The organism is Paracoccus sp. SSJ, from assembly GCF_030234105.1.
GTDB lineage: Bacteria > Pseudomonadota > Alphaproteobacteria > Rhodobacterales > Rhodobacteraceae > Paracoccus > Paracoccus denitrificans.
In genome coordinates this window covers 1-55,507 of record NZ_JASSPE010000021.1, presented here as the reverse complement: position 1 = coordinate 55,507, position 55,507 = coordinate 1, and the positions used below count along the sequence as shown (strand labels likewise).

Here is a 55,507-nt window from a genome sequence, read left to right as displayed (position 1 = left end):
CGGCGGGGTCTGCGCCGCCGTGGATGCGGTGCTGGCGGGCGAGGCGCCCAGCGCCTTTGTCGCCATGCGACCGCCGGGCCATCATGCCGAGCGCATGATGGCCATGGGGTTCTGCATCTTTTCCTCGGTCGCGATCGGGGCGCTGCGGGCATTGGAGCATCACGGGCTGGACCGGGTGGCGGTGCTGGATTTCGACGTGCATCACGGCAACGGCACGCAGGACGTGCTGTGGGACGAGCGGCGGGCGCTGTTCGCCTCGACGCATCAGGTGCCGCTTTATCCCGGCACGGGTGCGCCGTCGGAGCGGGGGGCGCATGGGCAGGTCGTCAACCTCCCGCTGGCGCCGGGCAGCGGCGGGGGCGAGGCCCGCGCGGTCTGGCAGGCGATCTGCGCCCGGGTCGAGGCGTGGCGGCCGCAACTGGTGCTGGTCTCGGCCGGCTTCGATGCGCATGCCGAGGACCCGCTGGCCTCGCTCATGTGGGACGATGGTGATTTCACCGCCATCACCCGGATGATCTGCGATACGGCGGCGGCCTGTTCGGCCCCGGTGGTATCGGCGCTGGAAGGGGGCTATGATCTGGCCGCTCTGGGCCGCTCGGCGCGCGCCCATGTCGATGTGCTGAGGGAGACTGCCGCGTGACCGGGACCGAGATCGAGAACATGTCCTTCGAGGAGGCGATGAAAGAGCTTGAGGCGACCGTCGGTCGTCTGGAGCATGGCGAGGCCACGCTGGAGGAATCGATCAAGCTTTACGAACGCGGCGCAGCGTTGCGGGCGCATTGCGACAAGCGCCTGCGCGAGGCCGAGGAGCGGGTCGAAAAGATCACGCTGGCCGCCAATGGCCAACCCACGGGCACCGTGCCGGCCGAGGGGCTGTGATGCTGGACCGCCTCGATGAGGTAAAGACGCAGGTGCAGGCTGCGCTGGACGGGGCCATGGCCGGCCTGCCCGAGGGCGAGCTGACCGATGCGATGCGCTATGCCTGCATCGGCGGCAAGCGCATCCGCGCCTTCCTGGTGATGGAATCGGCGCGGCTGTTCGGGCTGCGCGACCGGGAATCGCTGCCCGTCGCGGCGGCGGTCGAGGCGTTGCATGCCTATAGCCTGGTGCATGACGACCTGCCCTCGATGGATGACGACGACCTGCGCCGGGGCCTGCCCACCGTGCATGTGCGATGGTCCGAGGCGACCGCGATCCTGGCCGGCGATGCGCTGCAAAGCCTGGCCTTCGGCCTCTTGACCGATGCGCAGATCGGCGCGCCCGAGATACGCCTGGCGCTGGTAAGCGGCTTTTCCGAGGCGGTCGGCGGGCGCGGCATGGTCTGGGGGCAGGCGCTGGACATCGCCGCCGAGACCGCCGTCGAGCCCCTGGACCTGATGGCCATCAAGCGGCTGCAACAAGCCAAGACCGGGGCGCTGATCCAGTTCTCCGCCACCGCCGGCGCCGTCATGGCGGGGCAGGATACCGGACCGCTGGCGGAGTATGCCCGCAACCTGGGCCTTGCCTTCCAGATCCATGACGATGTCCTGGACGTGACCGGCAACGAGGCCGACACCGGCAAGCGCACCGGCAAGGACGGCGCCGCCAACAAGGCGACCTTCGTGTCGTTGCTGGGCCTCGAAGGGGCGCGGGACAAGGCGCGCACGCTGGTGCGCAATGCCGAAACAGCGCTGGAACCCTATGGCGAGGGCGCAGGAAACTTGCGGCAGCTTGCGCGTTTCGTTATCGAACGCGACGCCTGACAGCCCGCCCGGAGAGGGGCAAGCCATGACCCATGAGACTTCCGACCGCCCTTCGACGCCGATCCTGGACCGGGTGCATCTGCCATCCGACCTCAAGGATCTGACCGATCGCGAGCTGCGCCAGCTTGCCGACGAGTTGCGGGCCGAGACGGTCAGCGCCGTTTCCGTGACCGGCGGCCATCTGGGTGCCGGGCTGGGGGTGGTCGAGCTGACCGTGGCGCTGCATGCGGTCTTTGACGCGCCGCGCGACAAGATCATCTGGGACGTGGGCCATCAGTGCTATCCGCACAAGATCCTGACCGGGCGGCGCGACCGCATCCGCACCCTGCGGATGGAGGGCGGGCTTTCCGGCTTCACCAAGCGGTCGGAAAGCCCCTATGACCCGTTCGGCGCCGGGCACAGCTCGACCTCGATCAGCGCGGCGCTGGGCTTTGCCATGGCGCGCGAACTGGGCGGCGATCCGGGCGATGCCATCGCGGTGATCGGCGACGGCGCGATGAGCGCGGGCATGGCCTTCGAGGCGCTGAACAATGCGGGCGACCTGGGCAAGCGGCTGTTCGTGGTGCTGAACGACAACGAGATGTCCATCGCGCCGCCCACCGGGGCGCTGTCGCGCTATCTGACCCGGCTTTACGCCGAGGGCCCGTTCCAGGACCTGAAGGCCGTGGCCAAGGGCGCCGTCGGCTTCCTGCCGCCCACGCTGCAAGAGGGCGCGCGCCGCGCCAAGGAGATGCTCAAGGGCATGACCGTCGGCGGCACCCTGTTCGAGGAACTGGGGTTCTCCTATATCGGCCCGGTCGACGGCCACGACCTCGACCAGCTTCTGCCGCTTTTGCGCACGGTCAAGGCACGGGCGACGGGGCCGGTTCTGCTGCATGTCGTGACCCGCAAGGGCAAGGGCTACGGCCCGGCCGAGCGCGCCGCCGACAAGGGGCACGCCACGGCGAAATTCGACGTCGAGACCGGCGCGCAGGCCAAGGCGAAATCGAACGCGCCCAGCTATACCTTGGTCTTTGCCCGCGCGCTGGTCGATCAGGCCAGCCGCGACGCCCGCATCGTCGCCGTCACCGCCGCCATGCCGGACGGGACCGGCTTGAACCTGATGGCCGAGCGTTTCCCGCGCCGCTGCTTCGACGTGGGCATTGCCGAGCAGCATGCCGTGACTTTCTCGGCCGGGCTGGCGGCGGGGGGGATGAAGCCGTTCTGCGCGCTTTATTCGACCTTCCTGCAGCGCGGCTACGACCAGGTCGTGCACGACGTGGCGATCCAGCGCCTGCCGGTGCGCTTTGCCATCGACCGCGCCGGCCTGGTCGGCGCCGATGGCGCGACCCATGCCGGCGCATATGACGTCGCATTCCTGGCGAACCTGCCCGGCATGGTGGTCATGGCTGCCGCCGACGAGGCGGATCTGGTCCATATGGTCGCCACCGCGGCGGCCCATGACGAGGGGCCCATTGCTTTCCGCTATCCGCGCGGCGAGGGCACCGGCGTCGAGATGCCCGAGCGCGGCGAGGTGCTGGAGATCGGCAAGGGCAGGGTCATGGCCGAAGGCAAGGGCGTCGCCATCCTGTCCTTCGGCACCCGGCTGTCGGAAGTCATGCGCGCGCGCGAGTCGCTGGCGGCGCGTGGCGTCAGCCCGACGGTGGTCGATGCCCGCTTCGCCAAGCCTCTGGACCGCGATCTGATCCTGCGCCTTGCCCGCACGCATGAGGCGCTGATCACCATCGAAGAGGGCGCGGTCGGCGGCTTCGGCAGCCTGGTCGCGCAACTGCTTGCGGACGAGGGCGTGTTCGACGGCGGGCTGCGCTTCCGCCAGATGGTGCTGCCCGACACTTTCATCGACCATGCCAGCCCCGAGGCCATGTATCGCGAGGCCCGCATGTCCGCCCCCGACATCGAGGCCAAGGTGCTGGAAGTCCTGGGCGTGGCGCTGGCGAAACGTGCCTGAGAGGTGACAATGCTGCGTATCCTTTTGACCGGCCTCGTCCTTGCCGCGCCGCTGGCGGTGCAGGCGCAGGATTATCTGCCGAACCTGTTCGACGTCACCGTGGTCGAGACCTGGGACAAGCTGAACGTGCGCGAGGCGCCGGACGGCCAGGCCAAGATCATCGGCCGGCTTGCCTCGACCGCCAAGGGCGTCGAGTTGCTGGACCGCGACGCCTCGGGCAAGTGGGGGCTGGTGAACGTGGGCGAGACCACGGGCTGGGTGGCGCTGCGCTTTCTCAAGCCGCAGGCCACGGTCTGGAAGCCGGCCGAACTGCCGCTGGCGCTGCGTTGCAGCGGAACCGAGCCCTTCTGGTCGGTCAAGACGGTGCAGAAAGGGCTGGTCTTCAGCGAGCCCGATGCGCCGGAGCGCCAGCTTTCGCTGCGCAAGGTCATGGACCGCGGCATCGAGGGCGAGCCCACGCGGGGCATCATCGCCGGCGATGACAAGGGGCGGCTTACGGCGTTCATGCGGCCCGAGCAATGTTCGGACGGTATGTCGGACCGCGGCCATGCGCTGGCGGTCAGCGTGATCCTGGACGGGCAAGAGCAGCCCTCGCGCATGTTGACGGGCTGCTGCTCGATCGCGCCCTAGGCAGGGATCCCCTCGGCTCGCGCCAGCGCGGCCAGCCCGGCGCGATAGTCGGGATAGCGCAGGGTCACGCCCAGTTCCCGCTTGATGCGGTGGTTCGAGACGCGCTTGTTCTCGGCATAGAAGCTGCGCGCCATCGGCGTCATCTCGGCGCTGGCATAGTCTTCGGCGGGGGGCATGGGCAGGCCCAGCAGTTCCGCCGCATGGCCGATCACCGCCTCGGGCGGGGCGGGATCGTCGTCGCAGACATTGTAGATCGCGCCGGGATGCGGCGCCTTGATCGAGGCCAGCAGCACCTGCGCGATGTCCTCGGCATGGATGCGGGAAAAGATCTGGCCGGGCTTGACGATGCGCCGCGCCGTGCCCGCCCGCACCTTGGCAAAGGGGCCGCGGCCCGGTCCGTAGATCCCGGCAAGGCGAAAGATATGCAGCGGCAGGCCGTGTTCGGCGGCCAATGCCTGCCAGCCCAGCTCGGCCGCGACCCGCTCGCGCCCACGCCGGGTCGAGGGGGTGCAGGGCGTGTCCTCGTCGACCCAGCCGCCGTCCCGGTCGCCATAGACCCCGGTGGTGGAAAGATAGCCCAGCCAGCGCGGCCGGGCGGCGGCGATCTCGGTGCCGAAGGCTGCCAGCACCGGGTCCGCGCCCTGTTCCGGTCCGACCGAGACCAGGATCGCGTCGGCTTGGGCGATGGCCTCGCGCACGGCATCCTCTTGCCCCGGCCAGCGCAGCGGCTCGGCCCCGGCCTGCGCCACGCGATCCGTCGCGCCTCGGGTGGTGCCGGTGACCTGCCAGCCCTCGGCCAGCAGCAAGGGGGTCAGGAAACCGGCAGAATAGCCGTGACCGAAGACCAGCATCCTCATCATGTGCGCCCCCGCAGGATCTCGGCCGCGATGGCAAAGGAACGGTGCCGTGCGGCCTGGTCGTAGATATTGCCGACGAGAATCAGCTCGTCGGGCTGGTGGCGGGCGATCAGCCGGTCCAGTTCGGCCGCGACGGTCTGGGGGCTGCCGACGGCGCTGATGGCCAGCGCGGCGTTGACCGTGGGCAGGATGCGCACCGGGATCGCGTCCAGCACGTCGTCGACCGGCGGCGGCAGCAGGCCGGGCATGCCCAGCCGCAGCCGGGCAAAGCTGATCTGTTGGCTGCTGCGCAACCGCTGCGCCTCGGCATCGGTCTCGGCGGCGATGACGTTCACCGCCAGCATGAAGCGCGGCTTTTCGCCGAATTCGGTGGGCTGGAACCGCTCGCGGTAAAGCCGCCGCGCCTCTTCCAGATCGCCGGGGGCGAAATGGCTGGCAAAGGCATAGGGCAGGCCAAGCGCAGCGGCGAGGCTGGCGCCGTAAAGCGACGAGCCGAGGATCCAGACCGGCACGTTCGTGCCCTCGCCCGGATGGGCCGCGACCGGGGCGCCGGGGCGCGGCGGGCCGAGATAGCGCAGAAGCTCGACCACGTCGTTGGGGAAATCCTCGTTGCGCTGCATCGACCGGCGCAATGCGTGCATCACCGCACCGTCGCCGCCCGGCGCGCGGCCCAGGCCCAGGTCGATGCGCGGTCCGTGGATCGTCGCCAGCGTGCCGAACTGTTCGGCGATGGCCAGCGGTGCGTGATTGGGCAGCATGACCCCGCCGGCACCGACGCGGATCGCCCTGGTATGGTCCGCCACATGGCCGATCAGCACCGCGGTGGCGGCGCTGGCGATGCCGGGCATGTTGTGATGTTCGGCCAGCCAGAAGCGGCTGTAGCCCCATCCCTCGGCGGCTTGCGCCAGCGCGACGGAATTGGCGATGGCCTGCCGGGCGTCCGAGCCCTCGGCCACCACCGCCAGATCGAGAACGGAAAATTCCATGCGGATCACTCCTTCGTCCCTCAGATAAGGCGTCCGGTGCCGGCTTGCCAGCCCGCGGCGGCGCTGGCACTCTCCGCCGAAACTGGAGAGCGCGCATGTTGACCGACAGCCGGAGACTTCCCATCGAGACGCCCGAGCCCGCCGAGCGCGTCTATTTCGACGACCCGGCCGCCGCCGTGGCGCGGCTGATCGAGCTTTACGACCGTGCGTCGCATTTCCTGCTGGATCGTTTCCTTGCCACGCTGCAAGGCGGCCGGCCGGCGGCGCGCTATCGCGCCTTCTACCCGGAACTGCGCATGACCGTGCCGATCCATTCCAAGACGGATTCGCGCCTGTCCTTCGGCCATGTCGCGCTGCCGGGCACCTATTCGACCTCGATCACCCGGCCCGACCTGTTCCGCGGCTACCTGACGGAACAGATCGGCCTGCTCATGCGCAATCACGGCGTGCCGGTGGCGATCGGCGAAAGCGGCACGCCGATGCCGGTGCATTTCGCCGTGGCGACGCAAAGCGACCTGAACGTCCCGCAGGAAGGCGTGCTGGACTATTCGCTGCGCGATGTCTTCGACGTGCCGGACTTGAACACGATGAACGACGATATCGTGAACGGCATCGCCGGGCCGAACCCGGATGGCAGCCATGCGCTGGCGCCCTTTACCGCGCAGCGCGTCGATTACTCGCTGGCGCGGCTGGCGCATTACACCGCGACCCTGCCCGAGCATTTCCAGAATTTCGTGATGTTCACGAACTACCAGTTCTATGTGGACGAGTTCGAGGCCTTCGCCCGCCGCGCGCTGGCCGACCCGAACTCGGGCTATACGGGCTTCGTCGCGCCCGGAAACCAGATCCTGGAGCGTCCCGAGGACATCATCGCCACCGGCGCCAAGATGCCGCAGATGCCGGCCTATCACCTCAAGCGGCCGGATGGCGACGGCATCACGCTGGTCAATATCGGCGTCGGCCCCTCGAACGCCAAGACCGCGACCGACCATATCGCCGTGCTGCGCCCGCATGCCTGGCTGATGGTCGGCCATTGCGCCGGGCTGCGCAACAGCCAGAGCCTTGGCGATTTCGTGCTGGCCCATGCCTATCTGCGCGAGGACCATGTGCTTGACGACGACCTGCCGGTCTGGGTGCCGATCCCCGCCCTGGCCGAGGTGCAGGTCGCCCTGCAAGAGGCGGTGGCCGAGGTCACGCAGCTTGACGGCTATGAACTCAAGCGCATCATGCGCACCGGCACCGTCGCCACCATCGACAACCGCAACTGGGAGCTGCGCGACCAGTCCGGGCCGGTGCAGCGCCTGTCGCAATCGCGCGCCATCGCGCTGGACATGGAAAGCGCCACCATCGCCGCGAACGGTTTCCGCTTTCGCGTGCCTTATGGCACGCTCCTTTGCGTCAGCGACAAGCCGCTTCATGGCGAGTTGAAGCTGCCCGGCATGGCCACGGATTTCTATCGCACCCAGGTCGCGAACCACCTGCTGATCGGCATCCGGGCCATGGAAAAGCTGCGCGAGACGCCCTTGGAACGCATCCACTCGCGCAAGTTGCGCTCGTTTAACGAGACCGCCTTCCTCTAGAACGGCCCCTTGGCGGCGAATTTCGCAGCGTTTGCTGGGGAAAACCGCCGAAAAAGCTTGATCTGCGCTGAAAAAGCTTGTGTAGCGGCAGGCGTGCCGCCAAGGTGGCGTCCGAAAATTTCCCGAACGGGGAACAACGAGGAGACAGAAAATGGCCCAGGCCGCTTCGAAACCGATGACCAAGACCCAGCTCGTCGCCACGCTGGCCGATGAAATGGGCAGCGACAAGAAGACCGCCGCCGCGGCTCTGGACGCGCTTTCGGCCGTCGTGTCGCGCACGGTCGCCGAAGGTGGCGCCCTCACCCTGCCGGGCATCGGCAAGGTCGCGTGCCGCACCCGCCCCGAGCGTCAGGTCCGCAATCCGCAAACCCAGGAGATGATGACGAAGCCCGCCGACAAGGTGGTCAAGGTCACCATCGCCAAGGCGCTGAAGGACAGCGTGAACGCCTGATCCCGGCTTTCGCCGCACAAGGGGCCGCGCATGACCTGCGCGGCTTCTCTCGTTTCGGGCCCCCGATCCGGCCCCCGATCCGGTTCCGGCCCTTGCGCCCGCCGACCCATCTGCTAGCCCATGGGGAAGGGCAGGGGGGCGACATGGATTTCAGGGCCATTCTGATGGGTTTCGGCTTTGCGGTCCTTTGGGCCTCGGCCTTCACCTCGACGCGCATGATCGTCCTGGCCGCCCCGCCGCTGACCGCGCTGGTCATCCGTTTCGGCCTGTCCGCCCTGGTGGCGATTCCGCTGGCCCGAGCGATGGGCCAGAGCTGGCGACTCAACAGGACCGAATGGCGCACGGTGATCCTGTTCGGCCTGTGCCAGAACGCGCTTTACCTGGGCTTCAGCTGGGTCGCCATGCAATATGTCGAGGCCTCTGTCTCGGCCATCATCGCCTCGATGATGCCGCTTGTCGTCGCCTTCCTGGGCTGGCTGCTTTATGGCGAGCGGCTGCGCCCCATCGCCGTGGCCGGGCTGGTCGCGGGCGTTGCCGGCGTCACGCTGATCATGGGGGTGCGGCTTCAGCACGGGCTGGACGTGCCGGGGGTGATCCTGTGCCTGATCGGCATGGTGGCGCTGACCTTTGCCACGCTGGCGGCGCGCGGCGCCGGCGGCAGCCGCAACATGATGATGCTCGTCGGCTTGCAGATGGCGGTCGGCGCCGCCCTGCTGCTGATCCCGGCCGTGCTGATGGAATGGGGTCGCCCGGTGGAATGGAGCGCGGGCCTGGTCTGGGCCTTTGCCTATACGGTGATCGCGCCCGGCATCGGCGCGACCTGGCTGTGGTTCCGGCTGGTCAACCGCATCGGCGCGGTGCGGGCGGCGACCTTTCATTTCCTGTCGCCGATCTTCGGCGTCGGCATCGCCGCGGCCTTGCTGGGCGAACGGTTCGGCGTCTCGGACGTGATCGGCGCGCTGATCGTGGCGGCGGGCATCCTGATGGTGCAACTGGCCAAGCTGCCTGCCGCGGCGCCTCAGCCGTCGATCCCTGCCGCCCGCGCCATCGAGGGTCGGGACTGAATCCGCCGCGCCCATTCGTCGATGGCGGCGGTTCGCGGCATGCCTTCGCCGAAGAACAGGAAAGGGCTGGCGATCAGCAGGTCCGCGGCCGAGAGGCGGTCGCCCAGCAGCCAGCTCTGCTTGCCCAGCACCTCGTCCAGCCGCTGGATCGCGGTGTCGTAATCGCGAAAGGTCGCCTCCAGCGCCGGATGCTCGATCTTGAAGAAATTCAGGATCGCCACCGGCTCCAGAACGCCCTGATACCAGCTGAGCCAGCTTAGATACTGGCCGCGCCCCGGATCGCCCGGCAGCGGGCCCAGCCCCGCCTCGGGGAACATGTCGGTCAGGTAAAGCATGATGGCGCCGCGTTCGCGCACATGATCCGCGCCATTGACCAGATAGGGCACCTTGCCTTCGGGATGCGGGTTGGCCGGATCGCGCCCGCCCGAGCCGTCCTGGCGCGGGATGGTGACCCGGCGGATCTCGATCTTGTCGAGGATGCCCAATTCGTCCAGCAGGACGAGGATGCTCGACGAGCGGCTTTTAGGGGCGTGATAAAGGGTCAGCATCTTGGCCTCCTGTGTTGACCGGGGCAGAATGGCGCAGGCCCCCTGACAGAAGGTGACAGCATGTCCCGCACCGACCGGCTGATGCGCCTGATGGATGCGCTGCGCCGCCTGCCCGCGCCGGTGACGGCCGCGCGGCTGGCCGAAGAGACCGGCGTCTCGCGCCGCCAGCTTTACCGCGACATCGCCACGCTGCGCGCCGGCGGCGCGCTGATCGACGGCGAGGCGGGGCTGGGCTATGCGCTGACCGAGGATCCGGCGCTGCCGCCGCAAAGCTTTTCGCGGCTGGAGATCGAGGCGCTGCTGCTGGCTATTTCGGGGCTGCGCACGCTGGGCGATCCCGAACTGACCCGCGCGGGCGAGGATGCGCTGGCCCGCATCATCGCCACCTTGCCGGAAAGCCAGGGCCGCCATGCCATGCACACCACCATGCGGCTGTTTCGCGCGCCGGCGCAGCGTCCCAGCCCGCAGGTGGACATGGCGCTGCTGCGCGCGGCCCTGTGGGAAGAGTGCAGCCTGGTCATCGATTATCTCGACCTGCACGACGCCGCCACGACGCGCGAGATCTGGCCGCTGGGCCTCAGCTACAGCGACAATCACATGATGCTGCTGGCGCATTGCAAGCTGCGCGAGGATTTCCGCACCTTCCATGTGCCGCGCATCCGGGCCATGCGTCCCGGCGGCACCAGCTTTCGGCCGCGCCGCGTGGCCCTGGTGCGGGAATATATCTCGCGTCCCTGCGCTACTCGGCCGCAATCGGGGTAAAGATCGCGGTCGCCCGGTCGCAGCGGTAATGCGCCAGATGATCGGCCGCCTGATCGGCCAGGTCGCAGACGGCATCCAGGATCGCCTCGATTTCGGTGCGCGGCGCCGCCCAGCACAGGTTCAGCCGCACGAAGCCTGGCTTCTCGATCTCGTCCCCCGCCAGGATGGCGGCGCGCAGCCGGGCCGAATCCTCGGCCTCCAGCCCCAGCAGGTGATGGACGTAAGGCCCGGCGCAGGCGCAGCCGCCCCGCGCCTGCACGCCGTAAAGGTCCGACAGCATCCGCGTGGCGAGTTGCTGGTGGATGTATCCGCCCCGCCCGTCGCGGATGCGGAAGCTGAAGAAGGGCAGGCGCGGCGCATCCGGATTGCCCAGCAGCTCGATGCGCGGATGGTGGCGCAGCCGCGCCATCCCCAGCGCCAGCCATTCGGCATTCCGCGCGTCGATGGCGTCCTGACCCACGGCAGCCTTGGTCAGAAAGACCAGAGCGGCGCGGATGTCGCCGATCACGTTCGGGGTGCCGCCCTCTTCCCGCGCCTCCAGCGACTGGGCATAGTCGTGGCTCTCGGGCGAGACGAAGCGCACCGTGCCGCCGCCGGGCAGGGTGGGGCGGTCGGCCACCACCGCGTCGCGGCGCAGGACGGTGATGCCCGAGGCGCCCGGCCCGCCGATGAACTTGTGGGGCGAGATCACCACCGCATCCATGCCCAGCCGCATGTCGATGGGTAGATAGGGCGCGCCGCCGGCATGGTCCCAGACCGCTTTGGCCCCCGCCGCCTTGAGGATGCGCGTGACCGCCGCGACATCGGTCAACGTGCCGGTCACGTTCGAGGCGGCCGAGAAACTGCCGATCACCGGACCCTCGGCCCGCGCCAGCGCCGCGCGCAAAGCCGCCAGGTCAGGCCCGCCGGTCGCGGTTTCGGGGATCGTCACCACCTCGGCGCCGCTTTCGCGCCAGGGCAGGATGTTCGAGTGATGCTCATAGGGGCCCAGCAGCACCGTGGTTCCCCGCCCGGCGGCCATCAGATGCACCAGCCGGTTGATGCCCTGCGTCGCCCCCGAGCCGGTAAAGATCACCGCATGCTCGGCGCCGGCATGGGTGCACAACCCTATCGCTTCGCGCGCCGCGCGGCGCATCCGGGTCATCGTGCCGCCGCAATGGCTGGCCTCGGTATGGCTGTTGGCATACCAGGGCAGGACGTTTTCCATCACCCATTCCTCGATGGGCTGCAATGCCCGGCCCGAGGCGATGTAATCGGCATAGATCATCCGGCGCGGCCCGAAGGGTCCGTCGATCACCGCATCGCGGCCGATCACGCCGTCATGGATCACCTGCATCGGATCGTCGCCCAGCCGGGCAAGATAGCTGTCGAAAGGCGGCATCGGGTTCCTCATCTTCATGCGTGCATCTTGACCCGTATCCAGCGAAGAATCATTCTGAATATCCGCGAGTACTCGGATTATTGGTTGTCAAATGAACGACAAGATCTTTTCAATCGATGAAATCGACAACCGCCTGTTGTCGCTGTTGCAACGCGATGCCAGCCTGTCGCAGCGCGAACTGGCCGAGCGCGTGGGCCTGTCGCAGAACGCCTGCTGGCGGCGGTTGCAGCGGTTGACCGAGGCCGGCGTGCTGCAAGGCAGCCGCGCGGTCATCGATGCGGCTGCGTTGGGGCTGGGGCTGACGGTCTTTGTTATGATCCGCACCCGGCACCACGACGACGCCTGGGCGCGGCGCTTTCGCGCCCGCATCGAATCGCTGCCGCAGATCACCGAGTTCCACCGCATCGGCGGCGAATGGGATTACATGGCCAAGGCGGTGGTGGGCGGCATGGCGGGCTATGACGCGCTTTACAAGCGCCTGATCGCCGACATGGATCTGGAACGCGTGACCGGCGTTTTCTCGATGGAGACGATCTTCGAGGGCCGGCCGCTGGCGCCGGCTTGATTTTCACGAAATGTTCTACATCTTCGGATCATGCGCGCCGATTCCATCCTGTTCCCGACCGAGGCCGGTCTTTTCTGCCCCGAGGGCGGCTTTCACATCGACCCGCTGAAGCCGGTCGAGCGCGCGCTGATCACGCATGGCCATTCCGACCATGCCCGCTTTGGCCATGGCGCGGTCATGGCCACTACCGAGACGCTGGAGATCATGCGGCTGCGCATGGGCGACGGCTTTGCCGGTGCGACGCAGGTGGCCGATGGCGAGATGCGCATCGGCGGCGTCACCGTCGGCTTTCACCCGGCCGGACATGTGCTGGGGTCAAGCCAGATCGCGGTCGAGGCCGGGGGCCGGCGCATCGTCGTCTCGGGCGATTATGCGCGCCAGCCGAACCCGACCTGCGCGCCGTTCCAGCCGGTGCCCTGCGACGTCTTCGTGACCGAGGCGACCTTTGGCCTGCCGGTGTTCCGCTTTCCCGACCCGGCGACGCAGGTGGCGAAGCTGCTCTCCAGCATGGCCGAGTTTCCCGACCGCCCGCATCTGATCGGCGCCTATGCGCTGGGCAAGGCGCAGCATGTCATCGCGCTGATGCGCGAGGCCGGCTATGACGCGCCCATCGCCATCCATGGCGCGCTGAAGGTGCTGTGCGATTTCTATGCGGCCCGCGGTGTCGAACTGGGCGAACTGGTGCCGGCCACCGCCAAGGATGTCGCGGCGCAACTGGTGATCGCGCCGCCATCGGCCTTTGCCAGCCCCTGGGTGCAGCGGTTCCGCGACCCGGTGATCGGCTTTGCCTCGGGCTGGATGGCGGTGCGGGCGCGGGCGCGGCAGCGCGGGGTCGAGCTGCCCCTGGTCATCAGCGACCACGTCGATTGGCCGGCGCTGACCGGCACGCTGGCGGAACTGGCGCCATCCGAGGTCTGGGTCACTCATGGCGCCGAGGACGGCGTGATCCGCTGGTGCGAACTGGCGCAGATCCCCGCCCGGCCGCTGCGGCTGGTGGGTTACGAGGACGAGGCGGAATGAAAGCCTTTGCCGCCCTTCTGGAACGGCTGGCCTTCACGCCGGCGCGCAATGCCAAGCTGCAGCTTTTGCAGCACTATCTGGAGCGCACGCCCGACCCGGATCGCGGCTGGGCGCTGGCCGCGCTGACCGGCGATCTGGAGTTGCGCCGGATCACGCCCTCGCTTTTGCGGGGGCTGGCGGCCGAGCAGGTGGACGGCGAGCTTCTGGCGCTGAGCTACGATTTCGTCGGCGACCTGGCCGAAACCATCGCGCTGGTCTGGCCCGAGGGGGCCGAGGACGACCCATCGCTGTCCCAGGCGGTCGCGCTGTTGCAGGGGACCGGCAAGGCGGCGCTGCCCGGCGCCATCGCCGGCATGCTGGACCGGCTGGGCCCGTCCGAGCGGTTGGCCTTTCTGAAGCTTGCCACCGGAAACCTGCGCGTCGGCGTCTCGGCCCGCATGGCGCGGACGGCGCTGGCGGGGCTGGGCGTGCCCTCGGTCCCCGAGATCGAGGAGATCTGGCACGGGCTCGCGCCGCCCTATGCGCCGCTGTTCGGCTGGCTGGGCGGCGGGGCCCGGCCGGAAAGCGCGGCGCTGGCGCCGTTCCGGCCGGTGATGCTGTCCACGCCGACCGACCTGGACGAGCTGCGCGCGCTGGACCCCGGCGATTACCTTGCGGAATGGAAATGGGACGGCATCCGCGTGCAGGCGGTCAGCGAAGGCGGCATGCGGCGGCTGTATTCCCGCACGGGCGAGGATATCTCGCACGCCTTTCCCGACGTGATCGAGGCGATGGATTTCGACGGCACCGCCGATGGCGAGCTGATCGTGCGGCGCGAGGGCGAGGTGGCGCCCTTCGGCGACCTGCAAAAGCGGCTGAACCGCAAGACCGTCGGCAAGGGGCTGCTTGCCAGCCATCCGGCGGGACTGCGGCTTTACGACCTGCTGCTGTGGGACGGCCGCGACCTGCGCGCCGAGCCGCTGGGCGCCCGCCGCACCGTGCTGGAAGCCGTGGATTTCGGGCCGCGGATCGACATCTCGCCCCTGCTGGACTTTGCCACATGGGAGGATCTGGCCGCGCTGCGCGCCGAACCGCCCGCCGCCGTCATCGAGGGGGTGATGATCAAGCGGCGCGACAGCGCCTATGTCGCCGGCCGGCCGCGCGGGCCATGGTTCAAGTGGAAGCGCGATCCGATGGTGGTCGATGCGGTGCTGATCTATGCACAGCGCGGGCATGGCAAACGCTCGGGCTTTCATTCCGACTTCACCTTTGGCCTGTGGGATGGCGGCGAACTGGTGCCGGTGGGCAAGGCCTATTTCGGCTTTACAGATGCCGAACTGCGCGAGCTGGACCGCTTCGTGCGCCAGAATACCGTCGAGCGTTACGGACCTGTCCGGGCGCTGGCGCCGAAACTGGTGGTCGAGGTGGCCTTCGAGGGCTTGAACCGCTCGACCCGGCACCGTTCGGGCGTGGCCATGCGCTTTCCCCGCATCAGCCGTATCCGCTGGGACAAGCCTGCCGCTGAGGCCGATCGTCTTGAAACGCTTGAGGCGATGCTGTGATCCTGCCGCCCGAGTTCCAGGACTGGTTCGTGCGGCAGGGCTGGCATCCGCATCCGCATCAGCTGGCCCTGCTGGCGGCCGAGGGCGACAGCCTGCTGATCGCGCCGACCGGCGGCGGCAAGACGCTGGCGGGGTTTCTGCCCTCGCTGGTGGATTTTGCGCGGGTGGGGCGGTCGCAAGATGGGTATTTGGAAAACGGAAAAGGCGCCAGGACGGGGCTGCATACGCTTTACGTCTCGCCGTTGAAGGCGTTGACGGCGGATATCGGCCGCAACCTGGCCCGGCCGGTGGCCGAGCTGGGGTTGGAGATTCGGGTCGAGGACCGGACCGGCGACACCGGGCAAGGCCAGCGCCGCCGCCAGCGCGTCGATCCGCCCGAGATCCTGCTGACGACGCCGGAAAGCCTGGCCCTGATGCTGAGCTATCCCGAGGCGCCGGCGATCTTTGGTGGCTTGCGCCGGGTGGTGCTGGACGAATTGCACGCGCTGGCGGAAAGCAAGCGCGGCGACCAGTTGATGCTGGGGCTGGCCCGGCTGCGGCGGCTGGCGCCCGGGTTGCGGGTGACGGGGCTGTCGGCGACGGTCGAGGATCCGCAGGCTTTGGCGGGGTTCATGGCGGGTGCTGCTCCGGTCACCGTGGTCGAGGCCGATCCCGGCCCCGATCCCGACATCGCCATGCTGCCCACCGCCAAGCCTGCGCCATGGTCCGGCGGCGGCGGGCATTACGCCATCCCCGAGGTGCTGGAGGCGGTGAAAGGCGCGCGCACGACGATCATCTTCATCAACACCCGTGCGCAGGCCGAGCTGTTCTTCCAGGCGCTGTGGGCCGAGAATGACGAGAACCTGCCCATCGGCCTGCACCATGGCAGCCTGGCGCGCGAGCAGCGGGCGCGGGTCGAGGCGGCGATGGCGGCAGGCGAATTGCGCGCCGTGGTGGCGACCGGCAGCCTGGACCTAGGCATCGACTGGGGCGCCGTCGATCTGGTGATCCAGGTCGGCGCGCCCAAGAACGTCAAGCGGCTGGTCCAGCGCATCGGCCGGGCGAACCATCGCTATAACGCTCCGTCCAGGGCGCGGATCGTGCCGGCGAACCGTTTCGAGCAGATCGAATGCGTCGCGGCGCTGGAGGCGGTGCGCGAACGCGACCTGGACGGCGATCCGCGCGGGCCGGGGCCGCTGGACGTGCTGTGCCAGCATATCGGGCTGACCGCCTGCGCTGCGCCCTTCGATGCCGATGCGCTTTTTGCCGAGGTCGTTACCGCCGGCCCGTATCGTGGGCTGAGCCGGGCGGATTTCGATGCCTGCCTGGATTTCGCCGCGACCGGAGGCTATGCGCTACGCGCCTATGACCGCTGGCAGCGGCTGGTGCTGCGGGCTGGGCTGTGGCAGCTGCGCGACCCGCGGGCGGCGAAGCTGTTGCGCATGAATGTCGGCACCATCGTCGAGGCCGAGATGATGAAGGTCCGGCTGCGCGGCCGCGGCGGTGCGCCTTTGGGCGAGGTCGAGGAGGCATTCGCCGCCAGCCTGACCCCCGGCGACAGCTTCCTGATCGGCGGCCGGGTCGTGCGCATGGATGCGATGCGCGAGATGGTGATCGAGGTCACGCCCGACCCGACCCGGCAGCCCAAGATCGCGGTCTATTCCGGCGTCAAGCTGGCCATGTCCACGCAGCTTTCCCATCGCGTGCTGGCGCTGATCGGCGATCCGGCGCGGCACGGCGCCTTGCCGGCGCAGACGCGGGAATGGCTGGATTTGCAGGCCCAGGTCTCGGCCCTGCCGGAACCGGGGCTGTTGCTGTCGGAAAGCTTTCCCCATGCGGGCCTGTGGCATTTCGCGCTTTACGGCTTTGCCGGCCGCAATGCCTTGCAGACGCTGGGCCTGCTGCTGACCCGCGAGATGGAGGACGAGGGGCTGGGGCCTCTGGGTTTCCTGTCCACCGATTACGCGCTGCTGGTCTGGTCGCTGGACGCGGTGCGCGATCCTGCGCCGCTGTTGGACCGGGCGCGGCTGCGGGCGGGCCTGGGCGACTGGTTGGGCGAGAATGCGGTGATGAAGCGCACCTTCCGCAATGTCGCCACCGTCGCCGGGCTGATCCAGCGCAACATGCCGGGGCAGCGAAAAACCGGGCGGCAGGCGACCTTTTCCAGCGACATCCTCTATGACACGCTGCGCAAATACGATCCCGGCCACCTGATGCTGCGCATCACCGCCGAGGAGGCGGGGCGGGGCCTTGTCGATTTCGGCCGGATCGAGGAGATGCTGGACCGCTCGCCCCGGTGCGAGCATCGGATGCTGGAGCGGGTCTCGCCCATGGCCGCGCCCCTGCTGCTGGAGGTCGGCCGGGTGCCGATCCGCGGCGAGGGGCGCGAGCGGCTGGCGCAGATCGAGGCCGAGGCGCTGATGGCCGAGGCCGGGCTGGAAGGGATCGCATGAACGGATATGGCTTCGATTTCCACGGCTTGCGTTTCGAGGCGCGGGCCTCGGGTGCACTGTGGTGGCCGGAAGGCGCGGCGCTGATCGTCGCCGATCTGCATCTGGGCAAGTCCGAGCGCATGGCCCGGCGCGGTGGTCCCCTGTTGCCGCCCTATGAGGGGCTGGCGACCCTGGAGCGGCTGGCGGGTGAGATCGCGGCGCTTGATCCGCAAGCGGTGGTCAGCCTGGGTGACGGCTTTGACGACATGGCGGCGACCGAGGCGCTGGACCCGCAGGTCGCCGGCGCCTTGCGGCGGCTGGCGCGGGGGCGGGACTGGATCTGGATCGGCGGCAATCATGATCCCGGCGCGCCTGCCGGCCTGCCGGGGCGGGCGGCGGACAGCCTGCCGCTGGGCCGCGTCACCTTGCGGCACGAGGCGGCGGAGGGGCCGGATGTCTCGGGGCATTTCCATCCCGTCGTGCGGCTGGCCGGAGAACGCCGCCGCGCCTTTCTGCTGGGCCGCGATCACCTGCTGCTGCCGGCTTTCGGTGCCTATACCGGCGGGCTTTCGCATGACGATCCGGCGCTGACGGCGCTGGTGCCGCAGGGGCTGGCGATCGCCTACGGCGCCCGCGCTATTGCCCTGCCGCTGGGTCGGCGCCGCCGGTCGTGACGAAAAAGGGCCGCCCAAGGCGACCCGTTTCCGTTCGTGGAGCCGGCTCAACCGTCCGGGGTCAGAACTTGAAGTTCAGGCCGAGTTTCACGTTGTGGTAATCGGGAGTGGCCTGGGTCGAGACCCCTCCGTCAACCTCGAAAGTCCGGGTGGTCTTGCCGAAGTTGGCATATTCATATTCGCCCGTCACCGACATGCGGTTGCTGAGCTTTCTCTCGACGCCAAGGCCGACGATATAGCCATTGCTCTTGAAGTCCCGGCTCTCGCTCATCGAGCCGCCGCTGCCATCGGTGCCCGCAACCTTGTATTCGACGTCGGCGCGCGCGATGCCGGCGATGCCGTAAAGCAGAAGATCGGGACGCAGCGCATAGCCGGTCTTCAGGCGCAGTGCGAGGACGTTCCTGATCTTCGACGAGACATCGGTCGAGCCGCCAAGTTGATTGTCGAAGGTGATCGTGTCCTTGATATTGCCGGCCTCGAAGCCGAGTTCGGGGCCGAAGACCCAGCGATCCCTTTGCCAGCGATAACCCACATGCAGGCCCGCATTGGCGCCGCCAAGCTCAAGTTTCCCGGCATCGCCCAGATAGGTGCCCGTGTCGACTTCGGTGAATCCGACGCGGTCGTCGCCGCCAAAGGCATAGCCCAGCGTCAGGCCGGCATAGGCACCCGCCCAATCGCCGACCGGCGCGCTTTCGACGACCGGGGCCGTGACGTCGGTATCAACGACAGGGGGCGTGTATCCGCCCGCATTCGCGGCCAGAGCCGTGCCGAGGGCCAGCGAGGCCACGGCCCCAGCGGTCAGGGAAGCTTTCACAAGAACAGCGCACATATTCACAACTCCTTCATGTCGCGATACCGGCAGGGCGTGGCAGCGCCGGTATCGGAGTTGGCCGTTAGCTAGTCCTGTGGTCTGCCTGCTGCAAGAAGGCTCATGCAATGATACCATTTTGTCGCGCAATTCGCGACATGATAGCAACAAGACCCCTTGGGCTGCGCAGGGAACGGTAAGCTCTCTGGCGCAATTCGAGGGCTGGCGTGGCTCAGATATCCAGGTTTTCCACGCTCAGGGCGTTCTGCTGGATGAAGTCGCGCCGCGGCTCGACCACATCGCCCATCAGCTTGGTGAAGATGTCGTCGGCCTCGCCCAGATCCTCGACCCGCACCTGCAACATGGTCCGTGCCGCCGGGTCCAGCGTGGTTTCCCAAAGCTGCTCGGGGTTCATTTCGCCCAGGCCCTTGTAGCGCTGCAGCGACAGGCCCTTTTCACCTTCCAGGAAGATGGCTTGCAGCAGGCTCATCGGGCCGTGGATCGGGATGCCGCGATCCTTGCGGATCAACTGCGCGGTCTGGCCATAGACATCGCGCAGCGCATCGGTCATCGCGCCCAGCCGCCGGCTTTCGGCGCTGCGCAGCATCGGGCCGTCCAGGGTGCGGCTTTCCTCGACCCCGCGCAGCAGGCGGGTCAGGCGAATGCCGGCATCCTGCGTCGGGCGGCCGGTCCAGCCGCGCTCATATTCCTCGGCGATCATGTCGAGGCGTTGCGCCACGGCATTCGCCACCCCCTGCGCATCGGCATCGACCCGGCCCTGGACCAGTGCGCCGGCAATGGCGGCCTGCTCGGTGATATGGGGCGGATAATGCGTCGGATAGGCGCGCAGGATGCGGCGCACGACGCGCGCCTCCTCGACCACGCGGGCCAGGTCGGCGCCGGTCAGGGTCTCGCCATTGCCAAGCCGCAGGCTGGCGCCGTCGACGCCCTGTTCGATCAGGTAATCCTCGAGCGCCGCCTCGTCCTTCAGATAGACCTCGGAGCGGCCGCGGCTGACCTTGTAGAGCGGCGGCTGGGCGATATAGAGATGCCCCGCCTCGATCAGCTCCGGCATCTGCCGGAAAAAGAAGGTCAGCAGCAGCGTGCGGATATGCGCACCGTCCACGTCGGCATCGGTCATGATGACGATCTTGTGGTAGCGCAGCTTGTCCAGGTTGAACTCGTCACGCCCGATGCCGGTCCCCAGCGCGGTGATCAGCGTGCCGATCTGGTCACTGGACAGCATCCGGTCGAACCGTGCCCGTTCCACGTTCAGGATCTTGCCGCGAAGCGGCAGCACGGCCTGGTTCTGGCGCGAACGGCCCTGCTTGGCAGAGCCACCGGCCGAGTCGCCCTCGACGATGAACAGTTCCGACAGCGCCGGGTCCTTTTCCTGGCAATCGGCCAGCTTGCCGGGCAGGCTGGCCACGTCCATCGCGGTCTTGCGGCGCGTCAGTTCGCGGGCCTTGCGCGCCGCTTCGCGGGCCAGCGCCGCCTCGATGATCTTGCCGAGGATGGATTTCGCCTCGGCCGGGTTTTCCTCGAACCATTCGGCCAGTTTCTCGCCGATCAGTCCCTCGACTGCCGGGCGCACCTCGGACGAGACCAGCTTGTCCTTGGTCTGGCTGGAGAATTTCGGGTCCGGCACCTTTACGGACAGCACGCAGGTCAGCCCTTCGCGGGCGTCGTCGCCGGTGAAATCGACCTTTTCCTTGCGGGCCGCGCCGCTGGATTGGGCGTAATTGTTGATGACGCGGGTCAGCGCGCCGCGAAAGCCGGCCAGATGCGTGCCGCCGTCGCGCTGCGGAATGTTGTTGGTAAAGGGCAGCACGGTTTCATGGTAGCTGTCGTTCCACCACATCGCCACCTCGATGCCGATGCCGTTGCGCTCGCCGGTGATGAAGATCGGCTCGGGCATGACCGGGGTTTTCGAGCGGTCGATGAACTTCACGAACTCCCGCACGCCGCCTTCATAGTAAAGCTCGGTCCGCAGCGGCTCGGCGGGACGTTCGTCCTCCAGGATGATGCGCACGCCCGAATTCAGGAACGCCAGTTCCCGCAGCCGGTTTTCCAGCACCTTGTAGCTGTATTCGCGGTTCAGGAAGGTGCCGTCCGGCCGATCCTCCTTGGACGAGGCCAGGAAGCGCACTTCGGTGCCCTTTTCGCCCGGCTCGGCATCGCCGACCACGCGCAGGTGCTCGACCGTGTCGCCGTTCTCGAACCGGGCGTAGTGCTCCTTGCCGCCGCGCCAGATGCGCAGCTCCAGCCAGTCCGACAGCGCGTTGACGACCGAAACGCCGACGCCATGCAGGCCGCCCGAGACCTTGTAGCTGTTCTGGTCGAACTTCCCGCCGGCATGCAGCTGGGTCATGATGACCTCGGCCGCGCTGACCCCCTCGGTCGGGTGCATGTCCACCGGGATGCCGCGGCCGTTGTCGCGTACCGAGACGCTGCCATCGGCATGGATTTTCACCCGCACGAAGTCGGCATGACCGGCCAGCGCCTCGTCGATGCCGTTGTCCACGACCTCGGTGACCATGTGGTGCAGGCCCGAGCCGTCGTCGGTATCGCCGATATACATGCCGGGGCGCTTGCGCACCGCTTCCAGGCCCTTGAGAACCTTGATGGAATCGGCGCCGTAGTCGGAGGTCTGGGGGGCGGGTTCGGTCATTGTCTTCTTATCCTGCCTTGGACCCGCATCTTATAGTGTGCGCTGCACGGAATGTCACGGGAAAGCCACAATATTTAGGGGCGCGAGACCTCGCGGCGCCCGGTCGGGCCGGCGGGGCTGCGCAGGCGGCCATTTTCCGCCGCAAGGGCCCGGCTTCTTCGTTCCCCAAATACTCATTTTGCCGGTTCAGGCCAGGCCCGGCTCGTCCAGCAGGGTGCGGCCGTCCCGGCTTTCGATCTCGATCACCCACAGGTCTGGATCGCGGGCGGCGTTGCGTGCGATCTCGGCGTCGATCTCGGGTTCCCCGGCCTCGTTCAGTCGCAGCCAGAGCCGCCGGTCGGTCTCGAAATCCCATTCGCGGACCCAAAGGCTGGCGCGGCCGTCCAGCGTGGCGCATTTCACCATCACGCTGCCTGCGGTGTCGTCGCCGTGCCGGGTGACATAGGCCGGGATGTCGGCAAGGCCCAGCCGGCGCAGATAGGCCGCAACCCAGATGCCTGCGGCCAGCCGCGCCTCAGGCATCGCCGTCGCGGAAGTCGAGGCCCATCTCGTTATAGCGTTCGGCCTCGTCCAGCCAGTTCTCGCGCACCTTCACCTGCAGGAACAGGTGGACGGGGCGGCCCATGAACTCGGCCAGTTCCGCGCGGGCGGCCTGGCCCACGGCCTTGATCGTCTCGCCGCCCTTGCCCAGAACGATGCCCTTGTGGCCGGGGCGGGCGACATAGACGATCTGGTCCACCCGGGCCGAGCCGTCCTTTTTCTCCTCCCAGCGCTCGGTTTCCACCGTCAGTTGATAGGGGATTTCCTCGTGCAGGCGCAGGGTCAGCTTTTCGCGGGTGATCTCGGCGGCGATCATGCGCATCGGCAGGTCGGCCACCTGATCCTCGGGGTAAAGCCAGGGGCCCTCGGGCACCTGCCCGGCCAGCCATTCCAGCAGGTCGTCGCAGCCATGGCCCTTTTCGGCCGAGATCATGAAGGTGCGGGTAAAGTCGAAGGCGGCATTGACCTGTTGCGACAGCGCCAGCAGCGTCTCGGATTTCACCCGGTCGATCTTGTTGATGACCAGCGCCACCGGGGTCGTCCCGGCATGGTCGCGCAGGTTGTCGATGATCGCCTGCGTGCCGTCGGTCAGCCCGCGATGCGCCTCGATCAGAAGCAGGATCACGTCGGCATCGGCCGCGCCCCCCCAGGCCGCCTTGACCATGCTGCGGTCGAGCCGCCGGCGTGGGCGAAAGATGCCGGGCGTATCGACGAAGACGATCTGGCTCGCGCCGCGCATGGCGATGCCGCGGATGCGGGCGCGGGTGGTCTGCACCTTATGCGTCACGATCGAGACCTTGGCCCCGACCATCCGGTTCAGCAGGGTGGACTTGCCGGCATTCGGCTCGCCGATCAGGGCGACGAAGCCCGCGCGTGTCTGGGTCATGGCGTTCTTTCGATTTGCTCCAGCATCGCGGTGGCGGCGGCCTGTTCGATGCTGCGTTTCGTGCCCTTGCCGCTGGCGCTGGCCTCGCGGCCGTCGTCCAGCCGGACGGTGATCTGGAATTCCGGCGCGTGGTCGGGGCCGGTGCGGGCGATCTGGACATAGCGCGGCGGGCTCATGCCCTGCGCCTGCGCCCATTCCTGCAATGCGGTCTTGGCGTCGCGGGCATCCGTCTCGACATTGGCCAGCCGGTCGGACCAGAGGCCCAGCACCACGCCGCGCGCGGTTTCGAAACCGGCGTCGAGATAGACGGCGGCGATCACCGCTTCCATCGCGTCCGCCAGCAGCGCCTCTTTCCGCCGTCCGCCCGACATCATCTCGGACCGGCCGAGCTTCAGCACCTCGCCCAGCCCGATCTCGCGGGCGATGGCGGCGCAGGTCTCGCCCTTGACCAGCGCGTTGTAGCGCGGCGCAAGCTGGCCCTCGGTCGCGGCGCGGTCGGCCGAGAACAGCGCCTCGGCGATGGTCAGGCCCAGCACCCGGTCGCCCAGGAATTCCAGCCGCTGGTTGTCGGGCCGTGTCGTGCTGGCGATCGAGCCATGCGTCAGCGCGCGGCGCAACAGGTCGGGGCGCGAGAACTCATGCCCCAGCCGTTCCGAGAATGCGCGCAGGTCTGCGGAAATCTTCATGTGCCGATCCTGCCACGGCGCGGGGCGCCGCGGCAATTCTTCCCTTAGTCCACGGCCTTCAGGAACCGATCCGGTCGCCAGGTCCAGAAGTAGAGCAGAGATTTGCCGGCCGAGGAGAACATGATCCTGTCCGCGCGCCCGATCAGGTATTCGGCGGGCACCATGCCGACGCCGCCGACCGCCGCGGGCCAGCGCGAGTCGCCCGAATTGTCGCGGTTGTCGCCCAGGAAGAAATAGTTCCCTTCGGGCACGGTGAATTCCGCCGTGTTGTCGCCGGGGCCGTTGTCGATGATGTTCAGGACGTCATGCGCCACGCCGTTGGGCAGCGTCTCGGTATGGCGGTCCTTTTCGCAGATCCCGCCTTCCGGCACCGGCTCGTTGCGGCATTTCGGCAGGCTTTGCTGCGGACCTTGCGGGGCGTAGGGCTCGGTAAAGGTGCCGGCGGGCTGTTGCGGCACTTCCTGTCCGTTGATCCAGAGCACGCCGCCCTTCATCTGGATGCGATCGCCGGGCAGGCCGATCACCCGCTTGATGAAATCGTCGCCCCGCGTCGGATGGCGGAAGACCACGACATCCCCGCGCTCGGGCTCGGAGCCGAGGATGCGCCCCGAGATCGGGCAGAGCGCGAAGGGACAGGAGACCCGCGAATAGCCATAGGCCATCTTGTTCACGAACAGGAAATCGCCGATCAGCAGCGTGTCCTTCATGCTGCCCGAGGGGATCCAGAACGGCTGGAAGAACAGCGTGCGGAACACGCCCGCGATCACCAGCGCCCAGAAGATGGTCTTGACGGTTTCCCAGATGCCCCCATCCTTGCGGGCTTCGCTCTTGGCCATTTTATGCCATTCCCTTCATCGGCAAGTCGCGCGTTCATGGGGCGCGGGGGACGGCAAAGTCAAGCCGTGCCGGCCTGCGCATTGTCGGGAAGCGCCTCGATCACCACGAAAGCCTGGGCCCAGGGATGGTCGTCGGTCAGCGTCACATGGACATGCGCGCGATGGCCGGGCGGCGTCATCGCGGCCAGCCGCTCGGCCGCCCAGCCGGTCAGCTCCATGGTCGGCTGCCCGCCGCGCAGGTTCCTGACCGCCATGTCTTTCCAGCTGATGCCCATGGCGAGGCCGGTTCCCAGCGCCTTGGAGCAGGCCTCCTTGGCCGCCCAGCGTTTGGCCAGCGTCGCGGCCTCATGCCGGCGGCGCCCGGCCAGCGCCAGTTCCGTCTCGGTGAACACCCGCCGGCGGAAGCGGTCGCCGTGGCGTTCCAGCACCCCGGCGATGCGGTCGATGTTGCAGAGGTCCGAGCCTATGCCGAGAATCATGCGCCTGGTGGGTCCTGTGGTGACGTGGGTATTTGAGAAACGGAAAGATCAGGCGCGGGCCGCGTCCATGTTCCGCCGCATCTCGCGGATCGCCGGGCCGAGGCCGAGGAAGACCGATTCGGCGATGAGGAAATGCCCGATGTTCAACTCGCGCAACTCGGGGATGGCGGCGATCGGGCCGACCGTGTCGAAGGTCAGGCCATGGCCGGCATGGACCTCGAGTCCCAGGAGATGCGCCTGGGCCGCGCCCCTGCGCAGCGCCTCGAGTTCCAGGTCGCGTTCGGCCAGCCGACCCTCGGTGTCGAAGTCGCAATAGGCGCCGGTATGCAGTTCCACCACCGCGGCGCCGATGCGGGCGGCGGCCTCGATCTGGTCCTGTTCGTGGCCGATGAAGAGCGAGACCCGGCAGCCCGCCTCGCGCAGCGGTGCGATGAAATCGGCGAGGAATGCCTCGTTTCCGGCCACGTCCAGCCCGCCCTCGGTCGTGCGCTCTTCGCGCTTTTCGGGAACGATGCAGACGGCATGCGGGCGGTGGCGCAGCGCGATGGCCTGCATTTCCGCCGTCGCGGCCATTTCCAGGTTCAACGGCAGGTGCAGCGATTCCATCAGCCGGTCGATATCCCCGTCCGAGATATGGCGGCGATCCTCGCGCAGATGGGCGGTGATGCCGTCGGCGCCGGCTTCCTCGGCCAGCTTCGCGGCGCGCACCGGGTCGGGCCAGGGCGTGCCGCGGGCGTTGCGGATGGTGGCGACGTGGTCGATGTTGACGCCGAGGCGCAGCATGGTTTTCCCCTTGTGGATTTCAGCGGCAGGTTAGTGCTTTGCCGGCGCAAGTCCAGATGCGGCCACCCACCAGCCGGGATTTGTCCCGGCGATGCGGGCGCGGGCGGCCTGAGCCTCGGCCGCGCTGGCGAAAAGCCCGAAGCATGTCGCGCCCGAGCCGGACATGCGGGCAAGCTGCGCGCCCGCGCTGCGGAGCGCAGCGAGGCAGTCGGCGATTCCCGGCATCAGGGCGATGGCCGGTGCCTCCAGGTCGTTGCGGCATTCATGCAGGAAGCCGATCAGCGCCTGCGCGTCGGGAAAATCGGGCAGCGGTTCGGGCATGGGCGGATTGTCGTGCCGCGCCAGGGCCTTGAACACCGCGGGCGTCGACAGGCCGCGGCCGGGATTGACCAGCAGCACATTGAGTTCGGGCAATGCCGGCAGCGGCGCCAGGATCTCGCCCACCCCCCGCATTCGCACCGGACGGCTGGCGAGGCAGACCGGCACGTCGGCGCCCAGAGCCTCCGGGCGCCGGGGGCTGGCGTCGAGCGCGCGCAGAACCGCCGCCGCGTCGGCCGAGCCGCCGCCGATGCCCGAGGCCACCGGCAGGTTCTTTTCCAGCGTGATCCGCGCCTCGCGTCCGGCCAGCCGTGCGGCGCGCAGGCAGAGATTGTCGGGCTCGGCCGCGAGCCCCGGCGCGAAGGGGCCGGTCAGGCTGAGCGACAGGGGGCCCGGTGCGATCGTCACCACATCGCCCAGCTCCAGGAATACCACCAGCGAATCGAGCAGGTGATAGCCGTCCACGCGGCGGCCGGTCACATGCAGGGTCAGGTTCAGCTTGGAGGGCGCGGCCTCGCGCCGGTGCAGCGGCATGGTTCAGTCGGCCCTGGCGGGTTCCGGGGCGCGGACCTCGGGCAGCTTGCCGCCGTTGGCCTTTTCCTCCTCGAGCACGGCATCGAGGCCGCGTTCCAGCTTGGCGCGGATGCGGTGCACCTCGGCCTCGGTTTCCGGCTTCAGCGACAGGGCGCGGTGCCACTGGATCTCGGCCTCGCGCTTGCGGCCGACCATCCAGTAGATGTCTCCCATATGGTCGTTGACCAGCGGATCGCCCGGCATGGCCGCCACGGCGCGTTCCATCGGCGCCACGGCCTCGGGATAGCGGTCGAGGCGGAAATAGGCCCAGGCCAGCGAATCGAGGATATAGCCGTCGTCCGGGCGCAATTCGACCGCGCGCTGGATCAGCGCCAGCGCCTCGTCCAGCTTTTCGTTGCGGTCCACCAGGCTGTAGCCCAGATAGTTCAGCACTTGCGCCGAATCCGGGCGGATCTTCAGCGCGGCGCGGAAATCCGCCTCGGCCTTGGAGAACTGCCCCGATCGTTCCAGCGCAATGCCGCGGGCGTAAAGCGGGAACCAGCGCGCCTCGGGGATTTTGTCGCCGATCAGGCTCAGCGCCTTGTCATAGGCCGGGACCGCCTGGCCGAACTTGTCCTGCTGGCGCAGCATGTCGCCAAGCGCGATCCAGCCCTGGGCCAGTTCGGGATGGGCGGCGGTCAGCGCCAGCGCGGCCTTTTCGGCATCGTCCAGCCGCTCGGCGCGGGCCAGGGCGTCGATGCGCGACAGTTCGGCGACGGGGCGCATGTCGCCAAGCTCGCGCAGGGCCTCGAATTCGTGCTCGGCCAGGTCGAACTGGCCGAAGCCCTGCAAGAGCTGGGCGGACAAGAGCCGCGCCTCGCCCAGGTCGGAGGCCAGGTATTCGGCCAGCCGGGCATGGATCAGCGCCAGCGGATCGGGCTCGTCGCTTGTCGCCAGCACCGAGCCGAAGGTCAGGAACACCTGCGCCATGCCGTCGGCGGGGCCGCGCGCCGAATCGAAGGGCAGCGTCTCGCCCCGCTTCATGCGGTCGCGCAGCGCCACCAGATAGGGCTCCTCGGCAAAGCCGGGCGTCGCCTCGAGCATGGCGATGGCGTCGCGGTTGCGTTCCAGTTGCGACAGCACCTGGGCGCGGGCGATGACGCCTAGGATATGCGCGCCGGTGGCCGGATCGGCCAGCAGAAGCTCGGCGCCCTCGAAATCGCCGACCCGCGCCTTGGCGAGGGCCAGGTGGTAGTTCACCATCGGCGCTGCGCCGCGCAATTCGGCCAGCTTCTTGAACGCGGTCAGCGATTCGCCGGCCTTTCCGGCGCCCAGCAGCGCCCAGGCGCGCATCATGCCGTCGACCAGAATGCCGCCGCCGGGGGTGGCGTTGCTCCCGGGCGAGGGTGCGGAGTCGATGGCCTCGATCAGCGCGTCCCAGCGCCCGGCCCGCGCCATCTCGGCGCGCTGCACCAGCCGGGCCAGCTCGGTGGCGCGGCCCTGGTCGGACATGGTGCCGGAAAGCGCGGCGGCACGCTCCATCTCGCCGGCCGAGATCAGCGCGACCAGCGCGCTGTCTTGCAGGAAGGGGTCGCTGTCGTCATGGGCCAGCGCCTGGAGGTAATAGCGGGCGGCCACGGGATAGTCGTTCTGGATCGCGGCCATGCGCGCGGCCAGATAGGGGCCGGAGAGGCCGCGCAGGTCCGGCGCGGCATCGACCGGGCGATGCGCCGGCCGCTCGCTGTTCCCGGCGGCGGGGTCCTGGGCCTGGGCCAGCGAAGGCGCGGCCATGGCGGGCCCTTGCAGCAGCGGCAGCAGCGCGATCAGCGCCAGCGGGATCAGTCTTGTGGTCACGGCTTGGGCCCATGTCTCGGCGATTGCGCCAGCGACCCTAGCCGCCGCAGCGCCGATGGGCAACGCCGCGGCTGGCGCGGCGTGCCCGGCTGCGATCACATATTCGGGTAGTTGGGCCCGTCTCCGCCCTGGGGTGTTGTCCAGTTGATGTTCTGGCTGGGGTCCTTGATGTCGCAGGTCTTGCAATGGACGCAGTTCTGGAAGTTGATCTGGAAGCGCGGGCCGTCGTCGCCCTCCAGCACCTCGTAGACCCCGGCCGGGCAGTAGCGCGTCGCCGGCTCGGCATAAAGCGGCAGGTTCACCGCGATCGGCACCGCGGGATCCTTCAGCTTCAGGTGGCAGGGCTGGCTTTCCTCGTGGTTGGTGAAGGAAAACGCCACATTGGTCAGCCGGTCGAAGCTGAGCTTGCCGTCCGGCTTCGGATAGTCGATGGGCTTGTAGTCGGCTGCCTTGCCGGTGGCCTGCGCATCCGTCTTGCCGTGCTTCCAGGTGCCGAGCGGGTTCCAGCCGGTCAGGTTCGCCACCCACATGTCGAAGCCCCCAAGCGCCAGGCTGGCCCAGAGCCCCAGCTTCGACCAGAGCGGCTTGACGTTGCGCACCGGCTTGAGGTCGCGGGCGATGGGGCCGGAACGCAGGTCGGCCTCGTAGTCCGAAAGCTCGTCGCCCGCGCGGCCGGCGGCGATGGCCGCCGCCGCCGCCTCGGCCGCGGCGATCCCGGACAGCATGGCATTGTGGTTGCCCTTGATCCGCGGCACGTTCACCAGCCCGGCCGAGCAGCCGAGCAGCGCCGCACCGGGCACGGTCAGCTTGGGGATCGACTGCCAGCCGCCCTCGGAGATCGCGCGGGCGCCGTAAGCCACGCGCTTGCCGCCTTCGAGCAACTCCGCCACCAGCGGGTGATGCTTGAAGCGCTGGAACTCCATGTAGGGATAGAGATAGGGATTGGCATAGTTCAGGTGCACGACGAAGCCGACCAGCACCTGGTTGCCCTCGAGGTGATAGATGAAGCTGCCGCCGCCGGCGTTCTTGCCCAAGGGCCAGCCCATGGTGTGGGTCACCGTGCCCGGCTTGGCCTTGGCCGGGTCGATCTCCCAGATCTCCTTCATGCCGAGGCCGAATTTCTGCGGCTCATGGCCGGCGGAAAGGTCGTATTTCCCGATCAGTTCCTTCGCCAGCGAGCCCCTCACGCCCTCGGCGATCAGCACGTATTTGCCGCGCAGCTCCATCCCCGGCTCGTAGGCCGGGCCGGGGGTGCCGTCGGCTTCCAGCCCCATCTCGCCGGCCACGACGCCGACCACGCGCTCGCCCTCGTAGACCAGTTGCGAGCAGGCCATGCCGGGGAAGATCTCGACCTCCAGCGCCTCGGCCTGCTCGGCGAGCCAGCGGCAGACATTGCCCATCGAGACGATGTATTTGCCGTGGTTGTTCATCAGGGGCGGCATCGGCCAGTTCGGCACCCGCACCTGGCCATGCGGGCCGAGGATGTAGAAATTGTCCTGGGTGACTTCGGTGGTGACCGGGGCGCCCCTGTCCTTCCAGTCCGGGATCAGCTTGTCGAGGCCGGCGGTGTCGAGCACGGCGCCCGAGAGGATATGCGCGCCGATCTCGGAGCCCTTCTCCAGCAGCACCACGGAAAGCTCGGGGTTCACCTGCTTGAGCCGGATCGCCGCCGACAGGCCCGCAGGCCCGCCGCCGACGATCACCACGTCGTAATCCATCGACTCGCGTTCAATTTCGGACATGGCTCGGCCCCCAACTTCCCTAGCTCGACAATCTGCGCGCAAGACCTAGCGCGTAATATTCTTTCGGGCAATCTTAACGCGACGCACGATAATCAACTTGCGACGTTTTCTCGCCGGGCTGTTGCGGATCGCTCCGGCGGGACTTGAAACAGGGGCCGGATCGCGCCACGATGCCTTTCGGATTTTCAGCGGGCGCCCCCGGCCGATGGCCGGGGGCGTTCCAACAGCTTGTTTCGTGTTGACTGGCGTCGCACCGTTGCGACCGGAAGGACTGGAATGGAAAAGATACCGATGACCCGCGCGGGCTATGACCAGCTGGACGAGGAATTGCGCGAACTGCGCTCGGTCCAGCGCCCGGCGGTGATCCGCGCCATCGCCGAGGCCCGCGAGCATGGCGATCTGTCGGAAAATGCCGAATACCATGCCGCGCGCGAAAAGCAGAGCTTCGTCGAAGGCCGCATCAAGGAACTGGAGATGATCCTGTCTCGCGCCGAGGTCATCGATCCGACCAGGCTGAACGGCAGCATCAAGTTCGGCGCCACCGTCACGCTGGTCGACGAGGACAGCGAGGAAGAACGGACCTACCAGATCGTCGGCGAGGCCGAGGCGGATCTGGAGCGCGGTCTGCTGAACATCCGCTCGCCCCTGGCCCGCGCCCTGATCGGCAAGGACGAGGGCGACAGCATCGAAGTGGTGACGCCGGGGGGCGGAAAATCCTATGAGATCATCTCGATCCGCTATGTCTGAAGATTGGGGCCCGGCGCATGGACTCGCTTGATCCGCTGCGCAGGCTGGCCGTCGAACAGGCCCGCAACCGTGTGCTGATGATCGGCGCGGCGGTCGGCTTGGCCTGGCTGGCGCTGGTCTGGCTGTTCGCGTTTTTCGGCCCCGAGGCCGAGGCCGAGGGGCAGGGTGCGGTGGGCTGGCCGCTCTGGCTGGTCGGGGTGCTTCTGCCCCTGGCGCTGGTCTGGCTGGCGGTCTGGTCGGCGCGCAGCCTGCTGATCCTGCGGCTGGAGGCCGAGGAATTGCGCGCCATGCTGGCCCGGATGCAGGGCGAGGGCGCGGCGGCCGAGCCCATGGCCGAGCCGCGTCCGGTCGCGCCGGCGCCCGCGCCTGCCGTGCGGCGCAGCCCGGTTCCACCCACGCCGCGCCCGGCGGCGGATGCCCGGCAGGCCATGCTGGAGCTTGATTCGCCGCCCGAGACCGAACTGACCGCCACCGAGCTGTTCCACGCGCTGAACTTTCCCGACGGGCCCGAGGATCGCGAGGCGATTCGCTGCCTGCGGCTGGCCTTGGCCGATCCGGGCATGGCCCGGCTGATCCGGGCGGCGCAGGACGTGGTCACGCTGCTGGCCGGGCAGGGCGTCTATATGGACGAGTTGGCGATGCCGCAGACCGATCCGGCATTGTGGCGCCGCTTCGCCGAGGGCGCACGCGGCGAGGCCGTGGCGGCGCTGGCGGTGATTCGCGACGAGGACGCCTTGGCCAGCGCCGGCGCCATGCTGCGCAGCGACGAGGTTTTCCGCGACGTGGCCCATCACTTCCTGCGCCATTTCGACCGGCTGATGAGCCGCAAGGCGCAGGACAGCGACGCGGAACTGCTGGCCGTGCTGGCCGAGACACGCTCGGGCCGGGCCTTCACGCTGCTGGCTCAGGTGACCGGCATGCTGGGCCGCACCGGGACGGAAGCCGAAGACGAGGCGGCGGAGGCGCGCTAAAGCGCCAGCCGCAGCACATGGGCCGGTGCCGACCAGGGCCAGCCCAGCCTCTGGCGGGCCAGCGGCTGAAAACCCATCGCCTGCCATGCCGCCAGGCCGCCATGATTTCCTGCCTCGACCTCGGCGCGCAGGGCGGGGTGGCCAAGCCGGCGGGCATAGGCGGCGGCGGCCCCGATCAAGGCGCGCGCGATGCCTTGCCGACGCCATTGCGGTTGCACGGCGATGCCGTCCAGCACCAGATCCACCGTTTCGGCGCCCGGCCGGTAAAGCCCGGTCGCCAGATGCCGCAGCCGCCCTCGCGCTGGACCCCAGACCGCAACGAAACCCTTGGCATGCGGGGCGAGAAAGCCGCCGCCCGCGTCGCGCAGCCCGGCCATCCCGACCAGCCGCCCCGAGGGCGCCAGCGCCACCAGCGCCTGTTCGGGCCGCATGGCGGCGCGGACCAGCGCCACGCCCTGCCGCGCCGTGGCAGGCCATGGCAGGATCTGCGCCCCGAAATGCCGCCAGTACAGCGCGGCCGCCGCATCATGCAGCCGGGGCGGGATGCCGCGCTGGATACGGGGCGGGGTCTGCGGTCCGGGCATGGCGGTCCTTGTATTGGTGGGGGCCTTGTATGGAGGTTCTTGTGTCGGCCAGCGGTTTTGGCCAATGTGCCGCCAACCCTGTTCCGATCAAGAGCCGATTTCATCATGACCGCGCAAGCCGATCTTGCGGCCGATTCCTGCCTGACCCCCGAGCAAAGCCGCGCCCTTCGGCGCAAGCCGGCGCAATGCGTGCGCCACGGCTTCGTGCAGGCGTTGCCCTTCATCCTGGTGCTTCTGCCCTTTGGCATGCTGTTCGGCGTGGTGGCCACGGATGCGGGGCTGGACCTGCCGCAGATCCTGGGATTTACCGTTCTGGTGCTGGCCGGGGCATCGCAGTTCACCGCCGTGCAGTTGATGACGGATCACGCGCCGGCGCTGGTGGTCATCGTCTCGGCCATCGCGGTCAATTTGCGCATGGCGATGTATTCGGCCTCGCTGGTGCCCTGGCTGGGCAGGGCAAGGCCGCGCGATAGGGCCTGGATCGCCTATGTGCTGGTCGACCAGAGCTATGCGCTGGCGATCCAGCATTATGAAAAGCATCCCCGGCTGAGCCTTGAACAGCGCATCGGCTATTTCCTGGGCGCGGTGCTGGCCACCTGCCCGATCTGGCTGGTGGCGACACTGCTGGGCGTCTGGCTGGGCCAGGCCATCCCAGAGGACTGGGCGCTGGATTTCGCCATGCCGATCACCTTCCTGGCGCTGATCGCGCCGATGCTGCGCAGCCCGGCGCATCTCGCGGCGGCGCTGGTGGCGGTGGTGGGGTCGCTGGTCTTTGCCTTCCTGCCCTCGGGGCTGGGACTGTTCGTGGCCGCGCCCCTGGCCATGCTGACCGGCGCCGGGGTCGAAGTGCTGATGGAACGCAGAAACGGAGCTCGCCTGTGACCGGCTATAGCGATGCGACGATCTGGCTGATCATCCTGACCGTGGCGCTGGGAACCTATGGGCTGCGCTGGTCCTTTCTCGGCGTCTTCGGCAGCCGGCCGATGCCGCTTTGGGCGCAGCGGCTGTTGCGCTATACGGCGGTGGGGGTGCTGCCGGCCATCGTGGCGCCGCTGGTGGTCTGGCCGGCGGCCACGCATGGCCAGCCCGATCCGGCGCGGATGATCGCGGCGGCGGTGGCCGTGGCGGTGGGGGTGGCGACGCGCAACGTGCTGGCGGCCATCCTCAGCGGGATGGCCACGCTTTACGCGGCGCTTTACCTCATCACGTGAAGCTGGCCGTCGCGGCCATAGCCGGTGATAGAGCCGCTTTTCTGGCGCAGCAGCACGTCGTGGTTGTTGGCCGGGTCGCCGTCCATGTGCCGGCGCGAGGTCACGCCCGGCAGGGTCAGGAACCATTCGCGCAGCTTGAGCACCGAGAACCCGGTCGGCGCGCCCTCGAAGCCCGGCACGCGGCTCAGCGCCTTGCCGGTGTTGACGGCGCAGAAGCTCTTGTTCGAGGCGCCCTGCCGCTCGACCGAGCGAATCGCGGCATCGGCGACGGACAGCGGCACCCGCACCGTGTCCTCGGCCACCCAGTAGGTCGAGCGCGCGTGGTAGTCGATGTAGAAGTTCCTGAAGTTCGGCGTGATGCCGTAAAGCACGTCGTGCCGCTCGGGGATCGCCGGATGTTCCCAGCTGCCGGCCGGGTCGTAGATCACCCGCTGGCTGCCGTTGATCATCAGCGCGGAATGCCCGCCCTCGCCGCGAGGGATGCCGATGACGCTGAACAGCGTGATCGAGGGCGGCTCGTCCGAGACATAGCGCGCGCGGCGGATCGCCTCGTCGCTGGCCCATTTGTTGTCGGCACCGCAGGCCGCAAGCGCGGCCGGCAGCGCCAGCGCAAGGAAGGCACGCCTTTGCATCTTTGGTCTTTCCCCGGTCAGGATCAGGAGTTGGCCAGGGCCAGGAACACCAGCACGGCTATGGAAAGGATGCTGACCCAGGTCGCGCCCTTGATGAAGCCGGCAAAGGTCGCCTGCTGATGACGGATGTCCATTTCGCCGTGCTTGTGATCGGTGATTTCGTGATGCGAGGCCATGATCCTGTCCGTAAACGATGCGATGCGTCGGGCGCAGGGATAACCCAAGGCGGCGGCCGTGTCACGCCCCCCAAAGCACCGCGCCGGTCTCGGTCTTGCCCACCGGCCACACCTGGCCGGTCGCGCGCAGGTGGTTGACATGCCCGACCGCCTCGGCCAGCGCGAGGCCGAATTCCGGCTTGGCGATCTGACGGCGATACAGCAGCGGGAAGCAGCCGACGGTGCTGAGCGGTTCCTGCCGCAACCCCTCCAGCATCCGCTCCAGCGCGGCGCGCTGGTTGGTGGCCAGCTGGCGCAGCCGGGTCGGCAGGCCGCGATAGGGCAGCTTGTGCCCGGGCAGGACCAGTTGTTCGGGCCGGGCGTATTCCGCCAGCCGGTCGCAGCTTTCCAGCCAATCGCCGACGGTATCGGCCTCGGGCTCGGTCGGATAGACACCGAGATTGGGCGAGATCGTCGCCAGCATCTGGTCGCCGCCGATCACCAGGTCGTCGTCCAGCGACCACAGCGTGACATGTTCCGGCGCGTGGCCATGGCCCATGCGCACGACCCAGCGCCGCCCGCCGAACGTCACCTGTTGGCCCTCGGACAGCCGGCGATAGCCGGGCGGCAGCGGCGCGCAGACATCGGCGCTGTTGAAGGGACGCTCGTGGCTGCGCTCGTCCAGCAGCTCGGGCGGCATGCCGGCCTGGCGCCAGAAGGCGACGGCCTGCGGCGTCGGGCGTTCCTGCACGTCGAGAATGCCCATCCGCGCCATCAGCCAGGACGCGCGCGAGGTCCAAAGCTCGGCCCCCTGCGCCTGGAACCAGCCGGCCAGGCCGATATGGTCGATGTGGTGATGGGTGGCGATCAGCCGGACGACCGGGGCGCCGGCCAGCGGCCCTTGCAGGATGCCCTGCCAGATGGCTCGGGTGCGGCGGGTGTCCAGGCCGGTATCCACAACCGTCCAGCCATCCGCGTCGCGAAAGGCATAGGCGTTGACCGTATCGGGCTTGAAGGGCAGGGGAAGCTGGAACCAGAACACGCCGGGGGCGATCTCATGCGCCTCGCCCTCGGCCGGGGGGTTATGTGCTTCGCTGCGTATCACCCGGCCATTTGACCCAGCAGCACCGCATCGTCAAGCGCCTCCAGATCGGCCAGGCCGGCGCGGGCGGCGACCAGGTCGGCGGCGAATTGCGGCAGGATGCGGGTGATGTAGAGCCGCGCCAGCGCCTTGCTGCCGCCGCCGGTCGCGGCGCGCAGGTGGTAATGCGCGCCCAGCACCCGGGCAAAGGCGGCAAGATAGGGCACGGCCCCGGCAAAGCGGTCGGGCATGTCCTGCTCCAGCAGCTCCTGCGTGGCCTCGCGCAGCGTCTCGGCCGCCTGCCAGAGCTGGTTGGCCAGTTCCGGCTCGGCCGATTGCGCGGCCTTGGCGCCGTCCAGCACCTCGTCCAGCAGCGCCATGGCCGCCGCCCCGCCATCGGCCAGCTTGCGGCCGACAAGATCCATGGCCTGGATGCCGTTCGTGCCCTCGTAGATCGCGGTGATGCGCACGTCGCGCAGATACTGGGCGGCGCCGGTTTCCTCGATATAGCCCATGCCGCCATGCACCTGCACGGCGGTATCGGCGACGCGGATGCCGACATCGGTGCCATGCGCCTTGGCGATGGGCGTCAGGAAGGCGGCGCGCGCGGCCCATTCCTCCGACCCGGTGGCCCGTGCCATGTCCAGCGCCACCGCGCAGCCCAGGCAGATGGCGCGGGCGGCAAAAACCTCGGCCCGCGATTCGGCCAGCATCCGGCGCACGTCGGGGTGGCGGATGATCGGGCCCATCTGCACGCGCTCGGCGGCATAGGCCACGGCCTGCTGCAACGCCGCCTCGGCCTGGGCCACGCCCTGCACGCCGACGCCAAGCCGCGCCGCGTTCATCATGGTGAACATGGCGGCCATGCCCTTGTGCTCCTCGCCCACGAGCCAGCCCTTCGCGCCCTCGAAGCTCATGACGCAGGTCGGGCTGCCGTGGATGCCCAGCTTGTGCTCCAGGCTGACGACGCGCAGGTCGTTGGCGATGCCGGGCCTGCCGGCCTCGTCGGGGATGAACTTCGGCACCATGAACAGGCTGATGCCGCGGGTGCCCGCGGCCCCGTCGGGCAGGCGCGCCAGCACCAGGTGGCAGACGTTCTCGGTCACGTCGCTGTCGCCCCAGGTGATGAAGATCTTCTGCCCGGTGACGCGATAGCTGCCGTCCTCGGCCCGTTCGGCCTTGGTGGTCAGCGCACCCACGTCCGAGCCGGCCTGCGGCTCGGTCAGGTTCATGGTGCCCGACCATTCGCCCGAGATCAGCTTGGGCAGGTAGAGCGCCTTGAGTTCGTCGCTGCCGTGATGCTCCAGCGCCTCGATCTGGCCCTGGGTCAGGAGCGGGTTCAGTTGCAGCGCCAGGCAGCCCGAGGCGATCATCTCGTTGACCGCCATGTTCAGCGCCTGCGGCAGGCCCATGCCGCCATGTTCGGGATCGGCGGCGATGCCGATCCAGCCGCCCTCGGCCAGCGCGCGAAACGCCTGGGCATAGCCGGGGGATGAGCGGAGCTTGCCGTTTTCCAGCCGCGCGGGCGTCAGGTCGCCGGCGCGGTTCGCCGGGGCGATGACCTCGGTCGCCAGCTTGCCGGCCTCGGCCAGGACGGCGGTCATGGTCTCGGCCGTCGCCTCGGCAAAGCGTGCGGTGCCGGACAGTTCTGGAAACGAAACGATCCGGTTCAGGATGAACGCGATCTGATCAACCGGGGCTTGATAGGCCATCCGCACTCTCTCTCCCTGTGGCGCCTTGGCAAATCCCGCTGTGGCGCGTAACTGATGCCTTGGGTTTCGATCATATTTGCCGGCCCGCGTCCATCAACCACAACCCGACGTAACGAATGCAGACGCTGATCCTTGGCCACGACCCCCGGGGCGTGCGCACCGCCGCCAAGCTGCTGGCGCAGGGCAAGCCGGTCGCCATCCCGACCGAAACGGTCTACGGGCTGGCCGGCGACGCCCGCAATCCCCGCGCCGTCGCGCGCATCTATGAGGCCAAGGGCCGGCCCAGCTTCAACCCGCTGATCGTGCATGTCCCCGATCTGGCGGCGGCCGGGCGCATCGCGGACTTCGACGATGCCGCGCTGGCACTGGCGCGGGCCTTCTGGCCCGGTGCGCTGACGCTGGTGCTGCCGCTGCGGCCGGACGCCGGCATCGCCTCGCTGGTGACGGCGGGGCTGGACACGGTGGCGATCCGCGTGCCGGCGCATCCGGCGGCGCAAGAGGTGCTGCGCGTCTTCGGCGGGCCGCTGGCGGCGCCCTCGGCCAACCCATCGGGGCGGATCAGTCCGACCACGGCCGCCCATGCCGCCGACCCCGAGACCGGGCTGGGCGGGCGCATCGCGGCGGTGCTCGATGCGGGCGCCTGTCCGGTCGGCGTGGAATCGACCATCGTCGGCTGGTTGGATGGCCAGCCTGCGCTGCTGCGCCCCGGCGGCGTCGCGGCCGAGGCGATCGAGGCGGTGCTGGGCCGGCCGCTGGCCCGGTCCGAGGCCGATCCCGACGCGCCGACCGCACCGGGGCAGCTGACCAGCCATTACGCGCCGCGTGCCAGCCTGCGGCTGAACGCCGATGCCGCCCGGCCGGGCGAGGTGCTGATCGGCTTTGGTCCCGTCGCGGGCGAGATGACGCTGAGCGAAACGGGCGACCTGACCGAAGCCGCGGCGCGGCTGTTCGACCTGCTGCACCGCGCCGATGCCGAGGGGCGGCCCATCGCCGTCGCGCCGGTGCCCGAGCGGGGGCTGGGGGCTGCGATCAACGACCGGCTGCGCCGTGCCGCCGCGCCGCGCTAGGCGTCAGGCGTGGCCCGCATCGGGCGACAGCATCAGGGGGTCGATGCCCAGCGATTTCAGTGCCGCCCGCCATTTGCCGGCATCTTCGGCGCCGAATATGATCTCGTCGCCGCGGTCCGAGGTCAGCCAGCCATTTTCGCGGATCTCCGAATCGAGCTGCCCCGGACCCCAGCCAGCATAGCCGAGCGCCAGCATGGCCGGCTGCGGACCCAGGCCGCGCGCGAAATCCTCGAGAATGTCGCGGGTGGTGGACATGGCCAGGTCGTCGGTGATGCGCATCCGGTTCTCGTCCAGCTCGATCTCGCGGGGGGCGCGGTGCAGCACGAATCCCCGCCCCGGCTCGACCGGGCCGCCGAAGCGGACGGGGATGTCCAGCGCATTCGCGCCGGCCTGGATGCCAAGCTGGGCGAGCAGGTCGGAAAAGCCGATCTCGGGCAGCGGCCGGTTGACCACCAGCCCCATGGCCCCGTCCTCGGAATGGGCGCAGATCAGGATCACGGACTGCTCGAAGCGAGGGTCGCGCATGCCCGGCATGGCGATCAGCATCTTGCCGGTCAGGTTGCTCGACTGGTCCATGATCTGCTCCGTCCTTTTCCTTAAAGATCGGTCCTTCCGGCTGTTTTCGCAAGGGATTGCCGCTAATGTGACTTCACGGCCGGGGGGCAGGACGACTAGAACGGCGCCATGAAGACCCTTGCCCTGCTTTTCATCACCGCCGCGCCGGCCCTGGCGCAGGATCTGCCGCCCGGATTGCTGTCGGCCGAATTGCTGCCCGGCTGGACCACCTCCCAGGGCCACCGGATGACCGCGCTGCACTTGCGGCTGGAACCGGGCTGGAAGACCTATTGGCGCAGCCCCGGCGATGCCGGCGTGCCGCCGCGCTTCGACTGGGGCGGCTCGCAGAACCTGGGCGAGGTGCGGCTGATGTGGCCGCGGCCCGAGGTGATCGAATCGGGCGGCGAGCGCACGCTGGGCTATCACGATGAACTGGTGCTGCCGATCGAGATCGCCCCAGCCAGCCACGCCGCGCCGGTCGAGCCCAGGGCGGTGGTCGATTTCGGCATCTGCCAGGACATCTGCGTGCCGGTGCGGGTGGAATTGCAGGCCGGTCCCCCCGGCCCGATGCCCGATCCGGTGATCGAGGCGGCCATCGCCCGCCAGCCCGAGACTTCGGACCGCCAGCCCGAATGCCGCATTGCCCGGATCAGGGACGGCATGCAGGTGACCGCCACCCTGCCTGCGGCGGACAGCGCCCGCGGCGACGAGGTGGCGATGGAGCTTGCCGATGACGAGATCTGGGTCTCGGCCCCCGAAACGCATGCGGCGGGGAACCGGCTGACCGCGCAGGCGGAATTCGTCGCGGCCTCGGGCCAGCCCTTTCCGCTGGACCCCGGATCGCTGCGCGTGACGCTGATCGGCCCCGACGACGCGGTCGAGTTCCAGGGCTGCCGCGTGGCGGGGGACTAGCCCTCCAGCCGCGCCGACAGCGACAGAAGGTCGGCCCAGGCTTCGCGCTTGGCCAGCGGCGTGCGCAGCAGATAGGCCGGATGCGCCATGGGCAGCGCCGGCAGGCCGAAGGCCGTGGTCCACTTGCCGCGCAGTTTCAGGATGCCTTGCTGGTTCAGCGCCGCGATGCAGGGCGTGTTGCCCATCAGCACCAGCAGTTGCGGCTGCGCCAGTTCGACATGCCGGGTCAGGAAAGGCAGCATCATCGCGATCTCGGCCGGCTCGGGGCGGCGGTTGCCGGGGGGGCGCCAGGTCAGCACGTTGGTGATATAGAGCGCGCGTTCCGCATCCACCGCCTCGCGCGACAGGCCGATGGCGCCGAACATCTGGTCCAGAAGCTGGCCCGCCCGGCCGACGAAGGGGCGGCCCTGCCGGTCCTCTTCCTCGCCCGGGGCCTCGCCGATGATCATGATCCGCGCCGCCGGATTGCCGTCGCAGAAACAGAAATTGCGCGCGCCCTTCTTCAGCTCGATACCGTCGAAGGCTTCCTGGGCGGCGGCCAGTTCGGCCAGCGTGGTTGCGGCGGTTGCCATGGCCTCGGCGCGGGCGACCAGGTCCTCGGCCTCATCCCGAACCGGGCTGCGCGGGTTTGCGGCCTGCGGGGCGGCGGTCGCCGGGGCAGGGGAGGGCTCGGCACGGTCGGGCATGGCATAGCGGTCGAGCGGCGCGTCGAGACAGGGCTCGTCCACGCCCAACTCGGCCTGCCATTGCAAAAGCGCCAGCGCCGTTTCGGCGTCCAGCGCGAATCCCCTGTAGGTCGGATCGGCGGTCATGGCCGCAGGCTAGGCCGCGGCGCGGGCGCGGGCAAGATGCGACGCACGATTGCGATTGCGTGAGCGATGCGAGGCTTTCCCGCGACTGCGCGGCAACCCGGTGCCTTACTGCGATTGCGTCAGCGGCGTGGTGCCGCCGCCCATGCCGACCAGCCGCTGGATCAGCGGCTTGGCCGTCGGCCCGACGCGGTCGCAGGCACCCGGATCGTCCAGAAGCTTGAAGGCCGGCCCGTAATAGCTGCGGTCATAGGCCGAGGCGTCCAGTCCCAGTTTCGCCGCCAGAAGATCGCCGGTGCCGGTGATCAGCGTCCATTCCCCGTCCGTGATCTCGTAATCAGGGCAATTCGAGGTGATGACGTTCACGTTCGCCAGTTCCGCGATCAGCGATTTCGCCTCGGTATCGGACAGGTTCGAGACATCGGGAAGCTTTACGGTGATGCCTCCGTCCGCCAGCGCCGCGCCTGTTCCCAGGACCAACGCGCCGGCCAGAGCCGCGAGTGCCTTCATGGATTGCTCCCTTGCTTGTTCTGGGCCTTCGGTTTCGCGCGCCCATCCCGCCCGATCCGCCCCGCGGGCGCAACCCAATTCGCCGTGAACTTGACGCAGCGGAGGCGCAAGGATACGCGATTGCCAACAGCCAGAAGCATAGAGGATGCCTGCGATGACGACCTATTCCCTGCTGATCCTGCCCGGCGACGGCATCGGCCCCGAGGTCATGGCCGAGGTGCGCAAGGTCATCGGCTGGTTCGAAAAGAGCCGCGGCCTGTCCTTCGACGTCAGCGAGGATCTGGTCGGCGGCGCGGCCTACGACAAATACGGCAAGCCCCTGGCGGACGAGACCATGGCCAAGGCGCAGGCGGTCGATGCGGTGCTGCTGGGCGCCGTCGGCGGGCCGAAATACGACAATCTCGACTTTTCGGTGAAGCCCGAGCGCGGGCTGCTGCGCCTGCGCAAGGAGATGGACCTGTTCGCCAACCTGCGCCCCGCGCAATGCTTCGACGCGCTGGCCGATTTCAGCTCGCTCAAGCGCGAGGTGGTCGCGGGCCTCGACATCCTGATCGTGCGCGAGCTGACCTCGGGCGTCTATTTCGGCGAGCCGCGCGGCATCCATGCCGACGACAACAACCCCGACAACGAGGGCGGCCGCGTCGGCGTGAACACCCAGCGCTATACCAGCGGAGAGATCCGCCGCGTTGCGCGCTCGGCCTTCGAGCTGGCCCGCAAGCGCGGCAACCGCGTCTGTTCGATGGAAAAGGCCAATGTGATGGAATCCGGCATCCTCTGGCGCGAAGAGGTGCAATGGGTGCATGACAACGAATATCCCGATGTCGAGCTGTCGCACATGTATGCCGACAACGGCGCCATGCAGTTGGTGCGCAACCCGCGCCAATTCGACGTGATCGTGACCGACAACCTGTTCGGCGACATCCTGTCGGATGCGGCGGCGATGCTGACCGGCAGCCTGGGCATGCTGCCCTCGGCCAGCCTTGGCGCGCCGATGGCGAACGGCCGGCCCAAGGCGCTTTACGAGCCGGTGCATGGCTCGGCCCCCGACATCGCCGGGCAGGGCAAGGCCAACCCGATCGCCTGCATCCTCAGCTTCGCCATGTGCCTGCGCTATTCCTTCGGCCTGGGTGCCGAGGCCGATCTGCTGGAAAAGGCCGTCGAGAAGGTGCTGGCCGACGGCGTGCGCACCGGCGACCTGATGGGCGCCGAGGGCGGCAAGCCGGTCTCGACCGCCGAGATGGGCGACCACATCGTCGCGGCGCTTTCGGCGCTGTAAGATCCCGGCCGCGCCCGCATCGCCGGGCGCGGCCCAACCTGCAAACCGTCGGGGAGGGGCATGACGGCGGGCAATGTCAAGGGCGCGCTGCTCGCCCTTCTGTCCATGGGGCTCTATTCGACCCATGACGTGATCATCAAGCTTTTGGGCGCGACCTATCCGGCGTTGCAGATCCTGTTCTTCTCGGCGCTTCTGTCCTTTCCGCCGCTGGCGGTGCTGCTTTTGCGCGACCCGACGCATGGCACCTTGCTGCCGCGCAACCCGTTCTGGGTCGGGCTGCGTTCGCTTTGCATCGTCGCCTCGGGGGTCGGCGGCTTTTACGCCTTTTCCGTGCTGCCCTTGGCGCAGGTCTATTCCATCCTCTTCGCCGCGCCGCTGATCGTGACCGTGCTGTCGGTGCCGCTGCTGGGTGAAAAGGTCGGGCTGCACCGCTGGCTGGCGGTCTGCGCCGGGCTTGGCGGCGTGCTGATCGTGCTGCGCCCCGGCGTGACGCCCCTGGGGCTGGGGCATCTGGCGGCGCTGATGGGGGCGACGGCGACCGCGCTTTCGGCCATCGCCGTGCGGCGCCTGGGCCGGTCCGAGCGGACGGTGATCCTGCTGCTGTGGCCGATGATCGGAAATTTCCTGCTGACCGGCGCCTCGCTGGGTTTCGCCTATCGCCCGATGGAGCTGGGCGACCTGGCGCTGACCGGCGTGATCGCGGTGCTGGGCCTTGCGGCGGGCTTCCTGCTGATCCTGGCCTATCAGGCGGGCGAGGCGGCCAATGTCGCGCCGATGCAGTATTCGCAGATGCTCTGGGCGGTTGGCTATGGCTGGTTCCTGTTCGGCGAGCGCCCGGACGGGCCGACGGTGCTGGGCGCGGGGCTGATCATGGCTTCGGGCCTCTACATCCTGATGCGCGAGCGGTTGGGCGCCTCGCGCCTGCGCCCGGCGACGCGGGCGCGCTTTGGCGGCGAGGCGGTGACCGCCCCGCGCTGGAGCCTGTTGCAGCGCCTGCTGCGCGAGCGGCGATGACGCGGTTTTCTGCGCCGGAACTGCAAGATTCCCCCTTGCATTCCGCCGCCCCAGGGGCTACCTGCCCCCTCACGGTCGGAGCGTAGCGCAGCCTGGTAGCGCACCTGCTTCGGGAGCAGGGGGTCGGAGGTTCGAATCCTCTCGCTCCGACCATGTTGGCACTGATAAGAGGCAGATAGTTCTGCCTTTTTGATCACGGAAATTGCCTCTTGAAGAGGCCGGCATTTCCCCAACTAATTGAATTATAATGGAATAATACTGCTCACTCGACGAGTATGCAGATGGGTCGACTGAGTGCTGCTATCGGCGTTAACGGCGGTGCCTAACGATGTGTCGGGGCGGTCAAGCACTCATACTGCCGCGTGTTCGTCTGCTGTGCAGCGTCTTCTATTAAGATCGACGATAAGGGCGGTGAGCAGCCTTCTGGCCGTTCGGCGTAGCGAGTGCAGCATTTCAACGAAGCAGACGCTCGATCTCCATGCAGCGTCACGGCCCAGGATCGACCTGAAGGGCGGGAAGCGGTCATTCGCCGCACATTTTTATAAATTCCGCTCCTGAGTCGTCTGCGGTCCGGCAGGTTCAAGCTGAGGATTTGACGAAGCCGACAATTGTAGGGCGGCACGCACCGTCGCGAGCGGTCCAAGGCGGCAAGCCTTCAAGATAGAGTTCCCTAAACGGTATCCCGCCATCTCGTGCAGACAACAGAGCTGTCGGACATCCGCAGAGGCTTCGGACATGCAGTGCAGGGCGAATTTTCCTAAGACGACCCAGCCAATGCGGCCGTCCATGGTTCACTACCAACCTCTGGACGCCGCCCATGGGCTGTCATGCTTCAAGTTGAATTTCTCCAACAACGCCGCAAAGCTAGCCCGTTGCACAAGCTCCCCCTTCTCTCTACCTTGGGGTGAGCTGCGGGCAGGTTGGCATTTGGGGGACGAGTATGGCTTGGTTTGATGGATTGACGCCGGGAACACCGGCACACAGCATTGCATCTACGGTAAATACGCGGGTTCGCGTCGTCGCTGGCCCCGGCACTGGCAAGTCCTACGCGATGAAGCGCCGTGTCGCGCGGTTGCTTGAATCTGGTGTCGCGCCTGATCTTATCCTCCCCGTGACGTTCACTAGGGTCGCGGCCCAAGATCTGCATCGCGAGTTGGTCGGCATGGGGGTTCCCGGCTGCAACGCGCTGAACGCCCACACCCTGCACAGCCTCGCTTTGCGTATATTGATGAGGAACCACGTTCTCGCCGCAACAGGTCGCATCCCGCGCCCGCTCAACGATTTCGAGACGGAGGCGATGATATACGACCTGATGACGTCGACCCGAAAGAAGAAAGAGATTGCGGCACGTCGTCAGGCATATGAGGCAGCATGGGCACGACTGAACAACCAAGTTCCTGGCTATGCCCCGTCGCCAGAGGATGCTGCATTTCAACATGACCTGCTTGCTTGGCTGCGCTTCCATCAGGCTATGCTGATCGGGGAGGTCATACCGGAAGTCTACCGCTACTTGTCGGCCAATCCGGGCGCACCTGAGCGCGCTGAGTTCAATCATATTCTGGTCGACGAGTTTCAAGACCTAAACAAGGCAGAGCAGGCAATCATCGAACTGCTATCCAATGCAGCCGACGTCTGCATCGTAGGCGATGATGACCAGTCGATCTACAGCTTCAAGCACGCCCATCCAGACGGCATCCGCGACTGGTTGGTTGTGAACGCCGGTGCAGACGATCTGAGCTTGGTGAATTGCCAGCGGTGCCCTACCCGCATCGTTGACATGGCGAATGCACTGATTGCGCACAACGTCCATCGTCCTGTGCCACGACCCCTCGTGTCCATTCCCGCGAAAGGTCCGGGCAACGTGAGCATTCTGCAATTCCCGAACCTTGACCGAGAGGTTGTGGGCGTTGTCACCAGAATTCAGCAGATGATTGCCGCAGGTACACCGGCTGGCGACATTCTTGTTCTTGCGCAAAGCCGTGCCGTTGGAACGCCGATTTACGAAGCATTGCTTGCAGGTGGCGTTCCCGCCCGATCAGAATACACCGAATCGGAGCTGGAAAATGAGGACGCACAGCGTGCTTTCGCGTTGCTCAAACTGTTCGCAAACCAAGATGACCGGGTTGCCCTGCGCTGGCTCGTCGGCAAGGACGGCCATAATTTCCACGCGGCAGGCTATCGGCGTGTCAGAGATCATTGCGAAGCAAACGGGCTGTCTCCGTGGCAGGTGTTCAGCCAATTGAGTGCGGGTGTCCTTGGCTTGCCTCACACCAAGCCAATCGTGACAGCCTTCAATGCGCTTCTGGCCGATCTGAATGCACTAGCGGCACTGCCTGATTTGGCTGCGGTGGTCGACACACTATTTCCGGCGGGGCAAGCAGCAACACGCGAGCTGCGAGAGATCGCAGTCGGATTGATCACGGCTGACCCAACGATGGATGCGCCGTCACTGGTCAGGGAATTGATTGCCGCGATCACACAGCCAGAAATCCCGACTGACATTCAAGAAGTCCGCATCATGAGCCTGCATAAGAGCAAGGGTCTAAGTTCACCAGTCACGATCATCGCGGGTTGTGTAAACGGGCTACTGCCGAGAGCGCCCAAAGGGCCACTCACACCAATAGAACAGCAGCACTACGATGAAGAACAGCGCAGGCTCTTTTTCGTCGGCATCACGCGGGTGAAGGCCGACCCCACCAACGGAAAACCGGGAACGCTGATTCTGACCTACTCTCAAGAAATGCCTCTGGCGAGCGCCATGAATGCCGGAATCGCACCTGCCTACGTGAACTATGGAACGGCGGTGCTACAAGCGAGCCGATTCATTGCCGACATGGCGCCCGCGGCTCCTGCACCGGTATTCGTGCCATAGACGAGCTTTACCTAGCATGGTTGCAGTTTCCACCATCGCTTTGCGCAGTTCAGATTGGATAACTCAAAGGGCAGGAGGAACGCGAGATGATCTTCATGCCCGAGAAATGGGAGAAGCCCACGCCAGACGAAATGTTGAGCTATTTGGATCGACCGACGGCGACAAAAGGAAAGCCTACTGGCAGCATCCTTGTTTTCCGCAAGCACCTTTCGCCGCTAGCCGTCTACAAGTATCTCGTCGCACGATTTGGCCCGCCATATGGCTTCCAGACCTTTGCGAAGAAGCAGGGTGACAGCGACAACCTGATCCATTGGGACTACTTGATCAAAGCCGGGTCGAACATGCTCTGGATTCAAGGTGGCAATCGAGACGTCCATGTTCACGTCGCAGGCAAGATCATGAAGCCGAAGGACTGGGTGCAATTCGCGAACGCGCTGAAAGGCGACTTTGCACGGCGCGGTTCAGAGATGGCCGAAGCCGCCGCAACACTGGAGAAGTGGACCCTTGTGTCTAACAGGTTCGCCATGATCGCAGACGCGTGCGCTGGCTTCTACGATGTGCTGACCGACGAGGCGGATGAACCAGACTTCACGCCCCAAAAACGCGCGTCGGAAGCGGGTATCAAGCGGTACTATCGCCAGGTCGAAAAGTTGGGTAAGCGTGCAGATCGTGTGTTTAGTGCGTCACTGTCGCTCGACTTGATGACACCTGTTCTCGCCGAAGCGTTCGTCAACCTCGTGATCTTCCTAATGCGGAAGGACGAATTTAAACGGAATCCGCGGCAGTATGACCAATATATCCGTCAGCAGATTGATACTCGGGTCTTCGACCTACATTTGAAGTGCAACCACTTCACCAGCGGTGTCGATCCTGGCCGAGAGGAATACAAGGCGTTTAAACGAGTGATGGATCGGCGCAACCATCACCTGCATGGAAATATCGACCCTGTAAAAGACGAGATCGAGACGGTTTATTTCGATAAGTTCACCCCACTCTTCGAAAAAGGCGCTGATCCAATACTCGAATTATTCAGGAAGAAGGAATCCGTTTTTGACATTCCGGGCGTCCTGAGCCGCTACCACGACGTGCATTTCTTCTTCCAATACGTTCTCGGACTGATCGAGAAGAAGCCTCGCGCGGAGATCGAGATACTGATGGACGACGGGACAATCGGTTACGACGCCTCCCGAAGCAAGGCGGGGCGCCTTTTCCCCGACCATGAGGTGATGATGGTCATGCAGCTCAATTACGACGACGAATTGAAGGTTGATTGGAAATAATCGAATGGCGCGCGCAAAGCGCACCAAAAATTGCTGGCAAGCGAATGGCCGCTTAGGGCCGGTTCATCACGCAGCACTTGCCGCATCGTTCAGCCTCCGGACGATGGAGATGACTTGCTGCGCGTCGTCTTTGCCGAAGACGCCAACAATCCCCATGGCGTCAATATCGGTGAACGGGCTTTCGTAGAACAGCTTCGGGTCGATCAGCCCGTTCTCGGTCAGGCTATCCAGGATCATGTCAATGAACTCGATCTGATTGGCGGTCAGATTGCGCGAGGACAGGAACTCGCCGAAAGCCTGCTTGGCGGCGGCGCGGTCAACGCCGATGAGTGAGCGCAGGAATTGCCCGATGCCACCATTAGCATGAAGTATGGCGATGGTTTCGGGGTCGGCGACGCCGTTTTCCAGCAGGATCCGTTCCAGTTCGGCGATGTCCTGCGTGGTCAGTTGCTCGCCACGGCGCAGCTTGATCAGCGTGATGTGGTCCTTGTGGTCGTCAATGAAACGCCGTGCCTTCATCTTGAAACGAGCACGGTCGAGACCCGACCCGAGTTCGGGCAGATCCATGGCTTGGCCCACGCCGATCTCGTCCTCGAAATCGGTGATGACCACTTTCCGGGTTTTCGCCTCGATCAGCTCGGCCAGCATCCGCAGGCGGCGACGCAGGATCTCCAGCATGTCCGCCGTGATGTCCTGCCAATAGCCATCGGTCTGGACCTCAAGGATCAGCTCCATCTCGCGCGCGACTAGCGGGACATTGGCAAGCCCTTCGAGCGACGAGGCGAAATCCCTGATGCGGCTCTGCGCGCGGGCAAAAGCCGGATCGCCCCGCAGCAGGAACAGTTGCGTCGAGAGGATCAACAGGTCGAACTGCTTGGCGGGCAGGTTGTCGTCGCGAAAGGCCGTGGGCAGCCCGGCCAGTTCATCGGCCAGCGCCGTCCGCGCCTCAAGGTCGATCACCTGCCAGTTCGCCCGATTTTGGAACCGCTCCACCGCCTTGCGATGGGGACGCACCACGAAATTGTCGGGTTTCATGCCCACCACCTCGTCGAACAGCCGGTCCTTGATCGCCGCCGACAACTCAGCGTGATCCGCTTCCACCAATTCCCCCAGCAGATCCAGCCGCGCCCGGAACAGCCGTTCGCCGATGGGCGCGGCGATACCGGGTTCGGCCCGGTCGGGATTCACGCCAAAAAACTCCAGGTTCTGGCAATAGTCGAAGATCAGGAACTCCTCCTTGTCCTGCCCCGGCCCGAACAGGTCACGCCGGGTGCGGGTGCCGCGACCGACCATCTGCCAGAACTTGGTCTTGGAGCGCACCGGCTTGAAGAAGACTAGGTTCACCACCTCGGGCACATCGATGCCGGTGTCCAGCATGTCGACCGAGACCGCGATATGCGGCCCCTTCTCGGGGTCCGAGAAATCGTCGATCAAGCTTTGCGCATAGGGGATCGAATAGTCGATCTGTCGCGCGAAATGTCCGGCCAGGTGAGGATAATTCGCGTCGAACCTTTCAACGATGAATTGCGCATGCTTGCTGGACTTGGCGAAGATGATCGTCTTGCCGATGCGATCACCGCCGGCAACTTTGATGCCCTCGGTCATCAACTGCCGCAGCACCTTGTCCACGGTGTCGATGTTGAATAGCCATTTGTTGATGTCGCCGGCCTCGACCCGGTCGGGAGGCTCGCCCCCCTCGTCATCCCATTCCAGCGCGTCCCATTCCTCTTTTTCTTCCTCGGAGAGCTGGTCGTAGGAAATGCCTTGGCGCTGGAACTTCAGCGGGACCGAAACCGCGCGGGGCGGGACCAGAAACCCGTCATTGATCGCGTCCTCAAGGTCATAGGCATCTGTCGGCACGCCGCGCTCAAGCTGGAACAGCGAATAGGTGTCGCGGTCGATCTCGTCGCGCGGTGTCGCGGTCAGCCCGACCAGCATGGCGTCGAAATAGTCAAAGATCGCGCGATATTTGCGATAGACCGAGCGGTGCGCCTCGTCGATCACGATCAGGTCGAAATGGCCGGGGCCGAAACGGCGCTGGCCGTCCTGGATGTCGTCGATCAGCCCCATCATCGTCGGATAGGTGGACAGTAGCACCCGCGCGGCCTTCTGGTCGTTGCGCACCGGGTCGTGGCGTTCCAGCAGATTGGCGACCGGGGTGGCGGGCAGATGCGCCTTGAATGCACCATGCGCCTGTTTCACCAGCGCGATCCGGTCGGCCAGAAACAGCACCCGCCGCACCATATTCGCCCGCATCAACTGGTCGATCAGCGCGATTACCGTCCGCGTCTTGCCCGAGCCGGTGGCCATGACCAGCAGCGCCTTGCGCGTGCGATCCTTCTCGAACGCCTCTCCGGTGCGGCGGATGGCGCGGATCTGATAGGGGCGCTCGACGATAGCCTGATCCACCGGCACCTGATCCAAGGGCTTGACGGTCGCACGGCGCTGGATCAGCAATTCCAGCTCGTCGCGTTTCAGGAACCCGCTGACCGGACGCGGCGGATAATGCAGGTCGTCCCAGATCCAATGATCGTAACCATTGGTGCAAAAGATCACCGGGCGGCGGCCATGGGCAGCTTCGAGGCAATCGGCATAAAGCTTGGCCTGCTGCTGGCCGATGATCGCGTCCTTCTTGGTGCGCTTGGCCTCGATCACCGCCAGCGGCTTGCCGTCCGCTCCCCACAGAACGTAATCGACGAAACCCTGACCGCTGGCGTTCGGCATGCCCTGTACGGGATATTCGCGGTCGCGGGGCTGATCCAGCGGCCAGCCTGCCTCGGCTAGCAGCAGGTCGATATAGCGGTCGCGGGTTCCGGCCTCGTCATAGTCATGCGGGTCGGGAACCTTCTGATTCTCGCGGCGGGCGGCCAGAACCTCGGTACGCAGGCGGGCCAGTTCCTCTTCCAGCGCGGCGCGGCCTTCCTCGGTCTGGCGGCGGGCTTCCTCGGCCTCGGCGATGCGTTTCTGCGCTTCGGCATAGCGGTCGGACAGCGCCTTGATCTCCTGCACCGTGGTGGCGGTGATGGTCAGGGTCTTTTCCAGCCGCGCGGGATCGAATTGCAGCGCGGGAGCGGGCTTTTCGCCCTTGGCATAGGTGCGCGCGATCCAATAGCAGATATGGAACAGCTCGCGCACGGCACCGATGGCCGCGCCTTCGCTGATCGGCTTGCGGCTGTCATGGGCGGCGCGATTGCCAAGTTCGCGGACGAAATGCGCCTTGGTTACGATCAGCGGGCCGGTCAGCGCCGCAAGGCTGGGCTCCGCCAGCATCGCGGCGAGGGTTTCGTTATAGGTCCGCCGCAGCGAAGGATCGCGGGCGTAAAGCCATTTGACCGCGGTTTCCAGCGTCAGCCGCGCCCAGAAACAGGCCCCGCGCGGATCCGACAGCGCCGCCCTTTCCGCCTTGCGGGCGTTTTCGAACAGCGCCGGAAATTCGGCTTCGAGGAAAGCGAACTGGCTCAAGTCAGGCCCCTGCGGGTCAGGATCGGGCGGAAACGGTCAGGCGGATTTTCGCCCATCTTTGCCGGTCGGATGCGCGGCGGCAAGGTCTATTCATGCGGGCCGAAGGGGCTGCGTTGCCCGGTCGAGGCAAGAGCGGCGGGGAGATCAGAGTTCGCCCCGAAAGGTGCGGTGCTGGAGGGAGGCGAAGAGAGAGGAGGCTTGCTCAACTGCCCTGACATGCCGCTCTCGCGCAAGCGAAAGCTCATGCATTCTATCCGAATAAGCTTGTTGAAGGTCTTTCGGCGGCACCGGAACATTCAGCGCCATCAAGGATTTTTGGTAGATCGCAAAGACACTGGTCGTGCCAGACTTGATTGCCCCGAGAACAGTCTGACCCTTCCGAGTTCGCAAGAACATGTCGAGGAAATCGGCAGTCATGTCCCCGTAAAATCGAAGACGGAGAATATTGTTGTTAAATATTCCAGGAAAAGGCGCACGAACTACCGCCGTCTTTCCGACTAGTTCGCGGGAATTTCTGGTATTGAAAAGAAAATCGCCTGACCGAAGGGCATATTTGCATAGATCGCTTTGGCTGGCATCTACACGCCTGAGATTTTCGAGGCTCAGGCTGCCATCTATCCCAATCGCATCCATTCTGAGATATTCGACGGGTTTTCCATCATCCATTTCCTTTGCACCCCGGACAGCGCCGATTTGTGCGTCTGCAATCAGCGCTTCGAGGCGTTGAAGCGGCCAAGGACCATAGTCATCATGGAATGCCCCAAACATCTCCTGAAAAATCGCCTGTCCGAGGGTGTTCAGCTTTTCAAGGGCGCGGGCGCGGAGGCGGCGGAGCGCGTCCGCCTGATCCAGTATCCCCGCAATCCGCTTCTGCTCGGGAAGGGGTGGAAGCGGGATTCTTAATGCGGCCGCCTGTTGAATGTTTAAGTTGGATATGTTGGTTGTTTGCCGCGCACACTTCCGAAGATTGGCCTGAACCTCATCTGTAGTGAGCCAGTGATAGAGGTATCTAGGTGACACCTTTTCCGGGTTTGCCCGCAATAAGGAAACAAAACCCCCGGCGGTGGTCGGCCACGGAAGTTCTGGAATCCACGACGCCTTTCCTACAAGGTTCCAACTATTTGCTGTAGAAAGGATGATGTCTCCCGGTTTGGTGAGCTTCTCATCAGATTTCACGAAGTTCCGTGACACCGCCCAAACGTCGGATAGGTCAAGATCGGCCTGAACATTTTTTGTTCGAAGGCAGGCAACGCTGCCGTCAGTTCCAAGTTCAACAATATCATCGGGTTTGAATGTTATCCCGCGAATAAATGTAGCAACGTCCCCAAGCTGCACGGGCTTCATCCCAGCATCCCCTCCAGCCGGTCCAGCCCTGCGGCGATCTCGGATTCGATCTCGCGCAATTCGGCGATGATCTCGGACGGCGCGGCGTGATGCACCTCCTCATGCGCGATTTCCTTGTAGCGGTTCAGCGACAGATCCCATGTCCCCGTCGCCTGAATATCCGCCAGAGACACCATGAAGCTTTGCGCGGTGCGGGGGCGGTCACCCTCAGGCCCCAGGTTTTGCCAGCGCGCCAGAATATCGGGCAGGTTGTTTTTCGCGTGATCCTCGGGGCCCATCACCTGACCGGGGGCAAGGCCCAGTTTGGCGTCCTCCAGCAGCGGCGTGCGCTTGTCGTCCAGCGAAAACCCGTCCGCCGCCATGTCATAGAACCAGACGTCCTCCGTGCCGCCGACGCCGGTTTTCGTGAACAGGACAATCGCGCAGGACACGCCCGCATAGGGGCGGAACACGCCCGAGGGCAGTTTGATGATCGCCTGCAATTTATGGTCCTGCACCAGCATCCGGCGGATGTCCTTATGCGCGGTCGATGAGCCGAACAGTACCCCGTCCGGCACGATCACCGCCGCCCGCCCGCCGGTCCGCAGCAGGCGCAGGAACAGGGCCAGAAACAGCAATTCGGTCTTTTTCGTCTTGACGCTCTTCAGCAGGTCCTTGGCCGTGGTGTCGTAGTCCAGCGACCCGGCAAAGGGCGGGTTGGCCAGGATCAGCGAATAGGCGCCCGCATCCTCGCCATGTTCCTCGGCCAGTGAATCGCGATAGCTGACATCGGCGTTTTCGACCCCGTGCAGCACCATGTTCATCGCGCCGATGCGCAGCATGGTGGCATCAAAATCAAAGCCGTGGAACATGCGGTTGTGGAAATGCGCGCGCGCGTCCGTGTTGCGCAGCATCTGCGGATGGTGGTCGCGCAGATATTCGCCGGCCGCGACCAGAAAGCCGCAGGTGCCGGCCGCCGGGTCGCAGATCGTGTCGGTGGGCTGCGGCGCCATCAGGTGGACCATCAACTGGATGATATGGCGCGGCGTGCGGAACTGGCCATTCTGCCCGGCGCTGGCGATCTTGCCCAGCATGTATTCATAGACGTCGCCCTTGGTATCGCGGTCGTCCATGGGGATGTCGTCCAGCATCTGTACGACCTTGGCCAGCAGGTTGGGGTTCGAGAACCCCAGCCGCGCGTCCTTCATATGGGTGCCGTAAGAGGAACCCGCCTCGCCCAGGGCGCGCAGGAAGGGGAAGACGTGTTCGTCCACGATGCGCATCATCTCGCGCGCCTCGAAATTCCTGAAGCGCGACCAGCGGAGGTTGTCATAGGGTTCACCCTTGGGATCACGCCCTTCGGGGAAGATGCGGCGCTCCATCGGCGTGCCCAGCATCTCGGCCTTGCTTTCCTCGACCGTGTGCAAGTCGTCGAGCCGCTTGATGAACATGAGAAATGTCAGCTGCTCGATGACCGAAAGCGGGTTCGAGACACCGCCCGACCAGAAGGCGTTCCATATCTGGTCGATTTGGTTGCGGATCGGTCCTGTCAGCATCACTTGTCCCACGGATTATAGCTTTGGGCGGACAGTAGAAGTTGGCGGGCGGATGCTCAACCGACTCTGGTCGGTCAATGTCCCCGATACGACCACAAGACAGGTCGGCGCTATCATGTTCCTGCGGATACAGGGGGGCAAGCCAGTCATTCACGCCAGGGTCGAACCGGTCATACCGGAGCGATGATGATGAAGATCGAACGACACCAGCCTGACAGTCACGAGCTGAATGACTGGGCTCTGTACGGTTCGAAGGATCCCGAAATCGCCTGGTTGGTGGACCGTCTTGCGCTGGATCGCGGCTTGCGCGTGCGCGAAATCAAGGCCCTCACCCTGCAAGCGCTAAAGGATCGCACCGCCCTGGAGGAAGCACGACAGCAGCCATGATGGCGCATACTCTTTACAGTATGAGCGTTTTGTAAAGAGTGGGTCGGGCCAGCACCGGCAATCGCAGGAGAAAGCCATATGTCCCGACAGCGCCCCGACAGGCATTTTGTCAAGAGTGACGACTCGGAGCCGGTGGATGCGCATCTGCGTCGCCGAGACTACCTGACCCCAGACGAGGTCAAGCGCCTGCTGGCGGCTGCCAGGTCCGGTCGGCACGCCGCGCGCGACCATCTCATGCTGCTGCTGATCTACCGGCACGGGCTGCGGGTCAGCGAGTTGATCGCCCTGCGGCGAACGGATCTCGATCTGACCTCGGGCCAGCTCTGGGTGCAGCGGCTGAAGCGTGGCCTCTCGACCAGCCAGCCGCTGGCAGGGGATGAGCTTCGGGCATTGCGTCGGCATCTGGCCGGGCGCCACGACGCGCTCCCCTGGCTGTTCCTGTCCGAGCGCGGCCAGCCGCTGACGCGACAAGCGGTGAATTATCTACTGACCCGCATCGCGGCACGGGCCGGGCTCGGCGCGGTGCATCCGCATATGCTGCGCCATTCCTGCGGGCACGCCCTGGCCCATGCCGGGCGCGACCTGCGGCTGATCCAGGACTATCTCGGCCATCGCGATCCCCGGCATACCGCCCGCTATACCCGCACGGCGGCAGTGCGGTTTCAGAATATCTGGCGCTGACCGGCAGAGAGGAACGGTGATATCAAGTGATCGTTGGCCTTGCGTCAAGGATACACCACCCTTCTGCGACGGTGTTCCTGAATGTCGCAGAGCATGGTACGCTGCCCCCATGGAAAGCGACCGCGCCCAAGCAACCGATAGCGACTCTTTGCCCACCAAGGCGGGGCTTTCGGAACGTGTGCACAAGATCCAGGAGCAGGCCGCACGGATGGGTTTTCAATCGAGTCCTCCGGACATCGTCCAAGCAGACAAGGCCTTCATGGACGACATGTGGGGCGAGAGCTGATAGCTCCGGTGCCGGTGCAGCCTGAGGTGGTGCCGGTTTCTGAGACAGGGGCATAAGGTGGATCGACCGATGAAAAGGACGATCCAGCATGAAGACACGCAGACGGTTTACGGCCGAGTTCAAGGCCAAGGTCGCGCTTGAGGCGATC

53 protein-coding genes and 1 tRNA gene (1 of these 54 cut by a window edge) are annotated in these 55,507 nt (G+C 66.7%); 28 read left to right on the top strand and 26 right to left on the bottom strand.

Annotated features, from left to right (window positions below; genetic code table 11):
* The 5 genes in view from QPR87_RS19380 to QPR87_RS19360 are tightly spaced (at most 25 nt apart) and all read left to right on the top strand, a layout consistent with a single transcriptional unit that may run on beyond the window.
* Window positions 1-640, top strand: the 3' portion of a protein-coding gene (locus QPR87_RS19380; RefSeq protein ID WP_285050915.1) for a histone deacetylase family protein. It extends 278 nt beyond the left edge of the window; 640 of the gene's 918 nt are visible here — the last part of the coding sequence; its start codon lies off the left edge, out of view; the stop codon is at window positions 638-640.
* Window positions 641-660: 20 nt separating this feature from the next.
* Window positions 661-879, top strand: coding sequence for an exodeoxyribonuclease VII small subunit (locus tag QPR87_RS19375; RefSeq protein WP_041530058.1), 219 nt, complete (start codon window positions 661-663; stop codon window positions 877-879).
* Window positions 879-1,742: a polyprenyl synthetase family protein gene (locus tag QPR87_RS19370; protein WP_011746746.1), complete on the top strand. Its 864-nt coding sequence runs from the start codon at window positions 879-881 to the stop codon at window positions 1,740-1,742. Before QPR87_RS19375 ends, QPR87_RS19370 begins: the two co-directional genes overlap by 1 nt.
* Window positions 1,743-1,767: 25 nt before the next feature.
* The gene (gene dxs, locus QPR87_RS19365; protein ID WP_285050912.1) at window positions 1,768-3,690 is read left to right on the top strand and encodes a 1-deoxy-D-xylulose-5-phosphate synthase; all 1,923 of its coding nucleotides are present in this window, start codon (window positions 1,768-1,770) and stop codon (window positions 3,688-3,690) included.
* Window positions 3,691-3,699: 9 nt separating this feature from the next.
* A complete protein-coding gene (locus QPR87_RS19360) occupies window positions 3,700-4,320 on the top strand; it encodes a COG3650 family protein (protein ID WP_104493362.1) in 621 nt (206 codons plus the stop codon).
* Here QPR87_RS19360 and QPR87_RS19355 read toward each other — a convergent pair.
* Together QPR87_RS19355 and QPR87_RS19350 are read right to left on the bottom strand one after the other, a co-directional pair.
* Window positions 4,317-5,180, bottom strand: coding sequence for an SDR family oxidoreductase (locus tag QPR87_RS19355; RefSeq protein ID WP_230998458.1), 864 nt, complete (start codon window positions 5,178-5,180; stop codon window positions 4,317-4,319). The two genes, QPR87_RS19360 and QPR87_RS19355, sit on opposite strands and share 4 nt — an antisense overlap.
* On the bottom strand, window positions 5,177-6,163 hold the full coding sequence (locus tag QPR87_RS19350; RefSeq protein ID WP_285050909.1) for an LLM class flavin-dependent oxidoreductase: 987 nt from the start codon (window positions 6,161-6,163) through the stop codon (window positions 5,177-5,179). The genes QPR87_RS19355 and QPR87_RS19350 overlap by 4 nt, the downstream gene beginning before the upstream one ends.
* Window positions 6,164-6,258: 95 nt before the next feature.
* On the opposite strand from QPR87_RS19350, the gene QPR87_RS19345 reads away from it, so the two are divergent.
* From QPR87_RS19345 to QPR87_RS19335, 3 genes are all read left to right on the top strand, one after another.
* Window positions 6,259-7,743 (top strand): AMP nucleosidase, encoded by a 1,485-nt coding sequence (locus QPR87_RS19345; RefSeq protein ID WP_011746751.1) that lies wholly within the window; start codon window positions 6,259-6,261, stop codon window positions 7,741-7,743.
* A 151-nt stretch (window positions 7,744-7,894) separates the two neighbouring features.
* Window positions 7,895-8,194, top strand: coding sequence for an HU family DNA-binding protein (locus QPR87_RS19340; RefSeq protein WP_011746752.1), 300 nt, complete (start codon window positions 7,895-7,897; stop codon window positions 8,192-8,194).
* A gap of 143 nt (window positions 8,195-8,337) precedes the next feature.
* Window positions 8,338-9,258 carry a DMT family transporter gene (locus QPR87_RS19335; RefSeq protein ID WP_011746753.1) on the top strand — a complete coding sequence of 307 codons (921 nt, stop codon included), beginning with the start codon at window positions 8,338-8,340 and terminating at the stop codon, window positions 9,256-9,258.
* On the opposite strand, the gene QPR87_RS19330 is transcribed toward QPR87_RS19335, so the two are convergent.
* Window positions 9,213-9,806, bottom strand: coding sequence for a glutathione S-transferase family protein (locus QPR87_RS19330; RefSeq protein WP_285050906.1), 594 nt, complete (start codon window positions 9,804-9,806; stop codon window positions 9,213-9,215). The two genes, QPR87_RS19335 and QPR87_RS19330, sit on opposite strands and share 46 nt — an antisense overlap.
* 60 nt (window positions 9,807-9,866) lie before the next feature.
* On the opposite strand from QPR87_RS19330, the gene QPR87_RS19325 reads away from it, so the two are divergent.
* The gene (locus QPR87_RS19325) at window positions 9,867-10,568 is read left to right on the top strand and encodes a helix-turn-helix transcriptional regulator (protein WP_104493358.1); all 702 of its coding nucleotides are present in this window, start codon (window positions 9,867-9,869) and stop codon (window positions 10,566-10,568) included.
* On the opposite strand, the gene QPR87_RS19320 is transcribed toward QPR87_RS19325, so the two are convergent.
* The gene (locus tag QPR87_RS19320) at window positions 10,546-11,967 is read right to left on the bottom strand and encodes an aminotransferase class V-fold PLP-dependent enzyme (protein ID WP_285050903.1); all 1,422 of its coding nucleotides are present in this window, start codon (window positions 11,965-11,967) and stop codon (window positions 10,546-10,548) included. The two genes, QPR87_RS19325 and QPR87_RS19320, sit on opposite strands and share 23 nt — an antisense overlap.
* A 73-nt stretch (window positions 11,968-12,040) precedes the next feature.
* On the opposite strand from QPR87_RS19320, the gene QPR87_RS19315 reads away from it, so the two are divergent.
* The 5 genes from QPR87_RS19315 to pdeM are packed head-to-tail and all read left to right on the top strand — an operon-like array spanning window position 12,041 to window position 18,160.
* Window positions 12,041-12,514, top strand: a complete 474-nt coding sequence (locus QPR87_RS19315) for an Lrp/AsnC family transcriptional regulator (protein WP_011746757.1) — start codon at window positions 12,041-12,043, stop codon at window positions 12,512-12,514.
* Between the two features lie 30 nt (window positions 12,515-12,544).
* Window positions 12,545-13,534, top strand: coding sequence for a ligase-associated DNA damage response exonuclease (locus tag QPR87_RS19310; RefSeq protein WP_285050901.1), 990 nt, complete (start codon window positions 12,545-12,547; stop codon window positions 13,532-13,534).
* The gene (locus tag QPR87_RS19305; RefSeq protein WP_285050899.1) at window positions 13,531-15,075 is read left to right on the top strand and encodes a cisplatin damage response ATP-dependent DNA ligase; all 1,545 of its coding nucleotides are present in this window, start codon (window positions 13,531-13,533) and stop codon (window positions 15,073-15,075) included. The genes QPR87_RS19310 and QPR87_RS19305 overlap by 4 nt, the downstream gene beginning before the upstream one ends.
* Window positions 15,072-17,507: a ligase-associated DNA damage response DEXH box helicase gene (locus tag QPR87_RS19300; RefSeq protein ID WP_285050897.1), complete on the top strand. Its 2,436-nt coding sequence runs from the start codon at window positions 15,072-15,074 to the stop codon at window positions 17,505-17,507. The genes QPR87_RS19305 and QPR87_RS19300 overlap by 4 nt, the downstream gene beginning before the upstream one ends.
* Window positions 17,504-18,160 (top strand): ligase-associated DNA damage response endonuclease PdeM, encoded by a 657-nt coding sequence (gene pdeM / locus QPR87_RS19295; RefSeq protein WP_285050896.1) that lies wholly within the window; start codon window positions 17,504-17,506, stop codon window positions 18,158-18,160. Before QPR87_RS19300 ends, pdeM begins: the two co-directional genes overlap by 4 nt.
* A gap of 61 nt (window positions 18,161-18,221) precedes the next feature.
* On the opposite strand, the gene QPR87_RS19290 is transcribed toward pdeM, so the two are convergent.
* The 11 genes from QPR87_RS19290 to QPR87_RS19240 form a co-directional block, all read right to left on the bottom strand.
* Window positions 18,222-18,989, bottom strand: a complete 768-nt coding sequence (locus QPR87_RS19290; RefSeq protein WP_285050894.1) for an outer membrane protein — start codon at window positions 18,987-18,989, stop codon at window positions 18,222-18,224.
* A gap of 211 nt (window positions 18,990-19,200) precedes the next feature.
* Complete coding sequence (gyrB, locus tag QPR87_RS19285) at window positions 19,201-21,639, bottom strand: DNA topoisomerase (ATP-hydrolyzing) subunit B (RefSeq protein ID WP_011746763.1); 2,439 nt, start codon at window positions 21,637-21,639, stop codon at window positions 19,201-19,203.
* A 186-nt stretch (window positions 21,640-21,825) separates the two neighbouring features.
* A complete protein-coding gene (locus QPR87_RS19280) occupies window positions 21,826-22,161 on the bottom strand; it encodes a DUF1491 family protein (RefSeq protein ID WP_230998467.1) in 336 nt (111 codons plus the stop codon).
* A complete protein-coding gene (gene era / locus QPR87_RS19275; protein WP_230998468.1) occupies window positions 22,154-23,065 on the bottom strand; it encodes a GTPase Era in 912 nt (303 codons plus the stop codon). The genes QPR87_RS19280 and era overlap by 8 nt, the downstream gene beginning before the upstream one ends.
* Window positions 23,062-23,751: a ribonuclease III gene (rnc, locus tag QPR87_RS19270; RefSeq protein ID WP_104493353.1), complete on the bottom strand. Its 690-nt coding sequence runs from the start codon at window positions 23,749-23,751 to the stop codon at window positions 23,062-23,064. The genes era and rnc overlap by 4 nt, the downstream gene beginning before the upstream one ends.
* Window positions 23,752-23,795: 44 nt before the next feature.
* Window positions 23,796-24,587: a signal peptidase I gene (lepB, locus tag QPR87_RS19265; protein ID WP_011746767.1), complete on the bottom strand. Its 792-nt coding sequence runs from the start codon at window positions 24,585-24,587 to the stop codon at window positions 23,796-23,798.
* A 59-nt stretch (window positions 24,588-24,646) separates the two neighbouring features.
* A complete protein-coding gene (gene acpS / locus QPR87_RS19260; protein WP_230998469.1) occupies window positions 24,647-25,066 on the bottom strand; it encodes a holo-ACP synthase in 420 nt (139 codons plus the stop codon).
* 48 nt (window positions 25,067-25,114) lie between these two features.
* Entirely contained in the window at window positions 25,115-25,849 is a 735-nt protein-coding gene (locus QPR87_RS19255; RefSeq protein WP_285050888.1) for a pyridoxine 5'-phosphate synthase, read from the bottom strand.
* A gap of 30 nt (window positions 25,850-25,879) precedes the next feature.
* Window positions 25,880-26,701 carry a 4-(cytidine 5'-diphospho)-2-C-methyl-D-erythritol kinase gene (locus tag QPR87_RS19250; RefSeq protein WP_285050886.1) on the bottom strand — a complete coding sequence of 274 codons (822 nt, stop codon included), beginning with the start codon at window positions 26,699-26,701 and terminating at the stop codon, window positions 25,880-25,882.
* A 3-nt stretch (window positions 26,702-26,704) separates the two neighbouring features.
* The gene (locus QPR87_RS19245; RefSeq protein WP_285050885.1) at window positions 26,705-28,534 is read right to left on the bottom strand and encodes a tetratricopeptide repeat protein; all 1,830 of its coding nucleotides are present in this window, start codon (window positions 28,532-28,534) and stop codon (window positions 26,705-26,707) included.
* 95 nt (window positions 28,535-28,629) lie between these two features.
* Window positions 28,630-30,276, bottom strand: coding sequence for an electron transfer flavoprotein-ubiquinone oxidoreductase (locus QPR87_RS19240; protein ID WP_285050884.1), 1,647 nt, complete (start codon window positions 30,274-30,276; stop codon window positions 28,630-28,632).
* A gap of 276 nt (window positions 30,277-30,552) precedes the next feature.
* On the opposite strand from QPR87_RS19240, the gene greA reads away from it, so the two are divergent.
* Window positions 30,553-31,023, top strand: coding sequence for a transcription elongation factor GreA (gene greA, locus QPR87_RS19235; protein WP_011746773.1), 471 nt, complete (start codon window positions 30,553-30,555; stop codon window positions 31,021-31,023).
* 17 nt (window positions 31,024-31,040) lie between these two features.
* On the top strand, window positions 31,041-31,994 hold the full coding sequence (locus tag QPR87_RS19230) for a hypothetical protein (RefSeq protein WP_285050883.1): 954 nt from the start codon (window positions 31,041-31,043) through the stop codon (window positions 31,992-31,994).
* Here the strand turns inward: QPR87_RS19230 and QPR87_RS19225 are convergent.
* Window positions 31,991-32,578: a GNAT family N-acetyltransferase gene (locus QPR87_RS19225; RefSeq protein WP_285050881.1), complete on the bottom strand. Its 588-nt coding sequence runs from the start codon at window positions 32,576-32,578 to the stop codon at window positions 31,991-31,993. The genes QPR87_RS19230 and QPR87_RS19225 overlap by 4 nt on opposite strands.
* Window positions 32,579-32,683: 105 nt before the next feature.
* On the opposite strand from QPR87_RS19225, the gene QPR87_RS19220 reads away from it, so the two are divergent.
* Together QPR87_RS19220 and QPR87_RS19215 are read left to right on the top strand one after the other, a co-directional pair.
* A complete protein-coding gene (locus tag QPR87_RS19220; RefSeq protein ID WP_230998475.1) occupies window positions 32,684-33,460 on the top strand; it encodes an AzlC family ABC transporter permease in 777 nt (258 codons plus the stop codon).
* Window positions 33,457-33,789, top strand: coding sequence for an AzlD domain-containing protein (locus QPR87_RS19215; RefSeq protein ID WP_011746777.1), 333 nt, complete (start codon window positions 33,457-33,459; stop codon window positions 33,787-33,789). Before QPR87_RS19220 ends, QPR87_RS19215 begins: the two co-directional genes overlap by 4 nt.
* Here QPR87_RS19215 and QPR87_RS19210 read toward each other — a convergent pair.
* From QPR87_RS19210 to QPR87_RS19195, 4 genes are all read right to left on the bottom strand, one after another.
* Window positions 33,774-34,421, bottom strand: a complete 648-nt coding sequence (locus tag QPR87_RS19210) for a hypothetical protein (RefSeq protein ID WP_011746778.1) — start codon at window positions 34,419-34,421, stop codon at window positions 33,774-33,776. The two genes, QPR87_RS19215 and QPR87_RS19210, sit on opposite strands and share 16 nt — an antisense overlap.
* 23 nt (window positions 34,422-34,444) lie before the next feature.
* Window positions 34,445-34,597, bottom strand: a complete 153-nt coding sequence (locus QPR87_RS19205; RefSeq protein WP_041529744.1) for an aa3-type cytochrome c oxidase subunit IV — start codon at window positions 34,595-34,597, stop codon at window positions 34,445-34,447.
* Between the two features lie 61 nt (window positions 34,598-34,658).
* Window positions 34,659-35,681 (bottom strand): MBL fold metallo-hydrolase, encoded by a 1,023-nt coding sequence (locus QPR87_RS19200; RefSeq protein ID WP_230998476.1) that lies wholly within the window; start codon window positions 35,679-35,681, stop codon window positions 34,659-34,661.
* Window positions 35,678-37,369 (bottom strand): acyl-CoA dehydrogenase family protein, encoded by a 1,692-nt coding sequence (locus QPR87_RS19195; protein WP_011746781.1) that lies wholly within the window; start codon window positions 37,367-37,369, stop codon window positions 35,678-35,680. Before QPR87_RS19195 ends, QPR87_RS19200 begins: the two co-directional genes overlap by 4 nt.
* Window positions 37,370-37,485: 116 nt before the next feature.
* Here QPR87_RS19195 and QPR87_RS19190 point away from each other — a divergent pair, with 116 nt between their 5' ends.
* Window positions 37,486-38,436, top strand: a complete 951-nt coding sequence (locus tag QPR87_RS19190; protein ID WP_285050878.1) for an L-threonylcarbamoyladenylate synthase — start codon at window positions 37,486-37,488, stop codon at window positions 38,434-38,436.
* 3 nt (window positions 38,437-38,439) lie between these two features.
* Here QPR87_RS19190 and QPR87_RS19185 read toward each other — a convergent pair whose 3' ends face one another.
* Window positions 38,440-39,012 (bottom strand): YqgE/AlgH family protein, encoded by a 573-nt coding sequence (locus QPR87_RS19185; protein ID WP_011746783.1) that lies wholly within the window; start codon window positions 39,010-39,012, stop codon window positions 38,440-38,442.
* Window positions 39,013-39,120: 108 nt separating this feature from the next.
* On the opposite strand from QPR87_RS19185, the gene QPR87_RS19180 reads away from it, so the two are divergent.
* On the top strand, window positions 39,121-39,903 hold the full coding sequence (locus QPR87_RS19180; RefSeq protein ID WP_285050876.1) for a protein-disulfide reductase DsbD domain-containing protein: 783 nt from the start codon (window positions 39,121-39,123) through the stop codon (window positions 39,901-39,903).
* Here the strand turns inward: QPR87_RS19180 and QPR87_RS19175 are convergent.
* Window positions 39,900-40,715, bottom strand: coding sequence for a uracil-DNA glycosylase (locus QPR87_RS19175; protein ID WP_285050874.1), 816 nt, complete (start codon window positions 40,713-40,715; stop codon window positions 39,900-39,902). The genes QPR87_RS19180 and QPR87_RS19175 overlap by 4 nt on opposite strands.
* Before the next feature lie 105 nt (window positions 40,716-40,820).
* Window positions 40,821-41,222 (bottom strand): carbohydrate kinase family protein, encoded by a 402-nt coding sequence (locus tag QPR87_RS19170; protein ID WP_011746786.1) that lies wholly within the window; start codon window positions 41,220-41,222, stop codon window positions 40,821-40,823.
* 154 nt (window positions 41,223-41,376) lie between these two features.
* Between QPR87_RS19170 and leuB the strand changes: the two genes are divergently transcribed.
* The 5 genes from leuB (at window position 41,377) to QPR87_RS19145 (ending at window position 47,664) form a co-directional block, all read left to right on the top strand.
* Window positions 41,377-42,498, top strand: a complete 1,122-nt coding sequence (gene leuB / locus QPR87_RS19165; RefSeq protein WP_285050871.1) for a 3-isopropylmalate dehydrogenase — start codon at window positions 41,377-41,379, stop codon at window positions 42,496-42,498.
* 60 nt (window positions 42,499-42,558) lie between these two features.
* Window positions 42,559-43,512 (top strand): DMT family transporter, encoded by a 954-nt coding sequence (locus tag QPR87_RS19160; protein WP_230998482.1) that lies wholly within the window; start codon window positions 42,559-42,561, stop codon window positions 43,510-43,512.
* A gap of 76 nt (window positions 43,513-43,588) precedes the next feature.
* Window positions 43,589-43,665 (top strand) — tRNA-Pro (locus QPR87_RS19155).
* 787 nt (window positions 43,666-44,452) lie between these two features.
* Entirely contained in the window at window positions 44,453-46,384 is a 1,932-nt protein-coding gene (locus QPR87_RS19150; RefSeq protein ID WP_285050869.1) for a UvrD-helicase domain-containing protein, read from the top strand.
* Between the two features lie 86 nt (window positions 46,385-46,470).
* Window positions 46,471-47,664 carry a hypothetical protein gene (locus QPR87_RS19145; RefSeq protein WP_285050867.1) on the top strand — a complete coding sequence of 398 codons (1,194 nt, stop codon included), beginning with the start codon at window positions 46,471-46,473 and terminating at the stop codon, window positions 47,662-47,664.
* 66 nt (window positions 47,665-47,730) lie between these two features.
* Here the strand turns inward: QPR87_RS19145 and QPR87_RS19140 are convergent, their stop codons facing one another.
* From QPR87_RS19140 to QPR87_RS19130, 3 genes are all read right to left on the bottom strand, one after another.
* Window positions 47,731-51,126, bottom strand: a complete 3,396-nt coding sequence (locus QPR87_RS19140; RefSeq protein WP_285050865.1) for a DEAD/DEAH box helicase family protein — start codon at window positions 51,124-51,126, stop codon at window positions 47,731-47,733.
* A 144-nt stretch (window positions 51,127-51,270) separates the two neighbouring features.
* Window positions 51,271-52,470 carry a restriction endonuclease subunit S gene (locus QPR87_RS19135; protein ID WP_285050863.1) on the bottom strand — a complete coding sequence of 400 codons (1,200 nt, stop codon included), beginning with the start codon at window positions 52,468-52,470 and terminating at the stop codon, window positions 51,271-51,273.
* Window positions 52,467-54,005 (bottom strand): type I restriction-modification system subunit M, encoded by a 1,539-nt coding sequence (locus QPR87_RS19130; RefSeq protein ID WP_285050861.1) that lies wholly within the window; start codon window positions 54,003-54,005, stop codon window positions 52,467-52,469. The genes QPR87_RS19135 and QPR87_RS19130 overlap by 4 nt, the downstream gene beginning before the upstream one ends.
* A 186-nt stretch (window positions 54,006-54,191) precedes the next feature.
* Between QPR87_RS19130 and QPR87_RS19125 the strand changes: the two genes are divergently transcribed.
* From QPR87_RS19125 to QPR87_RS19115, 3 genes are all read left to right on the top strand, one after another.
* Entirely contained in the window at window positions 54,192-54,392 is a 201-nt protein-coding gene (locus tag QPR87_RS19125; RefSeq protein WP_285050859.1) for a hypothetical protein, read from the top strand.
* 78 nt (window positions 54,393-54,470) lie between these two features.
* Complete coding sequence (locus QPR87_RS19120; protein ID WP_285050858.1) at window positions 54,471-55,073, top strand: tyrosine-type recombinase/integrase; 603 nt, start codon at window positions 54,471-54,473, stop codon at window positions 55,071-55,073.
* A 109-nt stretch (window positions 55,074-55,182) separates the two neighbouring features.
* Complete coding sequence (locus QPR87_RS19115) at window positions 55,183-55,359, top strand: hypothetical protein (RefSeq protein ID WP_158659381.1); 177 nt, start codon at window positions 55,183-55,185, stop codon at window positions 55,357-55,359.
* Window positions 55,360-55,507: the final 148 nt, after the last annotated feature.

Excerpts from the sequence above, each read along its gene's own strand:
- dxs (WP_285050912.1), top strand. The coding sequence starts at position 1,768 with ATGACCCATGAGACTTCCGACCGCCCTTCGACGCCGATCCTGGACCGG.
- leuB (WP_285050871.1), top strand. The coding sequence starts at position 41,377 with ATGACGACCTATTCCCTGCTGATCCTGCCCGGCGACGGCATCGGCCCC.
- QPR87_RS19120 (WP_285050858.1), top strand. The coding sequence starts at position 54,471 with ATGTCCCGACAGCGCCCCGACAGGCATTTTGTCAAGAGTGACGACTCG.
- QPR87_RS19370 (WP_011746746.1), top strand. The coding sequence starts at position 879 with ATGCTGGACCGCCTCGATGAGGTAAAGACGCAGGTGCAGGCTGCGCTG.
- QPR87_RS19170 (WP_011746786.1), bottom strand. The coding sequence starts at position 41,222 with ATGAAGGCACTCGCGGCTCTGGCCGGCGCGTTGGTCCTGGGAACAGGC.
- QPR87_RS19240 (WP_285050884.1), bottom strand. The coding sequence starts at position 30,276 with ATGTCCGAAATTGAACGCGAGTCGATGGATTACGACGTGGTGATCGTC.
- QPR87_RS19220 (WP_230998475.1), top strand. The coding sequence starts at position 32,684 with ATGACCGCGCAAGCCGATCTTGCGGCCGATTCCTGCCTGACCCCCGAG.
- QPR87_RS19350 (WP_285050909.1), bottom strand. The coding sequence starts at position 6,163 with ATGGAATTTTCCGTTCTCGATCTGGCGGTGGTGGCCGAGGGCTCGGAC.
- QPR87_RS19330 (WP_285050906.1), bottom strand. The coding sequence starts at position 9,806 with ATGCTGACCCTTTATCACGCCCCTAAAAGCCGCTCGTCGAGCATCCTC.
- pdeM (WP_285050896.1), top strand. The coding sequence starts at position 17,504 with ATGAACGGATATGGCTTCGATTTCCACGGCTTGCGTTTCGAGGCGCGG.
- QPR87_RS19210 (WP_011746778.1), bottom strand. The coding sequence starts at position 34,421 with ATGCAAAGGCGTGCCTTCCTTGCGCTGGCGCTGCCGGCCGCGCTTGCG.
- QPR87_RS19230 (WP_285050883.1), top strand. The coding sequence starts at position 31,041 with ATGGACTCGCTTGATCCGCTGCGCAGGCTGGCCGTCGAACAGGCCCGC.
- QPR87_RS19185 (WP_011746783.1), bottom strand. The coding sequence starts at position 39,012 with ATGGACCAGTCGAGCAACCTGACCGGCAAGATGCTGATCGCCATGCCG.
- QPR87_RS19315 (WP_011746757.1), top strand. The coding sequence starts at position 12,041 with ATGAACGACAAGATCTTTTCAATCGATGAAATCGACAACCGCCTGTTG.
- QPR87_RS19205 (WP_041529744.1), bottom strand. The coding sequence starts at position 34,597 with ATGGCCTCGCATCACGAAATCACCGATCACAAGCACGGCGAAATGGAC.
- QPR87_RS19345 (WP_011746751.1), top strand. The coding sequence starts at position 6,259 with ATGTTGACCGACAGCCGGAGACTTCCCATCGAGACGCCCGAGCCCGCC.
- QPR87_RS19180 (WP_285050876.1), top strand. The coding sequence starts at position 39,121 with ATGAAGACCCTTGCCCTGCTTTTCATCACCGCCGCGCCGGCCCTGGCG.
- QPR87_RS19355 (WP_230998458.1), bottom strand. The coding sequence starts at position 5,180 with ATGATGAGGATGCTGGTCTTCGGTCACGGCTATTCTGCCGGTTTCCTG.
- QPR87_RS19125 (WP_285050859.1), top strand. The coding sequence starts at position 54,192 with ATGATGAAGATCGAACGACACCAGCCTGACAGTCACGAGCTGAATGAC.
- rnc (WP_104493353.1), bottom strand. The coding sequence starts at position 23,751 with ATGAAGATTTCCGCAGACCTGCGCGCATTCTCGGAACGGCTGGGGCAT.
- QPR87_RS19375 (WP_041530058.1), top strand. The coding sequence starts at position 661 with ATGTCCTTCGAGGAGGCGATGAAAGAGCTTGAGGCGACCGTCGGTCGT.
- QPR87_RS19290 (WP_285050894.1), bottom strand. The coding sequence starts at position 18,989 with ATGTGCGCTGTTCTTGTGAAAGCTTCCCTGACCGCTGGGGCCGTGGCC.
- QPR87_RS19250 (WP_285050886.1), bottom strand. The coding sequence starts at position 26,701 with ATGCCGCTGCACCGGCGCGAGGCCGCGCCCTCCAAGCTGAACCTGACC.
- QPR87_RS19280 (WP_230998467.1), bottom strand. The coding sequence starts at position 22,161 with ATGCCTGAGGCGCGGCTGGCCGCAGGCATCTGGGTTGCGGCCTATCTG.
- gyrB (WP_011746763.1), bottom strand. The coding sequence starts at position 21,639 with ATGACCGAACCCGCCCCCCAGACCTCCGACTACGGCGCCGATTCCATC.
- QPR87_RS19305 (WP_285050899.1), top strand. The coding sequence starts at position 13,531 with ATGAAAGCCTTTGCCGCCCTTCTGGAACGGCTGGCCTTCACGCCGGCG.
- QPR87_RS19310 (WP_285050901.1), top strand. The coding sequence starts at position 12,545 with ATGCGCGCCGATTCCATCCTGTTCCCGACCGAGGCCGGTCTTTTCTGC.
- QPR87_RS19335 (WP_011746753.1), top strand. The coding sequence starts at position 8,338 with ATGGATTTCAGGGCCATTCTGATGGGTTTCGGCTTTGCGGTCCTTTGG.
- QPR87_RS19135 (WP_285050863.1), bottom strand. The coding sequence starts at position 52,470 with ATGAAGCCCGTGCAGCTTGGGGACGTTGCTACATTTATTCGCGGGATA.
- era (WP_230998468.1), bottom strand. The coding sequence starts at position 23,065 with ATGACCCAGACACGCGCGGGCTTCGTCGCCCTGATCGGCGAGCCGAAT.
- QPR87_RS19130 (WP_285050861.1), bottom strand. The coding sequence starts at position 54,005 with ATGCTGACAGGACCGATCCGCAACCAAATCGACCAGATATGGAACGCC.
- acpS (WP_230998469.1), bottom strand. The coding sequence starts at position 25,066 with ATGATTCTCGGCATAGGCTCGGACCTCTGCAACATCGACCGCATCGCC.
- QPR87_RS19190 (WP_285050878.1), top strand. The coding sequence starts at position 37,486 with ATGCAGACGCTGATCCTTGGCCACGACCCCCGGGGCGTGCGCACCGCC.
- QPR87_RS19225 (WP_285050881.1), bottom strand. The coding sequence starts at position 32,578 with ATGCCCGGACCGCAGACCCCGCCCCGTATCCAGCGCGGCATCCCGCCC.
- QPR87_RS19115 (WP_158659381.1), top strand. The coding sequence starts at position 55,183 with ATGGAAAGCGACCGCGCCCAAGCAACCGATAGCGACTCTTTGCCCACC.
- QPR87_RS19255 (WP_285050888.1), bottom strand. The coding sequence starts at position 25,849 with ATGCTGCGCCTCGGCGTCAACATCGACCACGTCGCCACCATCCGCAAC.
- greA (WP_011746773.1), top strand. The coding sequence starts at position 30,553 with ATGGAAAAGATACCGATGACCCGCGCGGGCTATGACCAGCTGGACGAG.
- QPR87_RS19150 (WP_285050869.1), top strand. The coding sequence starts at position 44,453 with ATGGCTTGGTTTGATGGATTGACGCCGGGAACACCGGCACACAGCATT.
- QPR87_RS19160 (WP_230998482.1), top strand. The coding sequence starts at position 42,559 with ATGACGGCGGGCAATGTCAAGGGCGCGCTGCTCGCCCTTCTGTCCATG.
- QPR87_RS19320 (WP_285050903.1), bottom strand. The coding sequence starts at position 11,967 with ATGAAGATGAGGAACCCGATGCCGCCTTTCGACAGCTATCTTGCCCGG.
- QPR87_RS19175 (WP_285050874.1), bottom strand. The coding sequence starts at position 40,715 with ATGACCGCCGATCCGACCTACAGGGGATTCGCGCTGGACGCCGAAACG.
- QPR87_RS19360 (WP_104493362.1), top strand. The coding sequence starts at position 3,700 with ATGCTGCGTATCCTTTTGACCGGCCTCGTCCTTGCCGCGCCGCTGGCG.
- lepB (WP_011746767.1), bottom strand. The coding sequence starts at position 24,587 with ATGGCCAAGAGCGAAGCCCGCAAGGATGGGGGCATCTGGGAAACCGTC.
- QPR87_RS19145 (WP_285050867.1), top strand. The coding sequence starts at position 46,471 with ATGATCTTCATGCCCGAGAAATGGGAGAAGCCCACGCCAGACGAAATG.
- QPR87_RS19325 (WP_104493358.1), top strand. The coding sequence starts at position 9,867 with ATGTCCCGCACCGACCGGCTGATGCGCCTGATGGATGCGCTGCGCCGC.
- QPR87_RS19340 (WP_011746752.1), top strand. The coding sequence starts at position 7,895 with ATGGCCCAGGCCGCTTCGAAACCGATGACCAAGACCCAGCTCGTCGCC.
- QPR87_RS19195 (WP_011746781.1), bottom strand. The coding sequence starts at position 37,369 with ATGGCCTATCAAGCCCCGGTTGATCAGATCGCGTTCATCCTGAACCGG.